This is a genomic window from Sphingobacterium sp. G1-14 (assembly GCF_002196555.1).
Classification (GTDB): Bacteria; Bacteroidota; Bacteroidia; order Sphingobacteriales; family Sphingobacteriaceae; genus Sphingobacterium; species Sphingobacterium siyangense.
This window is the reverse complement of record NZ_CP021381.1, coordinates 230,687-288,357: the sequence shown is the minus strand read 5'-3', so window position 1 is coordinate 288,357 and position 57,671 is coordinate 230,687. Positions and strand designations below refer to the sequence as shown.

At 39.6% G+C, this 57,671-nt stretch carries 52 protein-coding genes (2 of these 52 running past the window's edge); 9 read left to right on the top strand and 43 right to left on the bottom strand.

What is annotated here, in order from left to right:
• Positions 1-1,883: the 3' portion of an ATP-binding protein gene (locus CBM24_RS01285; RefSeq protein WP_088159942.1), read on the top strand. 49 nt of this gene lie to the left of the window's left edge; only the last 1,883 of its 1,932 coding nucleotides appear in the window; its start codon lies beyond the left edge, outside the window; it ends in the stop codon at positions 1,881-1,883.
• 140 nt (positions 1,884-2,023) lie between these two features.
• Positions 2,024-2,434, top strand: coding sequence for a hypothetical protein (locus tag CBM24_RS01280; protein ID WP_088159941.1), 411 nt, complete (start codon positions 2,024-2,026; stop codon positions 2,432-2,434).
• A gap of 12 nt (positions 2,435-2,446) precedes the next feature.
• On the opposite strand, the gene rfbA is transcribed toward CBM24_RS01280, so the two are convergent.
• The 5 genes from rfbA to CBM24_RS01255 form a co-directional block, all read right to left on the bottom strand.
• Positions 2,447-3,310: a glucose-1-phosphate thymidylyltransferase RfbA gene (rfbA, locus tag CBM24_RS01275; RefSeq protein ID WP_088159940.1), complete on the bottom strand. Its 864-nt coding sequence runs from the start codon at positions 3,308-3,310 to the stop codon at positions 2,447-2,449.
• A 22-nt stretch (positions 3,311-3,332) separates the two neighbouring features.
• Complete coding sequence (gene rfbD, locus CBM24_RS01270) at positions 3,333-4,190, bottom strand: dTDP-4-dehydrorhamnose reductase (protein ID WP_088159939.1); 858 nt, start codon at positions 4,188-4,190, stop codon at positions 3,333-3,335.
• Between the two features lie 6 nt (positions 4,191-4,196).
• Positions 4,197-4,751 (bottom strand): dTDP-4-dehydrorhamnose 3,5-epimerase, encoded by a 555-nt coding sequence (rfbC, locus tag CBM24_RS01265; RefSeq protein WP_088159938.1) that lies wholly within the window; start codon positions 4,749-4,751, stop codon positions 4,197-4,199.
• Between the two features lie 2 nt (positions 4,752-4,753).
• Positions 4,754-5,809, bottom strand: a complete 1,056-nt coding sequence (gene rfbB, locus CBM24_RS01260) for a dTDP-glucose 4,6-dehydratase (protein WP_088159937.1) — start codon at positions 5,807-5,809, stop codon at positions 4,754-4,756.
• Between the two features lie 138 nt (positions 5,810-5,947).
• Positions 5,948-7,948, bottom strand: a complete 2,001-nt coding sequence (locus CBM24_RS01255) for a polysaccharide biosynthesis protein (RefSeq protein ID WP_232475656.1) — start codon at positions 7,946-7,948, stop codon at positions 5,948-5,950.
• Between the two features lie 477 nt (positions 7,949-8,425).
• On the opposite strand from CBM24_RS01255, the gene CBM24_RS01250 reads away from it, so the two are divergent.
• A complete protein-coding gene (locus tag CBM24_RS01250) occupies positions 8,426-9,220 on the top strand; it encodes a tyrosine-protein phosphatase (RefSeq protein ID WP_088159935.1) in 795 nt (264 codons plus the stop codon).
• 27 nt (positions 9,221-9,247) lie between these two features.
• On the opposite strand, the gene CBM24_RS01245 is transcribed toward CBM24_RS01250, so the two are convergent.
• The 24 genes from CBM24_RS01245 to CBM24_RS01130 form a co-directional block, all read right to left on the bottom strand.
• Positions 9,248-10,192 carry a UDP-glucuronic acid decarboxylase family protein gene (locus CBM24_RS01245; protein ID WP_088159934.1) on the bottom strand — a complete coding sequence of 315 codons (945 nt, stop codon included), beginning with the start codon at positions 10,190-10,192 and terminating at the stop codon, positions 9,248-9,250.
• 20 nt (positions 10,193-10,212) lie between these two features.
• Positions 10,213-11,343: a hybrid sensor histidine kinase/response regulator gene (locus CBM24_RS01240; protein ID WP_088159933.1), complete on the bottom strand. Its 1,131-nt coding sequence runs from the start codon at positions 11,341-11,343 to the stop codon at positions 10,213-10,215.
• Positions 11,344-11,465: 122 nt separating this feature from the next.
• Entirely contained in the window at positions 11,466-12,524 is a 1,059-nt protein-coding gene (locus CBM24_RS01235; RefSeq protein ID WP_088159932.1) for an endonuclease/exonuclease/phosphatase family protein, read from the bottom strand.
• A 10-nt stretch (positions 12,525-12,534) separates the two neighbouring features.
• Positions 12,535-14,355: a sensor histidine kinase gene (locus tag CBM24_RS01230; protein WP_157698348.1), complete on the bottom strand. Its 1,821-nt coding sequence runs from the start codon at positions 14,353-14,355 to the stop codon at positions 12,535-12,537.
• Positions 14,356-14,365: 10 nt separating this feature from the next.
• Complete coding sequence (locus CBM24_RS01225; protein WP_088159930.1) at positions 14,366-15,553, bottom strand: glycosyltransferase family 2 protein; 1,188 nt, start codon at positions 15,551-15,553, stop codon at positions 14,366-14,368.
• Positions 15,554-15,571: 18 nt separating this feature from the next.
• Positions 15,572-16,441, bottom strand: a complete 870-nt coding sequence (locus CBM24_RS01220) for a glycosyltransferase family 2 protein (RefSeq protein WP_088159929.1) — start codon at positions 16,439-16,441, stop codon at positions 15,572-15,574.
• Between the two features lie 6 nt (positions 16,442-16,447).
• Positions 16,448-17,605: a glycosyltransferase family 4 protein gene (locus CBM24_RS01215; protein WP_088159928.1), complete on the bottom strand. Its 1,158-nt coding sequence runs from the start codon at positions 17,603-17,605 to the stop codon at positions 16,448-16,450.
• A gap of 5 nt (positions 17,606-17,610) precedes the next feature.
• On the bottom strand, positions 17,611-18,756 hold the full coding sequence (locus CBM24_RS01210; protein ID WP_088159927.1) for a glycosyltransferase family 4 protein: 1,146 nt from the start codon (positions 18,754-18,756) through the stop codon (positions 17,611-17,613).
• A 4-nt stretch (positions 18,757-18,760) separates the two neighbouring features.
• Complete coding sequence (locus CBM24_RS01205) at positions 18,761-19,666, bottom strand: SP_1767 family glycosyltransferase (protein ID WP_088159926.1); 906 nt, start codon at positions 19,664-19,666, stop codon at positions 18,761-18,763.
• Positions 19,666-20,793, bottom strand: coding sequence for a glycosyltransferase (locus CBM24_RS01200; RefSeq protein ID WP_088163419.1), 1,128 nt, complete (start codon positions 20,791-20,793; stop codon positions 19,666-19,668). Before CBM24_RS01200 ends, CBM24_RS01205 begins: the two co-directional genes overlap by 1 nt.
• 13 nt (positions 20,794-20,806) lie before the next feature.
• A complete protein-coding gene (locus CBM24_RS01195) occupies positions 20,807-22,249 on the bottom strand; it encodes a lipopolysaccharide biosynthesis protein (protein ID WP_088159925.1) in 1,443 nt (480 codons plus the stop codon).
• Positions 22,249-23,187: a glycosyltransferase family 2 protein gene (locus CBM24_RS01190; protein ID WP_088159924.1), complete on the bottom strand. Its 939-nt coding sequence runs from the start codon at positions 23,185-23,187 to the stop codon at positions 22,249-22,251. The genes CBM24_RS01195 and CBM24_RS01190 overlap by 1 nt, the downstream gene beginning before the upstream one ends.
• On the bottom strand, positions 23,171-23,776 hold the full coding sequence (locus tag CBM24_RS27975; RefSeq protein ID WP_317042026.1) for an acyltransferase: 606 nt from the start codon (positions 23,774-23,776) through the stop codon (positions 23,171-23,173). Before CBM24_RS27975 ends, CBM24_RS01190 begins: the two co-directional genes overlap by 17 nt.
• 55 nt (positions 23,777-23,831) lie before the next feature.
• Entirely contained in the window at positions 23,832-25,013 is a 1,182-nt protein-coding gene (locus CBM24_RS01180; protein WP_088159922.1) for a glycosyltransferase family 2 protein, read from the bottom strand.
• Between the two features lie 12 nt (positions 25,014-25,025).
• Positions 25,026-25,943: a glycosyltransferase family 2 protein gene (locus tag CBM24_RS01175; RefSeq protein ID WP_157698347.1), complete on the bottom strand. Its 918-nt coding sequence runs from the start codon at positions 25,941-25,943 to the stop codon at positions 25,026-25,028.
• Positions 25,921-27,147: an O-antigen ligase family protein gene (locus tag CBM24_RS01170; RefSeq protein ID WP_157698346.1), complete on the bottom strand. Its 1,227-nt coding sequence runs from the start codon at positions 27,145-27,147 to the stop codon at positions 25,921-25,923. Before CBM24_RS01170 ends, CBM24_RS01175 begins: the two co-directional genes overlap by 23 nt.
• 224 nt (positions 27,148-27,371) lie before the next feature.
• The gene (locus CBM24_RS01165) at positions 27,372-29,423 is read right to left on the bottom strand and encodes a hypothetical protein (protein ID WP_157698345.1); all 2,052 of its coding nucleotides are present in this window, start codon (positions 29,421-29,423) and stop codon (positions 27,372-27,374) included.
• A 106-nt stretch (positions 29,424-29,529) separates the two neighbouring features.
• Positions 29,530-30,261: a TolC family protein gene (locus CBM24_RS01160; RefSeq protein WP_157698344.1), complete on the bottom strand. Its 732-nt coding sequence runs from the start codon at positions 30,259-30,261 to the stop codon at positions 29,530-29,532.
• Positions 30,262-30,333: 72 nt separating this feature from the next.
• A complete protein-coding gene (locus tag CBM24_RS01155) occupies positions 30,334-31,527 on the bottom strand; it encodes a sugar transferase (protein ID WP_088159917.1) in 1,194 nt (397 codons plus the stop codon).
• A complete protein-coding gene (locus tag CBM24_RS01150; protein ID WP_088159916.1) occupies positions 31,527-31,892 on the bottom strand; it encodes a PleD family two-component system response regulator in 366 nt (121 codons plus the stop codon). The genes CBM24_RS01155 and CBM24_RS01150 overlap by 1 nt, the downstream gene beginning before the upstream one ends.
• A gap of 136 nt (positions 31,893-32,028) precedes the next feature.
• Entirely contained in the window at positions 32,029-34,275 is a 2,247-nt protein-coding gene (locus CBM24_RS01145) for an LruC domain-containing protein (RefSeq protein WP_088159915.1), read from the bottom strand.
• Between the two features lie 262 nt (positions 34,276-34,537).
• Entirely contained in the window at positions 34,538-35,368 is an 831-nt protein-coding gene (locus tag CBM24_RS01140; RefSeq protein ID WP_088159914.1) for a helix-turn-helix domain-containing protein, read from the bottom strand.
• Between the two features lie 333 nt (positions 35,369-35,701).
• Entirely contained in the window at positions 35,702-35,938 is a 237-nt protein-coding gene (locus CBM24_RS27455) for a hypothetical protein (RefSeq protein WP_088159913.1), read from the bottom strand.
• Positions 35,939-36,092: 154 nt separating this feature from the next.
• Positions 36,093-37,163, bottom strand: a complete 1,071-nt coding sequence (locus CBM24_RS01130) for an endonuclease/exonuclease/phosphatase family protein (RefSeq protein ID WP_088159912.1) — start codon at positions 37,161-37,163, stop codon at positions 36,093-36,095.
• 281 nt (positions 37,164-37,444) lie between these two features.
• On the opposite strand from CBM24_RS01130, the gene CBM24_RS01125 reads away from it, so the two are divergent.
• On the top strand, positions 37,445-37,735 hold the full coding sequence (locus CBM24_RS01125; protein ID WP_070570037.1) for a helix-turn-helix domain-containing protein: 291 nt from the start codon (positions 37,445-37,447) through the stop codon (positions 37,733-37,735).
• Positions 37,736-37,741: 6 nt separating this feature from the next.
• Positions 37,742-38,998: a type II toxin-antitoxin system HipA family toxin gene (locus CBM24_RS01120; protein ID WP_070570035.1), complete on the top strand. Its 1,257-nt coding sequence runs from the start codon at positions 37,742-37,744 to the stop codon at positions 38,996-38,998.
• A gap of 63 nt (positions 38,999-39,061) precedes the next feature.
• Here the strand turns inward: CBM24_RS01120 and CBM24_RS01115 are convergent, their stop codons facing one another.
• Positions 39,062-40,147, bottom strand: a complete 1,086-nt coding sequence (locus CBM24_RS01115) for a mechanosensitive ion channel family protein (RefSeq protein WP_232475655.1) — start codon at positions 40,145-40,147, stop codon at positions 39,062-39,064.
• A gap of 822 nt (positions 40,148-40,969) precedes the next feature.
• Here CBM24_RS01115 and gldL point away from each other — a divergent pair.
• Positions 40,970-41,782, top strand: a complete 813-nt coding sequence (gene gldL / locus CBM24_RS01105; RefSeq protein WP_088159910.1) for a gliding motility protein GldL — start codon at positions 40,970-40,972, stop codon at positions 41,780-41,782.
• A gap of 30 nt (positions 41,783-41,812) precedes the next feature.
• A complete protein-coding gene (gldM, locus tag CBM24_RS01100) occupies positions 41,813-43,348 on the top strand; it encodes a gliding motility protein GldM (protein ID WP_088159909.1) in 1,536 nt (511 codons plus the stop codon).
• Between the two features lie 103 nt (positions 43,349-43,451).
• Here gldM and CBM24_RS01095 read toward each other — a convergent pair whose 3' ends face one another.
• The 10 genes from CBM24_RS01095 to CBM24_RS01055 all read right to left on the bottom strand — a co-directional run bounded on the left by CBM24_RS01095 (position 43,452) and on the right by CBM24_RS01055 (position 51,014).
• A complete protein-coding gene (locus CBM24_RS01095; protein ID WP_088159908.1) occupies positions 43,452-44,573 on the bottom strand; it encodes a Fic family protein in 1,122 nt (373 codons plus the stop codon).
• 206 nt (positions 44,574-44,779) lie between these two features.
• Complete coding sequence (locus CBM24_RS01090) at positions 44,780-45,187, bottom strand: hypothetical protein (protein ID WP_157698343.1); 408 nt, start codon at positions 45,185-45,187, stop codon at positions 44,780-44,782.
• Between the two features lie 64 nt (positions 45,188-45,251).
• The gene (locus tag CBM24_RS01085) at positions 45,252-45,812 is read right to left on the bottom strand and encodes a CHAP domain-containing protein (RefSeq protein WP_088159906.1); all 561 of its coding nucleotides are present in this window, start codon (positions 45,810-45,812) and stop codon (positions 45,252-45,254) included.
• Positions 45,731-46,117: a hypothetical protein gene (locus CBM24_RS27125; protein ID WP_157698342.1), complete on the bottom strand. Its 387-nt coding sequence runs from the start codon at positions 46,115-46,117 to the stop codon at positions 45,731-45,733. The genes CBM24_RS01085 and CBM24_RS27125 overlap by 82 nt, the downstream gene beginning before the upstream one ends.
• Before the next feature lie 28 nt (positions 46,118-46,145).
• A complete protein-coding gene (locus CBM24_RS01080) occupies positions 46,146-46,688 on the bottom strand; it encodes a DUF6266 family protein (RefSeq protein ID WP_088159905.1) in 543 nt (180 codons plus the stop codon).
• 84 nt (positions 46,689-46,772) lie between these two features.
• Positions 46,773-47,417: a DUF6266 family protein gene (locus CBM24_RS01075; RefSeq protein WP_088159904.1), complete on the bottom strand. Its 645-nt coding sequence runs from the start codon at positions 47,415-47,417 to the stop codon at positions 46,773-46,775.
• A gap of 427 nt (positions 47,418-47,844) precedes the next feature.
• Complete coding sequence (locus CBM24_RS01070) at positions 47,845-48,150, bottom strand: hypothetical protein (protein ID WP_088159903.1); 306 nt, start codon at positions 48,148-48,150, stop codon at positions 47,845-47,847.
• A 30-nt stretch (positions 48,151-48,180) separates the two neighbouring features.
• Positions 48,181-48,933: a LytR/AlgR family response regulator transcription factor gene (locus tag CBM24_RS01065; protein WP_198386021.1), complete on the bottom strand. Its 753-nt coding sequence runs from the start codon at positions 48,931-48,933 to the stop codon at positions 48,181-48,183.
• Between the two features lie 27 nt (positions 48,934-48,960).
• Positions 48,961-50,019, bottom strand: a complete 1,059-nt coding sequence (locus tag CBM24_RS01060) for a histidine kinase (protein ID WP_088159901.1) — start codon at positions 50,017-50,019, stop codon at positions 48,961-48,963.
• Between the two features lie 71 nt (positions 50,020-50,090).
• A complete protein-coding gene (locus CBM24_RS01055) occupies positions 50,091-51,014 on the bottom strand; it encodes a hypothetical protein (RefSeq protein ID WP_088159900.1) in 924 nt (307 codons plus the stop codon).
• A 516-nt stretch (positions 51,015-51,530) separates the two neighbouring features.
• Between CBM24_RS01055 and CBM24_RS01045 the strand changes: the two genes are divergently transcribed.
• Both CBM24_RS01045 and CBM24_RS01040 read left to right on the top strand, forming a co-directional pair.
• The gene (locus CBM24_RS01045) at positions 51,531-52,154 is read left to right on the top strand and encodes a Crp/Fnr family transcriptional regulator (protein ID WP_088159898.1); all 624 of its coding nucleotides are present in this window, start codon (positions 51,531-51,533) and stop codon (positions 52,152-52,154) included.
• A gap of 108 nt (positions 52,155-52,262) precedes the next feature.
• On the top strand, positions 52,263-52,658 hold the full coding sequence (locus CBM24_RS01040) for a hypothetical protein (protein WP_088159897.1): 396 nt from the start codon (positions 52,263-52,265) through the stop codon (positions 52,656-52,658).
• Between the two features lie 44 nt (positions 52,659-52,702).
• Here the strand turns inward: CBM24_RS01040 and CBM24_RS01035 are convergent, their stop codons facing one another.
• The 3 genes in view from CBM24_RS01035 to CBM24_RS01025 are tightly spaced (at most 43 nt apart) and all read right to left on the bottom strand, a layout consistent with a single transcriptional unit that may run on beyond the window.
• Positions 52,703-54,058 carry a RagB/SusD family nutrient uptake outer membrane protein gene (locus CBM24_RS01035; RefSeq protein WP_198386020.1) on the bottom strand — a complete coding sequence of 452 codons (1,356 nt, stop codon included), beginning with the start codon at positions 54,056-54,058 and terminating at the stop codon, positions 52,703-52,705.
• A 12-nt stretch (positions 54,059-54,070) separates the two neighbouring features.
• A complete protein-coding gene (locus CBM24_RS01030; RefSeq protein WP_157698341.1) occupies positions 54,071-57,226 on the bottom strand; it encodes a SusC/RagA family TonB-linked outer membrane protein in 3,156 nt (1,051 codons plus the stop codon).
• 43 nt (positions 57,227-57,269) lie between these two features.
• Positions 57,270-57,671: the 3' portion of a TlpA family protein disulfide reductase gene (locus tag CBM24_RS01025; protein ID WP_088159894.1), read on the bottom strand. Its footprint extends 225 nt past the window's final position; the window shows 402 of its 627 coding nt (coding positions 226-627); its start codon lies beyond the right edge, outside the window; it ends in the stop codon at positions 57,270-57,272.

Sequence of the window (57,671 nt, the reverse complement as noted above, 5' to 3'; positions counted from 1 at the left end):
ACTTTCGGGCACATGCCCAAAACACTGGCTGGGACAAGGTAGATAAGCAGCTATCGGAGGCAAGTAACGATTCGACCCGAATATTGGCGTATTATAAAGTTGCCTCAGAAATTTACCGCAGTAATCCCCAAGAAGCACAGGAAATCGTTTCCAAAGGATTGAGTCTCATCAGTGAAAAAAAATTCGAACCTTTGCAAATTGATTTATTAAATCTACAAGGTATTATATACCTGAAGCTAAATAACTTTGATGAAAGCGTAAAAATACACTTTAAAGTACTCAAAAAGCGGGAAGAACGCAATGACAAGAAAGGGATGATGCTCTCTTTCCTGAATATAGGCAATGTATTCAACAAGAGTTATGACCCCGATCAGGCCTTAAAGTATTACCAGCGTGCACTAGATCTCTCCAAAGAGCTGCGTGATACAAGAAACCGAGCCAATATCTCAACCAATATCGGAAATATATATGCCCAAAATGCATTGAATGGAGGAAAGAAGCAAGATGTAACCAAAGCCATCGATTATTTGGTAAAAACGGTTGAATTCTGCAAAGCAAATGCGCCTGAAGTTGATCTTTTCAATACCTATATTCTATTAAGCTACCTCTATCTCAAGGCAGATAAGCTTGAATGGAGTACCTATTATACCGACCTCGCGATAGACATCACCACCAAGAAAGAAGATCCTGTTGGCGAAAGTTATGCCCGTATCAACCGCGCGAATATTTATGTCAAAGAAAAGCGGTTTGATCTGGCGGCAAAAGAAGTAACCCTTATCAAGCGCATTATCGCCAAAAGCGGTTTCACCAACTTAACGGAAGACCTTCAGGGAGATTTTGACAAGATAGCTAAAGCGATCAAAGCGCAGGATGAACATTTAATTCTCAGCGATCAGGATAGCTCAGATCGCAAATTTCATGAAGATGCAGAAGTCCTCCGCGTAAGGATTCGGGAAGAACTTCGGGAAAAATATGAAAGCGAAAAGAAGGAGCTTGAAAATAAAAATCTGTTATTAAAAAACGCGAATGTAAAGCGTGAAGCCCATTGGATAAAGCTGATGGGGTTATTGACCTTTTTTGTTCTACTAATATTTTTGGTGATGATCATTTTGCTGATCAAAAAGAATAGATTATTACATCAGGAGAAATTGAAAGTAGATGAACAGGCGACGGAAATCAAGCAGCAACACGCCGAATTGGTCCAGGCAGATCGCTTTCGGGCCAGTATCTTTTCTGTCGTGTCGCATGATTTGCGAAGCCCTTTATCTACATTTCAGGCCTTACTCTCCGTTTCAAAAATCGTTGACCTACCAGCGCATGAAATTAAAAGTATGTTGATCACTATTGGCAATCAGGTTACTGCTGCATCAAAAATGCTCGATAGTTTGCTTGTATGGTCTTCACAACAAATGGCTAATGAAAAGCTTGACATACAGGAAATCTTTCCCTATCAAATTATTAAAGACTGCGAGAATCTTTTTATGGATCGAATAAACTTGAAAAAGTTATATATAGACATCAAAATTTCTCCAAACTTATCCATCCATAGTGACCTTAAACGATTTGAATTTATCATCCGAAATATTTTCAATAACGCCATCAAATTTAGCTTTAGTGGTAAAGTCATTATTTTTGAACAACATGAAACCGATAGCAATATCCTTATTTCAATAAGAGACCAAGGCGTAGGCATGGACGAAACAAAAATTAGGGCACTGAAAGGTATGCAACAGCAACATAGTCTTGAAGGGACCCTCGAGGAAAAAGGAAATGGTATAGGTTTGATGTTATGTCACGAATTTGCTAACCGAATAAAATGTTCAATAACGATTGAGAGTCGTGTTGGATTCGGAAGTACTTTCACGATCCATATTCCTAGATAAACACTGTTTTTCCCTAAGATCGACTGAAGAAAATAGAACCCCAGGGTCTATATTAATTAGAAATTAATGATTTTATATTTGATGTAAGAATGCGAAATTTCGCATAGGCTATATTATAATACATTCTAACCTTTTACATCATGAGAAAATTCATACCTATTTTATTTACCGTGACCTCGTTTGCCTTTATTAGCTGCGGGTCTAATGAAAATGCTGTCTTCCAGGAAGATGATATTCTCACTGAAACATCTTGGCTTCGCAAAGACATGGATGCAGAAATTATTTACGGTGGGGGTGACAATTATCTTCGGATTAACTTCAAAAAAAGTAATAATTATGAAATCGTGCAGCTAAAGGGAGAACGAATTACAGGTATTAAAGAGGAAGGTACCTATGCCCTCACCGACAATAAAGATCTTGTGATTACTACAATAAAAAATCAGCAAAAGCTATCCCTACGTTATGTGCTAGTAAACGATAGGACGCTTAACCGTGTTAATGAAAAAGGAGAAGTGCTCAGCAATGCCTATGAAGCGTATATAAAGCAATAAAACGGGGGCTATTTATGATTTTATAATCCGTTTTAAATATTCGCCATAACCCGATTTACTCAACGGAGCTGCTATTTTTAGCAGTTGTTGCCGATCGATATAGCCCATGCGATAAGCTACCTCTTCTATAGCACCTATTTTCATTCCTTGCCGTTCCTCAATCACTTGTACAAATTGCGCCGCCTGCATTAGGGACTGTATCGTTCCTGTATCCAGCCAAGCTGTACCACGATCAAAAATACCGACCTTCAATTTACCACGGCGAAGGTACTCTTTATTAATATCTGTGATCTCCAGTTCACCGCGAGCAGAAGGCTCTATGTTCTTGGCGATAGTAACCACTTCGTTGTCATAAAAATAAACTCCGGGCACAGCGTAATTCGACTTTGGCGATTGTGGCTTTTCCTCAATCGAAATAACATTATTTGTTTCATCAAATTCGACCACACCATAACGCTCCGGATCCTGTACAGGATATGCAAAAACAACCCCACCATCTGGATCAGCACAAGACTGTAAAAGCTTGGACAAACCTGAGCCATAAAAAATATTGTCACCCAAAATAAGAGCGACCTTATCATCGCCAATAAATTCCTCCCCCAATAAAAATGCTTGCGCCAATCCGTCGGGACTTGGTTGCTCTTTATATTCAAACCGACACCCCAATTGTGACCCATCGCCCAGTAATTTCCTAAAATTCGGAAGATCCTGAGGCGTCGATATAATCAAAATCTCACGTATCCCGGCCAGCATCAAGGTTGACAGCGGGTAATAGATCATCGGCTTATCATATACAGGCATCAGCTGTTTGCTTACTGCCAAGGTAAGTGGATGTAGTCGTGTTCCTGAGCCTCCTGCCAATATAATTCCTTTCATAGTACTCATATTTTGATTATTCTTAATTTTTAAACTCTTCGGCTAGCATTTTAGCCAGACTTATCTCCCAACTGGGTACCTCAACTGCAAAAATAGCCTTGATCTTCGACTTATCGAGTAAGGAATACTTTGGCCTGCGTGCAGGTGTCGGGTAAGCACTTGTGGGAATCGGTTTTACTTCGCAATCGAACGAACGGAAATCACGTATCGCTACAGCAAAGTCGTACCAAGAAATCTCACCTTCATTGCTATAATGATAAATACCGCCCTCCCATTTAGAAGAATCCACTATTTTTACGATTGCCAAGGCTAGATCCTTCGCATAGGTAGGGCTTCCAATTTGATCGTTAATGACACCTACCTCCTTACGCTCATCCATTAAACGACACATGGTCTTAACAAAATTTTTGCCGTAGGTGGAATAAACCCAAGAGGTACGTATGATGATTGCGTCGGGGCACCATTTCTGAATTGCCTGTTCTCCCGCCAATTTCGTTTGACCATATACATTGATGGGGGCGGTTTCGGCAGTTTCTGTTAAAGCAGTAGCCGAAGATCCATCAAAAACATAATCTGTCGAAATAGTGATTAGACGTGTACCATGCAGATGGCAGTATTCTGCGATCTCTTCGCAAGCTACGTGGTTGACCAAATCAGCCGTTACCTGATCCTCCTCAGCCTTATCCACAGCCGTATAAGCTCCCGCGTGGATAATAAGATCCGGCTCATACATTGCCAAAATTTGCTGTATGATTTGAATTTGATCCAATGGTAATTGTTTTCGATCCAGAAAATAACACTCCTTTTCGATATTATCCAGCAAAAGATCTTTTAGTTCTGAGCCAAGTTGTCCTGAAGCTCCGGTTATAACAATCCGCATATCCTATCATATTAATCTCAAACGTAACCCTTCAAAGGATTGTGCCTCCTGATCCTTTTGTGAGAGAATCATTCGTTCGGCAGGAATTTGCCAGTCAATCGAAAGTTCCAGATCCAACGGGTTTACGCCATCTTCCGACTCTTTATGATAGTTGTTGTCACATTTATAGAAAAAGACCGCATGTTCGGACAATACAGAAAAGCCATGCAAAAAGCCTCTAGGCACAAATAATTGTTTTTTATTTTCAGCAGAAAGTTCAATGCCAATATATTGTCCAAAGGTAGGTGATCCTGGACGAACATCAACAGCGACATCCCATACGCGACCTTCAACAACACGGACCAATTTTGCCTGCGCATGCTCACCGCCTTGCAAATGTAGACCACGCACGACACCAAACTGTGATTTGGATTGATTATCCTGTACAAAGTGTGGTGTATAACCGAGAATCGTCTTTAGTTTCGTTTCATTAAATGATTCAAAAAAATAACCTCTTTCATCTTCAAATACGGTCGGTTCAAGTATAAAACAGCCCTTTAATTTAGTTTCCGTATACGTCATTCTTATGCATCTTTATATTGATTGTCGTAATATTTTTTATAATCCCCAGAAGTTACGTGTTCCAACCACTCCTGATTGGATAAGAACCAGTCTATCGTCCGAGATAAGCCCTCTTCAAAAGTTACTGATGGCTTCCAGCCCAACTCCTTATTGATCTTCGTTGCATCAATAGCATAACGTAAATCATGTCCCGGTCTATCTTTCACAAAAGTTATCAACTGTGCCGAGGAGCCTTTTTCACGCCCCAGTTTCTCATCCATTTGTTTGCAAAGCTCCTTGATCAGGTCTATATTTTGCCACTCATTAAATCCACCAACATTATAGGAATCCCCATTTTTACCTTCATGAAAAACAAGATCGATTGCTTTTGCATGATCAATGACATATAACCAATCGCGGGTATATTTTCCATCACCATAAACAGGGAGTGATTTATTATTCAAAATATTATGAATGCATAACGGAATCAATTTCTCGGGAAAATGATTCGGCCCATAATTGTTGGAGCAATTTGTCAAAACAATGGGCAAACCGTAGGTATCGTGGTAAGCCCGCACAAAATGATCAGAACTTGCTTTGGAAGCTGAATACGGTGAGTGCGGATCATATTTTGTTTCTTCCGTAAAAAAACCCGTATCACCGAGCGCGCCAAACACCTCATCCGTTGACACATGATGAAAACGTTTTCCTTCCAGATTATCCTTCCAGATTATCCGGGCGGCGTTCAATAAATTGACCGTTCCAATTACGTTGGTCATGACGAAAGCCATTGGGTCGACAATTGAGCGGTCGACATGGGACTCCGCCGCCAAATGGATAATACCATCGGGCTGATATTCTTGGAAAATAACCGAGACAACCTGTTGATCGGTAATATCCGCCTTAACAAAGGTATAATTAGGAAAATGTTCGATATCTTTTAAATTCTCTAGATTACCAGCATAGGTCAAAGCGTCCAGATTAACAATCTGATATTCGGGATACTTTAACACAAACTCACGTACCACATGTGAGCCAATAAAGCCAGCCCCACCCGTAATTAAAATTGTTTTATTCATATATTAACTATAGACTTGTTTAGACCATTGGTCTACGAATGATGCATGCATCAAATAATTCGCTAAAATACAAAAAAAACCTTCCATAAGAAGGCCTTTCATTTCTTTATATTGTTAATTATATAAAAACTTTTCTGCTTATAATACATTCTTTACTAAAGAATAAACTGGCACCTCTGCCGGCGCCTCATCCAGCATTTCTATTTCTTCCTTCCCCTCCTGTGTATCCAGCACCTCATATTCTGAATTTTGAGATTTAAACTCTGGTACAATCTGCTTCATTCCGGCAACAAGCGCCATAAAATCTGGCAATTGTTTATCCGCATCCAAAATCTGCTGGCAAATCGAATTAATACGCTCTGCCTTAAGCGACAATTCATCATGATTTACTTTTGCGATCATAATCTTTGGATGGTGCGTCTTCACCGTATTCTCATTATTTGCCAACAATTCCTCATAAATTTTCTCGCCCGGACGTAATCCAACAATTTTAATATCAATATCTTCCGGGTAACGGTAGCCTTTCAATTTAATCATGCGTTTAGCCAGATCAATAATCTTAACAGATTTTCCCATATCGAATACAAAGATCTCTCCTCCTTTTCCCATCACACCGGCCTCCTGAACCAATTGACACGCTTCAGGTATCGTCATAAAGAAACGGGTAATTTCAGGATGGGTCAGGGTTAGCGGTCCCCCTTCTGCCATTTGCTTCTCAAAAAGCGGAATCACAGAACCGTTTGAACCAAGCACATTTCCAAATCGGGTAATAATAAAACTCGTATTGGATTTACCGCTGCAGCTGCTCACATAAATTTCTGCCATACGTTTGGTTGCTCCCATAACATTGGTTGGGTTAACAGCCTTATCCGTAGACACCATGACCATCTTTTTAGTTCCATATTGCATACAGAGATCCGCCACATTTTTGCTACCCAATACATTGGTCTGAATAGACTCGTACGGGTTTGCCTCCATTAAAGGAACGTGCTTATAAGCAGCTGCATGAAATACCAAATCGGGCTTGTATTGCGCAAATATCCGCTGCATAAAGGCATAGTTACGCACATCACCTACCACGCAGTGCATCTGCTCAGGTTGTGTCGCCTTGATCGATTGTTGAATATCATATAGCGCTGATTCGGCTTGATCTAACAAAATCAACGTCTTATAGTGACGTCTGGCAATTTGGCGGGCCAGCTCCGAACCGATAGATCCGGCAGCACCGGTCACCAGGATCACTTTTCCTTGCATCTCTTCTTCGATCTCGGGGTGATCCAATTTGATTGGCTTGCGTCCCAATAAATCTTCAATCTTCAAAGGCCTGATTTCACGCTTGGCCCCAGAATTAAGTAAAATGCGTGCCGGAGGCATAATCTTCAATTCCAGTCCAATATTTTGGAACCAATCCGACACATATTCCAAACGCTCGGGATCATTATTTTCAACCGCGAGGATCACCTGAGTAATTTGGTATTTTTCAACATATTCCTTTGTTATTTCAGTAATATCTTTAATCTTTAATCCCGCCAATCGCTTACCAATCCGCGATATTTTATCTTCCACAAAAGCGACAACCTGATATTTCGTCCTCGGATCCTCTTTCAATAGGGAGAAAGATACAAGCCCCGGTCTTGAAGCCCCGAAAATCAGCACATTTTCACCTTTCCTGCCAGGCAGAAAAATATATTCATAAATGGTCCGATAGATGACACGTGCACCAACCATGATCACTAGCAAAATTGTGGCCTGCATAGTCAACACACCATAGGACAATCTAAGATAATCTCCGGCCAAAGTTCCTTTGTCAAAAACGGCTTTGATGATGAAGGTTAAAACCATTACTATGAGATAGGCAGACCCTACCGTCTTAAATATTTTAATGGTATCCCGAATGCCTGTCTGCCGAACAATACCTCGAAAGGTATCATAACATAAAAACATCAAGAGATAGACTGGCAATATAACGACAACTTTTTTCAACATCAATGCAATATCAAATACACCCTTGAAGTTGTTGACCACATAATTAGAAAATACGTAGCTTGCAAATACAAACCACATATCAATCATTAAAATGACCCATCTTGGATTGTCCTTTCTCAGGCGCTTTCTTAAATCTCCCAGAGAACCCATCATAGCTTTTTGTCTTAATTAATTAAAATGTTACTGACCGTGTCTGCGACAAACGAACACAATCTGATATGGCTTTATTATAATATTTTATATTGGAGATGCAAGATAGTTAAATTTTTACACCTAAAATATTTCTTTGATAAAATATCATTAAAAAAGGACCCTATTCATTCGATCAGTTTATCACCGTGGACTAAGCAACTATTATACCGAAACTGTTACATTGAAAAAAATGAGCATTAAAATATTATAATTACGAGTACAGGCTAATAAAAGAACAATTTGTTAACATCAACTTTCGAAACAATTTAATGGATAATATAGCTCTGAAGATACTAACGTCATTATTGGCATATTGTTTGCATTAAATAACAAATAGTCATGGAAAGGAATTAAAATTTTACATCTCCGCTTAATATAGACTGACACGCCGCTCCTTAACTGAACTATTATGTACAACATCATTAATTAATTTACATCATGGGATTTTTTAGCAACCTGTTTGGGAAAAAGACTTCATCCATTCGATCTTTGGCACAGTTGGAATTTCTAGAAGTAGACATGCACAATCATCTTTTACCTGGCATTGACGATGGAAGTAGTTCTGTCCAACAATCATTGCATTATATCCAAGAACTTCAACGCTTAGGCCTTAAAAAGTTTATCTGCACGCCACATATCATGTCGGGTGTACATCAAAACACCAAGTTTAGTATTGAAAATTCGAGAGATTCGCTTATCGATGGACTAAAAAAATCGGGTAAAGATGTTGATATCTTCGGGGCGGCAGAACACATGATTGACGAAAATCTTCCTTTATTGATCAGAGAAAATGAGCTATGTGTGATGCCAGGCGGTTACGTTTTGATTGAGATGTCTTATCTATCCGAATCGAAAGCATTGTTTCATACCATTTTAGAGATCCAAAAATTAGGATATAAGCCAATTCTAGCCCATCCGGAGCGATATAATTATTACCACAGTAATTTTAATATTTATAAACAGATCAAAGATGCAGGCTGTTTACTGCAGCTAAATCTACTTTCTTTGAGTCGATACTATGGCGTCGATGTGAAAGCCATTGCCATGACCCTCTTGAAATCAGGTATGTATGATTTTGTAGGAACCGACCTCCACCATCAACGTCATCTTGACGCGCTGAAAAATATCGTTGAGAAATATCCTATCCGTGAGATGTTGAAAACTTCGCCCATCTTAAATGAAACACTTCTTGATCATATCAATCAACATAAAGCCCAAGTTATTGCTGGTTAAGTAATCGTAACGGATGCAAAACTTCCCTTATAAAAGTGTCTTAAAATACGCTATTGTCTTGGAGAGTCCTTCTTCAAGTTGAACTGTGGGACTCCAGTCTAAGCTTTTCTTAGCAAGCTGAATATCTGGCTTCCTTTGCTGCGGATCGTCTTGGGGTAAAGGCAAAAATTTAATTTTTGATTGTGATCCCGTTTGCAAGATAACCTGCTCCGCCAATTGCAAAATAGTAAATTCATTGGGATTACCGATATTGAGGGGTCCGATAAAAGACTTATCTGTAGCCATCATTCGGATCATTCCTTCCACCAAGTCATCTACGTACTGGAAACTGCGGGTCTGATTTCCTTCACCATAAATAGTAATATCTTTATTTTGTAAAGCTTGCATAATAAAGTTAGATACTACCCGTCCATCCTGGGGATGCATGCGTGGGCCATAGGTGTTAAATATCCGAACGATCTTTATCGCCACATGATGTTGTCGGTGATAATCCATAAAAAGTGTTTCTGCGCATCGCTTTCCCTCATCATAGCAGGATCGAATACCGACAGGATTAACATTTCCCCAATAGCTCTCATACTGCGGATGAACCTGTGGGTCGCCATACACTTCACTAGTAGAAGCCTGTAGAATACGAGCATTCACCCGCTTGGCAAGACCAAGCATGTTGATAGCACCCATAACCGAAGTTTTGATGGTTTTAATCGGATTATACTGATAATGAACAGGACTTGCTGGACAGGCCAGATTATATATTTCGTCAATCTCAGCTAAAAAAGGTACCGTTACGTCATGCCGTACAAGCTCGAAATAGGGATTATGCAACAGATGAACAATATTCGATTTATCCCCTGTAAAGAAATTGTCCATACAGATAACTTCATTCCCATCCTTAAGTAAACGTTCACACAGATGAGAACCTATAAACCCAGCTCCACCTGAGACTAGTATTCTTTTTTTTAGGTTATACATAAATTTATAATATCAAATTTTTAGTGATTATCTATGGTATGCTCGAGCGGCACACAAAAGCCAAAACGGGATCCTCGATTTTCTTCCGACTCAAAAAAGAATGTTCCACCACCACGCTGGATAAAATGATAAACTATCCACAAACCTAAGCCTTTACCTTTATCACGCATAGGAGTGATCTTACCCTCCTCCTTCATTTGATCCAATAGCTGACGCTGCGCATCCACACTCATTCCTACACCAGTATCAATAAATTCGACCATAGCATCATCCCCATCGCGAGATAAATTGAGCTTGATTAGCGAATTTTCGTGACTAAACTTCACCGCATTGATCAAAAGATTTCTTAATATACTTTTCATGATATCTGCATCAAAAAAGATCTGCAAACCTGGTTGTAATGTTAATTGTATTTCAATATTTTTCAATTTAGCTGTTGGTTGAAGTGTCTCCACCACACCTTTAATCATTTCATCAATCTCAATTTCCTGTGGCATATAGCTTAACACGCCCAGGCTATTTTTAGTCCATTTGAGCAAATTGTCCAAGACACTAAAAAGCTGTTCGGCAATATCATTACCTGTATTGACCATATTTCCATATCCGGTATTACGTTCTTCAGCACTCATGGTCAAAATATTTAAGATCATTTTGAGTGAAGAAATCGGACTTCGTAGATCATGTGCCAGAATAGCATACATGCTATCCCGATTTAATATTGCTTCCTGCAGTTGCGCCGTCTGTTTAGCAATTGTATTCCCCGATTCAATAAGCTTGATCTGATGTTTGATGCGCTGAAGCAATTCCTTTTTATTAAAAGGCTTCGGAATATAATCTACACCGCCGCTGTCAAATCCCCGCACGACATCATCCGGAGATTTTAGGCTGGTAATAAAAAGCACAGGAATATGCTTATACAGCTCCATGGATTTCAGTTCCTTGGTGAGATCAAATCCGTTCGTATTCCCCATCATGACATCCATTAAAATAAGATCTATCCTTTGCTGTTGCAAATTTTCAAATGCCCCTTTAGCACCGGAAGCAGTGAATACGTTGAAGTGCTCACGTTCTAAAATCTCTTTTAACACAAAAAGATTAAGCTCAGAATCCTCTACGATCAGAATATTATACATTGAAAAATCGATTTCCATAGATCATTATTAGCTTGTTTAGACAATGCCTAAAAGGATGTTATTCCTTTTATAAAATTCATAAATCAATATTACAGGAATAATTGCTTCGATAATTTGTGTAGCAAAAATGTTATCTAACATCAATTTATTTTAAAATCAACCAACACAGGAAGATGATCACTATAGTCAACATTTCCTGTTCTGTAATTTATAGCCCGAATTTCGTCTCCAGAAAAGAATACAAAGTCAATGCGAAAGAGTTTCATTAAATTACTGTAAGTATATCCATACCCATTACCTGCTTCGCGAAACGCATCCTTCAAATTTCCTTTAATTTTATGATAACTATATGAATTGGGACTATTGTTGAAATCTCCGCACATAAGCATCGGAAAAGGAGATTTATCCATCACGCTTTTTAGATGATCTGCCTGAGGACCTCTTAATCTAAAATTTCTCGATAAGGTATTGAGAGCACCCAGCCAATTTGCCCTTCTGTTTTCCGCAGGAATTAGATCTCCTTTTACCTGATTCCAATTTGTTGTCTGCAGGTGGCAGTTGCCGATCCGAATTTTATGTTTCTTATAAGAGAGATCTGCAAAGATCGCACAGTTAGGGCGTTCATCAAATGAAATGGTCTGTACCGAGTCTAACGGAAATCTACTTAAAATAGCAAGTTGATTCTGCCCTGACTTATTTCCTGTCATGATGAAATACTGAAACTGACCAAACGTACGCTTCAATTCCGACATGGTACAACTAGCTGGAACTTCTTGTAAACAGAGTGTATTTATATGTTGTGATTCGATATAAGCTGCGATCTGCTCCATAGATGATAGATTATAAACCATTTTAAACTCACGAACATTATAGGTCGCTACACGTATATCCGTTGTTTCCTCCCATTGCTCCGGATTGTTTTGAACGATTTTTGTAAAATAATGAAAGTTGGCCAATATTGCTATAAACGGGCAAATACTATACCAACTATGTTTATACAATCCAATAATTAAAAATACGAGATTACAGCATAAAAGGGCAGGCAATAACACACCGACCCACTGAAAGAAAACGGTCGTCTGCGGCGGTATATACAAGGCCAAAAACGAAAATGAAGTGACGAGTGCGACAAATACAACAATGCATATCATCAATAATACCGAGATCTTGATCGGTTTATACGCTAGTTCTTCTGCCATATACCAAAATTTATACTTGCTTGCCAATAGGCAAAATTATAATAAAAGTAGTGCCTTGTCCTAATTCCGACTCTACCGTTATCTCTCCATTCATCTGCTCAACAATACCTTTACAAATTGCCAGTCCCAACCCCGTACCCTTATCTAGCGGATTAATTTTATAAAACCTATTGAAGATCAATTCTTGATTTTCCTTGGCTATGCCTATACCATTATCCTTTACATAAAACTCTATATGATCTTCTCTTACTCTATAACCAACATGTATAATACCATCAGGTGGTGTAAATTTTAAGCTGTTATTAATTAAATTGACAAGAACCTGAATGACCCGCCCACGATCCAGCCAAACCACTAAATCCCTTTCGGGAATGTCAAAAATTATCGCTGGCTGCTCATCATTTGGCAGAAAACTCAATGATAATTCATTCAGTATTCCTTTGAGAGAAACATCTGAATTCTTTAGCCTGACTTTCCCTGCATCCATCTGCGACATCTCCAATACATCCGTTATCAGCCGTAGCAGCTGGCTACTATTTGCATTGAGGAGCTCCCCATACTCCTTTCGCAGCTCAGGATCTGGCGTATCGGCAATAATACTTCCAAAGCCCATAATAGCGCTTAGCGGCGTCCTGATCTCATGATTCATATTCGAGATAAATGCAGATTTTAACCGCTCAGATTCCTCAGCAGCTTCTTTTGAACGCAACAGCTGCTCCTCGTAACGAAGCTGATCAGAGATATCGCGCTTGATGGTCCAGACAATATCCTCACCATTGCCGTTTTTGATCATCAACGAACTGCATTCTGAGCCGATAATATCCAATTCCGGATATAGGGTATCACAGCGGTATTGATAATAACCCGAAGCAGAAATGATTTTTTGCACCGATAAATCCCACGCTTCTTGTGTGGTGAACTCACGCAGACATTCAAAAACTTTTAAGTCAGCAATGACCTCTTCTTCTTTCAGACCATTTTGCTGTCGACATGCCTTATTCGCAAAAGCCATCGTCCCATTTTTATGACAAGCAAAAATACTATATGGTGCATTATCAACAACAGCAAGCACCATTTCAAGTTCATTTCGATTTTTAATGAAATCGCTTACATTTTGCGAAAAACCTTCTATTATACATACATTGTTTTCAAGGCGTTTGGCATATTTTGTCGCCCGCACATAGGTGATGGGAACATCAGATTGCTTTATACGGTATTCAAATGTACTATTCTCTATGGAATCATTATGTAGAAATGCCTCCATTCCTTTTCTGTCATCTGGATGAACATAAGTCAGTAACTCCGCCAAAGTGATCTTCTCAGGTGCTTCCAGATTTCTTTTGTGTAAATTAGAATAACCATTATGTATTAATTCTTGACGCTGTAGATCATAAGTCCAATGCCCAATCATGGCGACCTTACCCACCTCAAGTTGTGCGGTAAGAGCCGATTTAAGACGGTACTTCATGTTACTGCGCTGCGTAATATCCCGATATTGGCAAAGCAGATGTTCTTCGTCAAATTTATGAATGACGAATTTAAAATAGTACATTTGTTCGTCTGTGGGCAGGTCATAGTTTACATTCGAAGTCTCTCCTGTATGACGGCAAAAGGCAAGTTCCCGCTTAATAAGAGTCGATGTAGGCTGGGGAAATAGCGACAAAATATGTTGACCGATTACATCAATATTAGGATTTAAAATTGGATTATTTGTTTTCATAATCGCGTCCACACAGATATTATCATTATTGATTAATAATAATGTATCGCAGGTTATATTCAATACTTTTTCCAAGTATCCTAAATCATGTAATATTTTTTTCTCCGTCATATTTTTAAAATTATTTCCTTTGAGATTTCTCCCAGCCACCGATAAAACCTCTATTAAATAAGTAGTAAATACCTCGTATCACATTCATGTTCATAAACAGAAAGTAGTATGGGATATAAAATACTTTGTAACTATTCGGATCATCCTTCGTCGAATAACCTAAAACAGCACAAATATAGAAAAGGCATTGAAGCCAGAAAATGACATTAAATACATTTAGCAATGATGAACTCCAATATCCAAGAACTGCAGACAAAGGTAAAAGTGCGAATAGGGCAAAAGGAGTAATGGACCATCGTAACACGCGATGTGATATGTATTGAAAACTCAGCTTCCCAAATTTAAATCCATTTAGTAAAGGCAACAGTCTTCCAATCGACTGCCAGCCCCCCGCAGCAATACGTCTTTTTCTTTTTCCTTCCTCCTCCATATTCAGCGAACCATGTTCGACTGCATAAGCGTCCGCAGTGTATGCAATACGGTAGCCTTTTTGTGCGATTCGCATTGACAGCATAAAATCATCCAACAGAGTATCTTCTTCCATTGGAGCAAATAAATCCGTACGTAAAGCAAACAATTCTCCAGCGGCACCGACAGCAGAATAAAATTCAAAGTCTAGCTTTTTCAAGAGAGATTCATATTTCCAATAGGCTCCCTCCCCTTTTGACGAAACTGTATCATCATCATTAAAAGCAACTCTTTTCTCTCCGGAAACACAACCGATCGATGGTTCGTAAAATTGGCGCGCAATAATCTTCAACGCATCTGCATTGAGTAAACAATTCGCATCACTAAAGACCACAATTGGAGTTCTCACATTTTCCATACCATGATTAACGGCGGCTGTCTTACCTTTCCTTAAGGGCGAACTAATAATTTCGACCATGGGGTACTGTTTTAACAACTCATGACTATGGTCGGTACTTCCATCAATAACCCAAAGAATTTTTAATTTATCTGGAGGATAATCGAGTTCGAGGCAATTCAGCATTTTCTCCGGGATGACTGCAGACTCGTTATAGGCTGTAATAAACAAAGTTAAAACAGGCAAGTGATCTTCTGCCGCATTTTGATCGTCCATCTGAACCTTATTCGGATATCGGAATAATTTGGCCAATATAAAAATTACTACCGCGTAACCGATATAAGTATATAGCACCAACAAGAGGGCACTCCAAAAGACAATATGCAAACTCATCTGTACTAAATAGATAACCTATTTTCTTTTATCACTGTTAATCAAATTCGAATCTTCGTCCCTATAGCTATCCGACTTGGAAAAAACTAACATTAAATTCTTAAACGCTTTTTTACAACGAACTTTAAAACTGTTAAATAAAGATCCGTCTGCTGCAAGTGTTCCATAGCCCGTTATTGCTTTCGCTTTTCTATTATGGACAAAAACAATCCGACCAAATTTTTTTAGTCCCAAGGCGAGGGATCCGTCTTCTCCCCGTATGATATCAGTCCGGATTCCAACCCTTTGAGCTAATGCTGTATGGTAAGCAAACACCAAACCCCGAACACTAAGTTCTGGCCTGTTTATCGATTGGATGAACAGAAAAATGTCGCGTACACGCTCATAAATCCATAGTGAAAATCGGCTATGAGTCTTATCTGGAATATAACCCCAGGAAGCGCTTGCTGCCACTACACCTTGTCGTTCTAATGCGCTTACCATTACATCCACATATCCGCTTGGATAAAGGGTGTCGGCATCGATATTAAGATGATACTTCCCTTGGGCATGATTCAATCCACATTGCCTCGCAAACCCACAGCCGCTTTGTTTCTCATTATAATATCGAATTCCTGCTTTCTTAAAAATTTCCTCCGTTTTATCCATTGAATTATTATTTATACCGATAATTTCAATAGGGTACCGCGATTTAAGATCACTTAATGACCATAAGCAAGCCCATAAGTTCTTATCTTCATTATAAGCGATAACAGCTACAGTTACTAAAGGCTCATTCGCTTCAAATCTTTTGAGCTGTTCCACAATCGTATTGATTGTAGACTGAGATACTTGATCCGGCTGCACCTGATAAACAGATAAATACTTCCTATACCATTCGTTATTCATAGCTAATCATTCTACTGGTCGTATAGATTCGAAAAGTTGCTGCCACTGTTTTGCTATATTTTCCAAATCAAACTTTCTCACATCATTTCTAGCATTTTTTCCCATTTCTTTTCTGCGTGCATCGTCTTCAATAAGTAGACAAATTCCGTCTGCCAACTGTTTAATATTACCATTTTCTACCAGTAATCCATTCTGCCCATCAACGATAATATCACGGGGACCACATGGACACATAAAAGACACGGGCGGAACACCATAAGCCATTGTTTCTCCCAAAACCAGTGGGAATCCCTCATATCTTGACGATAAAACAAAGATTGAACTATCATCATATTTTTCAGCTATTGAAGCAGTTCCATTTTCTAAAAAGCAACTTCCCGACAGCCCCAACTCTTTTACCATCGACAAATACATCGTCTTATCCCCCCCCCCATAGATTTTTAATATCCATTCCGGATGCTTTTTCGCCACCATTTCCCAAGCACTAATCAGTAAATCAAATCCCTTTTGATAAGTCATTCTTCCAACTGCAATTACTTGTTTATTATTGAGTAGAGCAGCTTTATCAGGATAGAAAGATAAGGGATTGGAAATAACCGAAATATTGTTAAGTTCATGCCAATATCCTGCATCCTCATTCGTTAGCACGACAAAAGCCGATAGCTTTCGCAGATTCTTGATGAGTTGTCCCTGCCACAATTTTGATATTCCTCTCTGCATAAAGCCAGGAAATCTTTTATCTGTAAACTGACGATAGACTAACCTATTAAAATGTAATTCGCCAACTTTCAAACTGCCGTCTTTTAAATCATTGATAAAATTGATGTCCCGTCTCAATAACGATACAGTAATATCGGGCTTTATAAGACATAATTGTTCTCCAAGTCTCGCTTTAAACAGTCGTTGCTTTTTCCGATAGCTTAAGGTTCGCTTCAATAAAGGTAGAGAAAATATACCGTCAAAGTTGATATCGAGGTGATGCAATTTTATTTTCTCATCTAAAGGATAATAGGGCTCTGATCCTTTTCCGTCAGTGACAAAAATATGAATTTCATAATCAAATTTTTTGACGAAATAGTTTACCTTTGCTGTGAGCACCCTTTCCATGCCACTAGGGTAAAACAGGCCTGGAATAATGTAAGCAAGCTTAAGTTTCCTTTTCATATTGTTTAATCACCTTTCGTATTTTTCCTAAAAGATTCAAATAGTTCTTTCCATTGCGCTGCGATATTTTCCATATGAAATCGAGCACTATTTAGCTGTGCTCTTTCTCCCATTTCCTTTCTCAGCAGATCGTCTTTTATCAAGCTACATATTCTTTTGGCCATCTCCTCAACACTTCCATTTTCCACTAAAAATCCGTCTATACCATCCCGAATTATTTCACTTGGTCCTGATGGGCAATCAAATGCAATACTAGGTAATCCACATGCCATGGCCTCAACCAATACCATACCAAAGCCCTCATACCGTGAAGATAGCACAAAAATAGAGCTATCACAATATTTCTCTTCAATCACCGTGGTACTGGGCTTTAATTTGCAACGCTCGGTTAAGTTAAGACGATCTATCTGATCTTGTAGTTCAACGGGATTACCGTCGCCATAGATTTTTAAGACCCAATCGGGATAACAAGCATTCACGATAGACCAAGCCTCTATTAACAAGTCAAATCCTTTCTGAGGAACATATCTTCCAACCGCGATGACTTGCTTCGCTTGGCAAGTAGATACGCCTTTAGGTCTTAAAACTAAAGGATTAGGTATCACGTGCACGTTTGAAAGCTCTGGCCAAAAACTCTTTTCCTGAGCCGTGAGAAAAACGACAGCATCCATCAACTTTAATTTTTTGAGTCTGACACGGTCTTTTCTTTCCCGTAAAAAGCGGCTCATTCCTTTCGGAAAATTGGGATGATAAAAATCCTTCGTTACATGCAACTCTGCCACCTTAATACTACCATCCTTCAGCAGTGGTAAAAAATTGATTTCCCTTCTAATTGTAGAAATTACGATATCGGGCATCTCCTGTTCAAGGATTTTTAGAAATCGATTTTTAAACTTTCGGTAAAGAGAAGGGAAACGAAATAACTTAAGCAAGGGCGACTGATCAAATGGATAGTCAATACAAACATTTAAATCGATGTGTTTCACATTTTCCGAAAGCGGAAAAAAGCTGGGCTTATTTAGCTGCTCCGATGTCACCAAAATAACTTGCGCATCCGGCAGATGATTGGCAAAATAATTTGCCTTAAAAACGATAATCCGCTCCAATCCACCAGAAGTATACAATGAAGGTAAATAATACAAAATTTTCATCTTCTCAAAACAGCTTTTTTAAAATCTGACGTTGATAAAGATCTTCGTCATGTACCACAACCAGATCACCGCCAATCACTTCATTGACATATTTAGACTTTATATTAACTTTATGTTTAGCTCCCATCATTAACCATTCATATTCAATATCAATATGCCCGACATCTATAGCCTGATAACCCAATTTGCACAGGTCATAAGCCAATACAGTCGCTGTGGGGCCCAAAGCGATTAAGATTAGACTATTTTTTGCTAATTTACACGCTTCCTGAAGGATCACATCGTACTGATCAAATGCGCCCTTGGACCGGCATAAGATTCGCCCAACACTTTCTACATTATCAAAAAGATCATTACCTATGCCTAAGCGACTCTTTTCTCCCTCTATAAATACGATATCACGCTTGCTCCAAATTTGTTTTAACAGGCTAAACCAGTAGACAGATTTTTTCCGGTCGCTGAAATCAATATAGGGCCTTGTAATAAAAGTATTTCCATACCTCTTTCCTTTCTTAAGATATTTATCCCATAAATCGCCATACAAATAAAAATGTGCCCGCCAAAAACGACGCGCCCGCCTATTGTATCTATCTAGGTCAACAAATGCATCCGAGATACACACGATGTGGTTTGTAAGATCACTTGTTAGTACCTCAGCCAATCTTTTAGAAAGCTCACCGTCATCATGCTGAAAACGTATTCCCTCTCCACCAATCAAGAGCATTTCACCGTCGCCAAACCGACTAACTGAAGACTTCTCGGAAATAATATGCTCAATAGTTTCTTCAATTGTCATAACCAATGGCTTCACACGCTGTTCCCTTCCTGTTAGAAGTTCCAACATGTTATACCATTCTATAATCACATTATAGCGAAACTTATCTTTAAATTTATGTAGGAATGATAGCATTAGCTTAAATTTAAATGATCAATAACTTTTTTCATTTGATTGCGCCAAGATAATTCATAAACATCATTTCTGATGCTCAATGGCTCCCAATCTACGGACGAACAATAAGATACAATCTGTTCGATATCAATAGGAGATTCATCTGGTTTGGCCTTCAATACATAAGGCTTATCTTCGAAATCAGAATCGATTTCTGAATACATAAAAGGTATCCCTCTAGCAGCATACTCCCTTGTCTTTAATGTTCTAATAAATGTTATCCCACTACGATGTCTTGCAAGACTTCCGATAGCGAAATCAGCTTGGTCAAACATTAAATCGAGCTTCTTACCCCATAGCGCACCATGCAGGAAAACATACTCCTGTACTCCCGCCGCTTCGATAGCCGAAAATATTTCATTTTGTTCCCTTGCTCCACTCAGATTGCCAACGATGTTGAAGAAGACCTTGCACGCCGGATTTCCCTTATAATATATCCCTAAACCTTTTATAACCCGATCAAATCCATGCCAGAAATGGATTTCCGCTACCCCTAGCAAATGAATCTCATACTCCTCATGATTTTTTTTAACGCGCAAGGGAAGTTCATCCAAATCAATACCATTAGAAATTTTGATAGTTTTTGCACCGAAAATTTCATCCTCTTCGGTAAATGTTACAATACCATCTAATACAGAAGCCATAGCTTTTCTAAAAAAACGATCGGGCACCTGCATTATCTTGTCTATCAAACGAATATATTCTTGATCATAAGGATAGGTCGGAATTTCCATGACGACTTTCGCACCAGTTTGCCTAAATTTTCGCACGGCGTTAATCAAAAAAGGACTCGAGTTATGATAAGAACGCATGTATATCAGATCAAACCGTTCACTTGATACATAAGCAGTTAAGCCCCTAAAATCCCAGCGCTTTCTTGATTTGGCCCAAGGTCCTTTCCCCAAATCAGCAATAATTTCGCCATCTACAATCCATGCACGATGCCCACTGTCCAATACTTCGTAGTAACATAGTTTGACCTCAGCCCCACATTCCCGGAGACCTTTAACCTGTCCAAATATCTTTTTACTAATACCATTATGGGCACTAAAGCCATGAAAGACTAGAAATAAAACTTTTAGTTCCATATGCTCCATATCTCTAATTATTCCTCTTTAAATATAACGCTATATAAGACCTATATCCAGCAAACCAAACAAAAGCGATAAAAAAAAGAGAAGATACAACGATCTTGACAAACAGTTTATACCAGACAATTTCAGTCCTCAAAAATATTCCACACATATACAGCAGAAACGTCAACAATAAACCCGCCATAACTGGCTTTGCCAAAAGATAAAAAAAGCAAAGAAAGTTTCTGTTAAAAACCTTTGTATACATGATGGCATAAGTAAAGACAAATGTGATACAGTTTGTTATGACAAGACATCCAGCGACTGCGGAAATAGATTCAAAATAAAAAATCCCCAGCAATATACCACATACATTCAACAAGGCCGAAAGTAATCCGGAGAAAAACAAATATTTAGTATCTCCAGTAGTTTGAAAAATCGCCCCTGATGAGGACAGAATAAGCTGTAGCCCCACATTAAGGCTCAGGATCTGAAATACAGGAACTGCAGGCCCCCATTGCGCTCCAAAAAATAGGTAAATCAGATCTTCGGCCGCAAAGTAAAGAAAGCTTGCAAGCGGAAATCCAATTAAAGCCAATAGTGCGATGAGTTGTTCCGTCGCAGCGATTAGCTGCATTTTATCCTCTTTTTTTAGACTCAATATGGGATGTATCACCGGTGTAATAACTTGTGTAATATTTTGCAGTGGTAGCGACATCAATTGATAGGCTTTATCATAATAACCCAAGATATTGATTCCTAGATATCTTCCGATAAGCAATGTGTCCGAATTTTTACTAAAATAATTTACGATGTTGAATAGAAATTGAAAGGTAGAATAGCGCAAAATTGGCCGAATTGTATTTAAGGATATCCTCAATTTAAAAGGCAATGGAAAATGCACATAGGAAACGATAAAAAGAAGTATACTATACAGAATGGGATTAATTAGGAGCGCATATATACCAGCACCATAAAACGCAGCACTTATTGACACTGCCCCTAGGACAATCTGAATAATAAAGCTTCTGAGAGCAATAAATTTGAACATTCTTTCCCGATAAAATAAGGCATTGGGTATTACCGAGCTTGCTGTAAAGAATAGGCCAATCGCCAATAGCCTGATTATATTTCGAAGCAAAGGCTGCCCATAATAGCCGGCTATCAACGGAGCAATCAAGACAAGCATTAATGCCAGTATAAATCCTAAATAACAAGAAATAGAAAACAGATTACCGAGTTCATCTTTAGTCAAATTTTTATATTGGATCACGGCAGGAAAAAGACCGATATCTGCAATCAAATTCAAAAAAGCTATAATAACCATCGCCAGAGCAATTACCCCAAATTGCTCTGGCGACAAAAGCCGAGCAAGAACTGCAGTCACACCGAGGGAAATGACCAAGTTGGCATATTTTGCTATTGCGGTAAAAAAAACGCCTGATATAACCTGTTGCTTGGCATTTTCCATTAGCTCCCTGTATATTTTTTAAACAATAATGCGAATAGTGTTTTTATCCTAACATATTTGCGCCAGCTTCTTAAAGATAAGATAAGAATATAAATTCGGTTTTTCCAGGGCATAGTGTAAGCCTTCCATACAGCAGCATCAATCATTTCCGTGAGATAAAAATCGACAACATTGCGTTGTTTTTTATTTCTTTTTGTGTATGCCAACAATTTAGTTCCCACCACAAAATAGCTATTTATATTTTTCATCGAATAAGGAACTGTCATAATAGATCCTGCCCGTAAACGACGTAAAAAAAACGAGGTGGGTATATAACTGGTTTTTCGAGCTTCCAAAAATAATATTGATGTAAACAGCTCATCCTCATGTACAATATAGTTTTCGAATAGCAGGCCTATTTTATTTAAAAATTCCCTGTTTATAAAGAGAAGGCACACTGACGAAAAAAATTCCCTATTCTTTAACAGGTTAGCAAACGTTTCAATCCCGGACAAGATCATACTTTCGGTATGTGCTCTTTTATAATCGAACTTTTTCAATAAAACTGAATTTTGAGAGCCGTCTTCGATTACCGCTGCATCAAAAAACACAAAATCCAGTCGATTGCTTTTACAATATCCGTAACAGGTATGTAAGGTATCTTCCTTAATCAGGTCATCACTGTCCATAAAATAAATAAACTCTCCTTTTGCATGTGCGATCCCAGTATTTCTAGCTCCCGATAAGCCCTGATTCGCTTGAGAAAATACATGTACTCTAGCATCTAGGTTGGCCCATCTTTCCAAACGTAAAAGGCTTCCATCAGTAGAACCATCATTAATCAATAACAATTCAAAATTTTCAAAAGTCTGGCACAAGACACTCTCTACCGCGCGATCAACATATGCTTCCGTGTTGAAAACTGGCATCACTACAGTTATTTCAGGAGGATTTCTCATGGTTTTTGATCCATTTTTGTTGCTGATCGTCCCATTTTTTAACCACTTTAGCCGGATTTCCGACCACTACAGAAAAAGGTGGAACATCTTTGGTCACCACTGATCCAGCACCCACAACACAATGCTCCCCGATAGTAATTCCGGCTAATATTACTGCATTTGCCCCTATCCATACATTATTATTTATCCTTACGGGTGAGACTTCTATCCCCTGTTCTGCGATCGTTATATCAATATTTTCATACTTGTGATTGAGCCCCGAAATTAATACATGTTGTCCTATTTGTACATAATCGCCAATCCATACAGGTCCTATTACTGTATTTCCAACGCCAATCCTCGAATGACTACCAATAATAAGATCGCCTACAGCATTGTTAATTAAGGAGTACGACTCCACCACAGTCCGAGCGCCGATTTGACATTTTCTAAATGGTACCAGATCTTTACGCACGCTACAATAGATCACAGCCCCACGTCCTTTATGTACATATAAAAACTGAAATAATCTTAAATACCATCTCGGACGCGTTCTTACAGGATGCATTAACATCCTATGCAGCAATTGCTTTATGCGTGGAGAACGCATTATTTTTTCCTTTAGCCCCATATTAACTTTGATACTTTAGCAACATACTGTTCAATTAATCCTCTTTACTTGGCGCAGTACCATGTTTCGTATGGATAAAAGTCGACCGTCCCGAACGAAAATGGATTATACTGCTTACCATCGCTAAAAATATACGTGGCAAGGTAAATATTGCCAGAAACAATTGCTTCGTATACATTTTTTTTGGAATGGCCAAAGCTAAGCTCATCATATACAAAGTAATTAAAAAAAACCATTTTAGGGAAGAAATGTCGACGACAAAAAACGAAATCAGCAAAAAGAGGGGAATAATACCAAGCATAATAATTCGCGGTGGCATAGACCACTGGAAAATTTTATCGATTAAAGCCCAATTCCCGGACACAAGTGCATGTCGCGTCTGTTTAATCGCAAGACAGAAGATATCGATTTGTGAAGCGATCCAACGCCGACGTTGTTTCGAGAAATCGTCACTATATTGAATTTTTTCGTCTAAAATGACAACATCTTCCAAATATATCGTGTTTATACGATCTAATAAGAGGAAATATTCTAAAAACTTATCTTCTCCCATCGATTTGATTGCTGCTATCCTTTGCTTAAACCAGTTAAAATCAAATGCCATACCCGAGCCAATCAACGCAGCAGGCAAACCAAGACGAGCATGTCCTAAACGAAAAATTGAATTATTAATTTCTTCGCTTACACCATCCAGAATTGCAGTCGCTGTTGTATTATTTTTAGCCGTACGATGGGTTTGTATAGCTTTCGCCCCAGAAGCAAAAGCATTATTCAGTTTGCTGAGAAAGTCAGGAAAAACAATATTGTCCGCGTCCATCACAACCACTACATCAAACAATTGTGTATCCAACCTAGACATTGCTGCTGTTAATGCTGCAGCTTTCGACCGCAGGCCTTCATCTGGATGAATAAGTGAAATACCCATTGCCCGAAGCTGATCGTTAGTACGATCTTCCATGGCATCCGAAATAACTACGATTTCCAACTTATCGGCAGGATAATTCTGTGCTTTAAAACGTGTAACGCTTTCTCTAATGACATTATCCTCTTTGTAAGCGGGAAATAATATGGCAAATCGCAGTGATGTATCGCTATCCGGGAAAATAATCTTTCTTCTTATTCGGGATGCGAACGCGAACAAAGCTACATAGCATATCCACAACGTGAATGCGAAGAAAAATAAAAAGTCAATGTACCAAAGGATTGTTATAAGCATAACAGGATATATTTATGAATGACTTACTACCATCAGCCAACGACAGGCAGACCAAACCCCTTTAACCATCGCCGCAGCCAGTTTGAATTTCAATTTAAACAAAAGTAAACACAAATGCATTGGAAAAGCCACCAAAATCAAATAACTAAGCGCTAGTAGCCGCAAACTATTTTTTCTTTGCCTATAGGCAAAAATTATTCTATTTCGCGTGATATAATAGGTTTTAAGGGGACTACCGATTCCAGTAGAAGCGCTCTCTAGATGAACGATCTGGGCTGCAGGAAAATAAAATAATTGAAAACATTTGGTAATGCTATTCGACCAATCCAACTCTTCATAATACAAAAAGTAGCATGTAGGCATTTTACCAATCCGCTCAATTACAGTCTTTGGAACAAACATAGCGGCACCATGAAAATAAGGAATCTGAACAATTTGATCGTATTGTCCATGGTCTATTTCCCGATGGCCAATTTGTTTATTCCTGATCGTAATCGGAGTCAATGGAGTACTTCCTGCAAACTGAATTAAATTACGGGGTGTATGATACAATATTTTGGGAGAAATTCCTCCTACCCTTGGGTTCGCTTCGCAAAATGAAATCATGGATTCAATTTGTGAAGCAGCGTCTTTAGGTAATAAAGTATCGTTATTAATAAAATACAAATAATCGCCAGAAGCAATTTCCAGTCCTTTATTATTTCCGCCTGCAAATCCCAAATTTTTCACCAAATGCGCCCCCTTCACCAAGGGATAACTGTGCCGAATCAATTGAAATTCGTCTGTATCCGAAGCGTTATCAATTACAATAACCTCAAAACAGAAGCTTTTGATATGCTCAAAGATCGTTTGCAGCAGATTCAATGTATCAGGGGCACCATTAAAATTAACGGTAATAAATGAAACTTTAGGCTGAGATATTTGCTCCATTTTGTTCATTTTCTTGTAAATATGGGCACAACATCGCGATTGCCATTAAAATATAAATAGTTTCCCCTGTTGGGAATTGATGCAAGACTTCATTCCCATAACCAGCCAACATCATACCTGCAACACCGGCCGCTGCAGCACTACAAAATCCGCGAATCATGGGATCCTTTAATTTAAACCAAATAAGGTAAAAACAAATTGCCAAACACGAAATCCAAATCAACAAATAGAGTACCAACCCAATTACGCCCGTCTCTACCCAGATAAAAACAAAAGAAGTATCTGTTGGAAGGCCATTTAAAAGATCTCCTTCGTTAGCATTCTTTGCGGCGCCCAAACCTAAACCAATCGGAAAATTACGCATAAATTTTTTCATTTTGGCCTGATTTTCCTTTCGTAAGTTAAAGGATGCATCCTCCTTAAATTGAAACGCTGTCCGCATCCTTCGAATGTCGGCGTTACTATTTCCAATAGTTGTTAGCGATAGGAAGCAAAAGACACCAATAAATAGCGTTGATCCTAATATCATGATTCGCCATTGTTTTAACAGCAGAATATAAAATGCATATCCAGCCATTGGAATTGCCATGGCAGAACGGGTGCCGGATATCAGCATACCGTACATCGCCAAAATAGTGACCGTAACGTACAAAATCCGCACGCTTCTATTTTTCTCATAGAAAAACAAAATGGAAAAAACGACCATTCCAAGCCCCATATGGCAGCCAAAATTAGCAGCATCGGTAAAAAATGAAAAATAGCGGACTCCACTATAGATGAGATGCGTATGAGCTCCAAGTGTATAAAGCCAAATTCTTTCATCTGTGTCGAACCCGATAAATTTTTGCCCAATTGCCTTTAGAGCCGCTAGTAATACTAAAATCGCCCAAAAAATAAAAAAAGATCTGAGCTTCGATTTATCTTTAAAAATATAATAGATTAAAAATTGAAATAAACACAAGTAAAGTGCCGTGCTCCGGATAGCAGCAATCCAGTTACCGAAGATACCATCCGGATTAAACACTTCAACCATACAGTAGGCCACCCAAGCTAAAGAGATAAAGAAGTACAATGGTATTTTCAGCTTAGCATTATAATTCCGATAAAGATGATTTAATGCGATTACAATAAAATTAAATAGGATCACAAGATCTACTAAAATACTCGGCGGCATGGGAATACGTACATAGCGTAATATACCCATGACGAAAAAACATACAGTAAATAAGAAAAGAAAACTAACAAAAGGATTCCGAATACAAATAATTAAAAAACAAAGAAGAAAAGGTGCGAGTGCAATTCCAACACTAGGCAAGAGACCTCCGGATACGGCCAAAAAAGTAATCAGCGCGCATCCTAGGACAGCTAATAGCTTTAAACCAATGTTATCAAAAAAAATTTCCTTCGCCATTTCCTTTTTGGTACAATCTAAGCTTTAGATGCAGTGATTCCCAATTGTGAAAATCTATATTCCAACTTCCTGAAGAAACTATAAGGTGGCAACATCCCCGTAAATGTCTCTGTAGCAAATCGATCCGCATTCATAAGACATATTAAAACAGGTACTGTTCCGCTTCGTTCAACGATCTCCTTAAATAATTCATCATCTTCCTCCTTCCATGCGGACTCTGCGTCCAACAACAATAGATTTACAGCTGCCTGAGAGAGGTAGAATGGGGGGACAGGGATATCAAATGCATTTGTATGACCTACAAGTGTGAAATCATTTTCGTCAAGCTTGATTCGTTCCAAGAGGGTTGATTCGATCAAAAATTCACGAGATTTGGCATTAAAGTCTTTTCCCTCTTGCAGAATACCCACCTTAAGGCCTATCGTATCCCATTCATCCCGAATATATTGCATGAGATTCCCACTATCAATCGTTTCATCTAACTTTAATATATTAATAAAATTGACAGCATTTCCTCGCTGATGGTAGTTGAACAACTGATTTGCCAAAGATTTTGATGCCATTCTTTTGATCTGCTCACTATATCGTCCCATTTTTTTATTCGGAAATGCGCCAACTGCATTCCCTTTTGTGACACGATCTGTTCGCTGCTTATCCCGTAAAGTTCGATCTAGCAATTCCAAGACCAGAATGCAGCCCAGTAAAAATGCCAGGGTCGCAAAATAAGAACCTATAACCAACATTTTACGTTTGGTTGGCTTGGAGTTAAGTGGATAAGTTGCCGGATTGATTACTTTTAATGTGGCAGCACTCATCTCCAAGCTCTTTAGGCGAAGCCGCGCGGCATTCAACCCACCCAAAACGGAAAGATAGCTCTGTTCAGTAAAATTAATACCGCGTTCTTGACGTTTGAGTAATGAACCTATTGGGGAGTAATGCGAGTACATTTTATCCAATTCACCTTTAAAATCATCCACTACTTTAATATCTGCTTGCGCCTGATCCAGTTTCAATAATTCGTCAACCCACAACGTCACATAATTTGCATTCGGATACCCATTTTTAGTATATTTCTGGCTGGAATAATCCTGAATAAAGTTGCGGAAATCCCGCTCCTGATTTTTTAATTTCGATTTAAGATCTTGAAGTGTCGACGCTGAATTTTTGACCGTGTTTAACGAATCAGACTGAGCGGATTCAATTTGTGAAATTGAATAATTTAAATCCGATATTTCATTCATCTTAGCCAAAAATTGCGCATTGTTTTTGATACTCTTAGTATTTGCATCAATTCCCGACTCTAATTGCGTTATACTCGCTTGCGCCCTGTTGCGTGCAGATAAGGCATCCTGTTTACGGATTTCGTAATCCTTATCCAAAATTGTAACAGCCTCGGTCTGTTTATCGTAATGAATAAGGCGGTTTTGCACATTGAATTTGGTAAGAGAATCCTCTTTCATAAATAAGTCTTTTCCAATGCGGGCCAGTTCCGCTTCGAAATACTTTATTACATTATTGGTATTACTATATTGAAGAGTTTTATATTCGTCCCCAAAAACCTCGCTCAGTATATTCAATGTTTGATAAGTGATGCCAGCATCATTATTTTCATAATAAACATGCAGAATATCACTATTATCGATCTGTTTAATATCTATTTTGCTTAAAGCTCCATAACTAAAATAGGGGTGATTCCAATTAAATAAGCCATAGACAAAATTCTTAGCATCCATCTTTTCGTACCTTTTTAAATTTTCTACCGTACGTTCTTCGGATGCTTTATCGATTAATTTTCTGACAGCAGGTGGTGTAATAGCTAACAGTTGACGGAAATGAGCACTAGAAATATAAATATTATCCTTCTCCGTATCCCCATGGATCATCGTTCTGGCGAATAGTTTTAAAGACACCACCCGCATCGTTTCTTTTGACCCGATGGTATTGATCACGTTTAACAATGAATTTTTAAGGATATTCCAGTCTTGCTTACCATCTTGGCTAAGATCAGTACCATTAGCAGAGATTATGCCTGTATAAATGGTCATGTCTGATTCGTATTGTCTATTCATATTTCTAGTGAAATAAATAACAATGCCCATGACCATCAATGGTAATACAATCAACCACCATTTAAATCTGTACAAAGATTTTATAATGTAAATCACTATACCCATCTTATTTACTGATAATTTTAGTTCGACTCAAAATTTCCAAATGTAAAAGCTCAGCTGTTATCGTGCTTTCTGTCAATTTATAAGCCTCATATGCTTCTACCTCCATCTTTTTAGCAGCGTTTAAATCAGAAATCGCCGCATGCCCATTAGCAAAATCAGCTTCTACTGTTTTTAATTGTGCTTCCGTTAATGTTAAATTTTCTGTTTTCTTTTTTAAGATGGACATTGCGTTGGTCAATTTAACATAAGAATCGATAATGCGGACTTTCTGTTCGTCAAACCATTTTTCCATTTCCAATTCAGTAGAACGACGTTGCATCTTTTGTCGTTTGACACGATTAGATCGATCAAAAACGTCATCAAATGGCACTGAAACTGTACCACTGACGAAAAGGGCGTTTTGCTTCGCCCCGGAATATTGGTAAAACAAGGGTGTATTTTGATCTGTGAACATTGAATTCACCCCTATATTTCCATATTGCCATGATCCACCAACCTTAAAATACTTTAACCAGCTTCTTTTCTCAGATTTTAGTAGATTGTCCTGCTCCATCATCTTAGATTCAAACATCTCAACACTCGGGCTCCTTTTGGCATTCTCAAAAAGTTCCTCCAGCGAGGGAAGTAAAAGTTTCGTATAATCTAATCCTTCCGCTGGCAGGGGAACACTTTGCCCAAAACTGAGCGAACCAACAGTAATTAAGAATAAAAGCATCAGGATAATTTTCTTCATATTCAGACAACAACATTTTATAGACATGAGCCCGTTATATATTTTCATTTAATTATTTACCATTCCTAAAACTTAAACATCCGCTTTTTGGATAAATGCAGAAAAGGTTTTATACAAAATTTTCAAATCCATCCAGATCGAATAATTTTTGGCATAATTAATATCAAGCTGAATTCGTTCCTGGTCGGACATACTTCCATTATCTCCTCTTTTCTCCACTTGCCATAATCCCGTTATCCCCGCAGGCGCCATAAAACGTTCAACACTATCATCCGTTGTCAACATCTCGGCTTCATATAATGGTAATGGTCGATTTCCAACAATGGACATATCGCCTTTGAGTACATTAAATAATTGCGGAAGTTCATCAATACTATATTTCCGAAGAATACGACCAACCTTTGTCACTCGTGGATCTTTCTCTAGCTTAAAGAAAGCTGCTTTTTTTTGCTTGTTGCCAGTATCTGCACCTTTGACCACCACCTCGTCGCCTATAAGCACATCTCGGAGATCATCTAAACTGAAATACTGGGCTTCATTACTGTCATGAATAGTAGAGGCATTTGAAACAACAGCTCGTGTTGTATCCGCATACTGGTTGAGCGCCATATATTCCTTCAATCGTTTATCTGCATCCGGATACATCGATCTGAATTTATAAAAATCAAACATAAAATAACCCGAACCGATCCGTTTGGATTTATATACCGCAGGCCCTTTACTTTCCACCTTAATTGCAAAATAAACGAATAAGAGAATGGGAGAAAGAAACAAGATTAAAATCAATGACACAACGATATCAAACATCCTTTTACCAAAAGGAATACTAATTTTAGGAAAAGAAGCTGTAATGGATTCAAATTTTTCAGTTTGCGCCGTAGCTTCAAAATATAAATGTATATATTTTTTTACTGATTGAAATACATCTCCATTTGCACGAGGGCTGATGGTGTTTGTAACCCCGGCATCAAAATAGGATTGTTTTTCAAAATGCGAAAAGTCATTTCCGACCAAAATAAGTAAAATATCCTTGCCATGCGTGGCCAGCTTGGCCAACTGTGCTAGATCTTTGGAGAGACTTTTACTTTTTTCGTAGAAGACTACCGAAAAAAATTGATCTTTTTGCTCCTGAAAATACATATTCATGGTCTCGAAAGAATTAAAAAATTTCAAATCCACGCCCAAAGTATCTTGAACTTGTTCATGAAAATAATCAAAAGTTTCGATATTATCACCAAAGTATATATAATCGCTATATTGAGGCATTATTTCAATGCTTTTTTAATCCGCAACTTGAGCTCAAGCGGATTAAAAGGTTTTAAAATGAAATCTTCCGCTCCCGCTTCAAGCAGGTTGATCCGTGTATTCGAATTATCTTCGCCAGACAAAAAGATAACAGGGATATCTTTCAGAAACTCGTTTTGTTTGATCATCAGCAGTAAATCGTAGCCATTCATTTCAGGCATTGTATAATCAGAAAGAATCAAATCGACCCCATTTCCATCTTTCAACCAATTATAAGCATCCAACGCATTATTGAAAAAGCGAAAATCGTAATCCGCGTTTAAGTACAACGTAATTAACTGCCCTATAGCTGGCTTATCATCAATTATTACAATCTTTTTTTTCATGGATCTCCTACGTTTTTTAACGGTAATTAACCAAACAAATTGTATGCTTTAAAAACAAAATTGATTAGTTTTAAGTACCCCATGAGAGGGGTACTCTTTTAGATGTAGCCTTTTTTCCTCTTATAGCAATATTTTTCTATTTCACATACCAATTGGTATCCTGAGAACCGCCACTCAATGCCCAACTTTCAAATTTGGGATAAACACCGGTTATTTTTTTATATTCATTTGGATAAACAAACGACACAGGTATACATAATCCCCATGGCTCTCCTTTTGACGATCTAAAAGGATCATTAGCAGAGAGCTGTCCTTTTGCGGTTAGGTTCTCCACTAACGCTTTATTCATTTTATCAGTTGCTTTATATCCAACCAAATGAATTTCAGTTCGTGAACTTACTTTATATCCATTTGTAATAATAAAAGAGTTCAGGTCCGCAAAAGTAAAATTATCCAAAGGAGATGTAAATTCTATTGTGATCTCAGATTCAACCGGTTGAAAATTACCGTTTTGTGTCGAAATGAATTGTGTATCCGAAATACCAAATGCCTTATGCGCATCATCACATAATGTTACTACAGCATACTTTTGGTTAGATTCTACACCGTTGGAGCCCAATGGTAAGTTCTGTCCAACCAAATTCTCATTTGTATATTTTACAGATTTCACGTTGGTGGCCAATATACCATCCAACTGAATAGCTGCAGCAAGTCTATTTTTGGCGCCGACAGATCTAATTTTATTTACCAATTTGAGTTTAGTGATTTTATTTGCAGAATTTTGAACTTTTGTGATAGCCACATCCACCACAAAGTCATTCATATCATAATCTCCAATTGACGGCCAATTATCTTCAAAAGCATACGAATAAGTACCCAACTTAACTTCAGTTACTGTTTGATCATTGGGATTACCGCCAGCTGCATTATTACCACCAGCATTACACGAAGTACCCGAAATTACAACTGTTGATTTATCGTAAGGAACTATTTTTGCTGGGCTATTGACCACATAATAAGTATTATATTGCTCATTGGGCGTATGATCAGAGCAAGCAACCTCTACATTACCTGAGTATGTAATTGGCGTTCCCCCCTTTATTAGTTCAACCTTTTTCAAACGTGCCAGTGCTTGACCAGAGGAGGGCCCCATCAAATTGTTAGACCAAGTATCAAAAGTGACTTTAGTTGTAACATCCAATATAGACGAAGCAGCCAAATTTATCTTTGTTCCGGTAGCATTTAAATCTTCTAAACTTAATAATGAACCTGAAGCAATCGAGATCGTAGCTCCGTTTGTTTTCATAGTTTTAATTGTAGTATGACATACAGCCTCTAATGTTGCATTTGTAAAATCAGCGTTATTAACAGTAAGTGTTCCCTCATTTCTAACAATCGTTCCAGAAGTTGAACTACTTAATTTTTGAATTGTCGCTATACCGTAGTTTGTAAAACTTCCATTAGTTACTGTCGCCTCATTAACATCCAATGTTCCATAATTTATATAGAGCGAACTGTTTGTTGTTGTCATTTTAGACAAAGAAGTAGCGCCATAATTTTCAAACCTTCCGTTGGTATTTTGGGTAACATGAGCTAACTGAATTGAACCAGCTTGCGCCACTATTAATGTATTATTACCCCCCAAATTGAATTCATTGCCTGTATTTTTCCATACCCCCTGAACATATATTTTTACATTACTGGAACCATTATTAGCATTAATGGTACCTGTAAATGTTACTCCAGATTTGATGACATATGATTTATTTGATTCAACATATATAGAACCATTACCATTTATTTCAACAGCATCGCTAGGAACGACTACGGTTGCAGCTTCTGCAGTCGACGCTGCTGCCTTCAAGCCTCCACTGCCAAGCAAGGCAGACGATGTAGAACCACGCAAAACGCTCGCTTTGCTGCTTGATCCCGCTTTTGTACCATCGACGCTGATTGTATTTTGTTGCCCAACTTCAACCATACTGATTGCAGCAACACCCAGCGGAGAGGTTTCTCTCAAATAGATGTATTTCGCTACGGTGGGAACCATCAGCTTGCCAACGAAATCCTGACCAGATTTTGCCTGTCCTGCAGCCAAAAGGTTCGCTTCCGCACCAAGGGCTGGATCATTATCAAAAATCTCTACCCGATAGAAGTATTTACCGCTAAATTTATCATCAACGGCAACGCGCACATCTACAGCTCGAGCCGAGCTCCACATAAAATCTGTTGGAACACTAACCCCATCTGGAAACAAGGACGAAGAATCGGAGCCAGTATCAGTTTCGTTGTACAAGTCTTTTACTTTTGAGCAACTTGCCCCAAAGAGCGTAATCCCTGCTAGACCCACCAAGAAGAGATTTAAGCATTTTCTGCTATACATAATTAAATAATAATAGATCAAATAATAATAAATCGATACAAAACAGCACCATCGTTGACCGAAACAGATTTTATACGTGGCTTTACGAATAATCTAAGCTAGAACTGTTTAAGCAAATATATAACTAATTTTAGGGAGTCTACTACAAAATTCGCAGCTACAGTGTAAATTGCAAATCTTGTAGCGGTTCAACTACAAGGCTACAAAAAAACATAATATAAACTACAAAAGAGATTATAACTAACAAAAAGATGTTTACCTACTATTGCTGATTACTCTTTCGGTATTCTGTTGGTGTCACCATTGTTTCTTTCAGAAAAAAGGCGCTAAAGTTATTGACATCAGTATATCCAAGTTCCCAAGCAATCTCTTTAATACTGAGGGAGGATTCAACGATTAGCTTTTTACTAATCCGCAGTAATTCTTCCATAATAACTCCTTTCGGCGTCACCCCTAGCGTCTCCTTGGTGAGATTGGTCAATTTTTTACTTCCTATATTTAATTGATCCGCGTAGAAAGCAACCTGTTTTTCCTTTTTTACATGTTTTTCAACAAGCTCCTGAAAACGTCGCACCAATGATACTTCCGTCCGCTGCCCCAGCAGTTCGCCCGATTGACGATCTTCAGCATATATAGCCGCCAGAAGCACAATCTGCTTCACGATATTATGTGCCAAATCCCGATAAATTGCCTGATTATAATTCTGCTTGGACAGTTTCAGCTGCATGCCTACAAATTCATAGTAGGTCGCGTATTCTTTGGGCACGCTAAGTGTTCGATAGGTATATTCACTTTTGTTAAATGACTTGAAGTTTCGAAGGAAGGCCGTATCAACCTCGGTACGTGCAAAAAAACTTTCCGAAAAATAGATAATCAAAAATGGGCGCTGTTCATTTGTGTTGGCTTCGATTTGTATCCCGCGCGGAATCAAAACTAGACTATATTCCTCAATCTCAGTGATCTGTTTATTGATCTGCATGCTACCGCCGCCACTTGACACAAAAAGAACGACATAGTTCTCTTTTGCTGTTGCATCCTTAATTTCCGAAGACTCCCGTTCTACACCAATAACCCGATGAACTCCAAATTCCATAATAATTATTTACCGCATGTAATGCCTGAAAAACATTTTACGTGCTTAGGCGTGAAGCAATTTAGTAAATAAATCCCGAACACAAAAACTCGCCTCATATTGTATCACAGTTTTATCTGTCTTCATTTTCAAGGCAACCTTACGGTAAGGAAGCATGTATTCCCGTCATCAGAAGCACATTTCATACATTATTTTTCACAAATTATAATTGATAGATCAGCCTCCAAAAGCCACTAAGTGTTTTTTCTTTGCCACTAAGAGGCAATCCCACAGCCATACCGATAGCCAATTTGTTGTTAAGTCCTAACTTAATCTGGGGATGCAAAATTGTTCTTATCTCATCGGAAGAAATTTCCTGATTGACCTCAATACCGATAAAATGGTCTGTCTGTCCTTCTCCCCCTTCCGCGCGCCAAGATCCCGTACAAGATCATTATATAAAGGTTCGGCATGATGTACTTTATCGGGCAGGGATTTATTTTCTTGGGCAAGGCCAGCAACTGAAGTGACGAGGGCACATATAAATAAACATGCGCGCAAGCACCGAGAAGTAAGTTTATTGTTTTCCATATCACAAACCTCAATGTGAAATATGGAAAGACTTGGGAATGTTCTTTTCCTGCTTCAGTAAAGAAATAGCAATGTATAATTCCTTAAGATATATTGATCATAAGCCCGACCAAACATACAATAATGCAGCGCAAAATGTTGGCACGATTAACCGTTAACACCGATTATCACTTACTTCCTCTTTTCCCTCAGCAATCATCGCATTGACGTCGGCCATATCCCCAGCTTCCAAGTGTTCAATATCTTCAGCCTGCTCTTCGGAGTAGCGATCAATAAAGAATGTACAGCCCATCGGAAAATGATCGGACCCAACAGAAGGATAAATAAACAATTTGTCAATAAATACGGTCGGACTATGAAACAGCAGGTCCAAAGGCACTCTGAAAAACCAATAATTGGCATGAAAGGTGGAAAGAATACCTCGCCCGATGCGTGCATCAATCAATTTGCTGGTTTTTTTGAACAAGAGCGAAGATTTGGCCCAGGCCACATTGTTAAAGTCTCCTGTGACAACGACTGGCATTTTATAATCGCGTACCCGCTTACCCACACTGAGCAGATCACCATCCCTTTCTTTGGAGTTTTCTTCTTCTGTCGGACTTGGTGGTGGTGGATGAACAGCAAAAAAGATAAAACGATGCCCATCGGCTGTTTCCAATTCTGCTTCAATACTGGGAATATCATCTGCTACAAAATAATGCACTTGACATTTGTTAACCTTCAGATTGGTATAAAAATGCATACCGTAGGTATTGTCCAGGGTTACCTTCTCAAAATTAGGGTAATCACTTTCCAGCACACGTAAGGCTTTTTCCCATGCCGCATCACTTTCCATGGTCAAAAAGATATGTGGCTTTTCTTTCTGAATCAGGTCAATAAAGCGATCATAAGCCGTATTGAATTGCAGCACATTACAGGAGATCACTTTGATATTATCAGATGCATCCTTGCCCTTTTCATATTTTTCGCGACGCCAAAATTTGGTGTAACGTATCAATATATAGGCGTGGTATACAATCAGCGCCAGCTGTATCCCCTGCAACCACCATATCCACGAATCTTTCCCCACGAGATAAAACCCCATTGCCAAAGCCGGCACCTGAAACACCAGCAGTTGCAGCTTCACAAATTCAGCTACCCGAAAGATCCAATGCTGGCTTTGAAAAAAAGGTAACACACTCAGTAAAATCAATATACTGGAGAATATAACATAGAAAATCAGCATATCGCTAACGCTAACATTTTAAACAAACTTAAATAAATTACACTTATTTTTCAACAGATTATCATTTCTCGATCGCTACTTAGCTATTATAGCCCCTTTTGCAAACTCTCCTGATAATCCACCCTTGTCCTGGCTAGCGCATTCGGGAAGTTCGTGTGGATATACGCTATCATTTGTTCCCGAATATAACAGCTTAGATAAAACAAAGCTAAAAATAAAAAATGATTGCTATTTCAATCATTTTAACTACTTTTGTTTATAATAGCGAACAAAAATAATATATGAGCTCTAAGAAACAAATCATTTTCCCTAAGTTAGCCAAACTTATGGAACAAGTAGGCGAAAATATTAAGTTAGCAAGAAAGCGTCGTAAATTAACAACTATTCAAGTTGCAGAGCGAGCTGGAATTGCGCGTTCAACCTTATACCTTATTGAAAAAGGAGATACAAGCGTCGCATTTGGCGCATATTTAAATGTGCTCCGGGTATTGGGGCTACAAAATGATGTCTTGCAATTAGCAGCAGACGATGATTTAGGAAGAAAACTACAAGATCTCGAATTATTAAAGTAGCAATCAATGGCACACAACAAGTTTGATATATACGTATATGCGCACTGGAAAGGGATGGCGGAGCCTAAACTTATAGGGACCCTCTCAGCACATTTTGCTAAAGGTAAAAAGGCATTCAGTTTTGAATACGATAAAATATGGTTGAAATCGGAGCAACTTCAAATCTTAGACCCTGAAATACAGTTTTTTTCAGGAACACAATATGCTAGCGAAAAAGGAAACTTCGGTATATTTCTAGACAGTATGCCCGACACTTGGGGGCGAACACTCATGAAAAGACGCGATGCTCAGTTGGCAAAGGGGCGGAACGAAAAGCCTCCCTTCTTATATGATATCGATTATTTATTGGGGGTTTATGACGAGAGCCGTATGGGAGCACTACGTTTTAAAACAACTAAAGACGGTCCATTTTTAGATGATAATAATCAAAAGCCAACTCCTCCATGGTCATCGGTAAGAGAGCTGCAGCACGCTGCTGATCGGCTCGAAAATGACGAAAGTAACGACGATATAAAGGAATGGCTTACGATATTAATGGCTCCCGGATCTTCATTGGGAGGAGCCAGACCTAAGGCTAATATTTTAGATGATAATAATGAATTGTGGATTGCAAAATTTCCCTCTAAAAATGATATTTTTAATAAAGGTGCATGGGAATTTTTGTCGTACCAACTTGCCACTGGAGCAGGTATAACAATGGCTCCATCCAAAATGGAAAGGATATCTGGAAATTATCATACCTTTTTTACGAAACGATTCGACCGTAAAAAAAAAGATCGTATCCATTTTGCTTCGGCAATGACTATGACCGGCAATAATGAAGACACAATTCGTGACAATCCTGCGAGCTATCTGGAAATTGCAGAATTTATACAAACACATGGAACAATGATTGAAGAGAATTTGCAACAGTTATGGAGAAGGATTGTTTTCAATATTGCGATATCCAATACCGACGATCACCTACGAAACCACGGTTTCATTTTAACAGATGAAGGCTGGATTTTATCTCCAGCGTATGATTTAAACCCCTCTATTGAAAAAAATGGTTTATCACTGAATATCGATATGGAAAATAACGCGCTGGATTTTACCCTGGCGATAAGTGTGGGGGAATTTTTTAGACTTAATTCCACTCAAATGAATAGTATTATAGGTGAAGTACTGGAAAGCGTAAATCAATGGGAAAATGTTGCAGATAAGATTGGCATATCAAGAGCAGAAAAAGAATTAATGAGTAGAGCATTTAAAACACATTTCTAGATCATCCATCACCTACCCCTACTATTTTCAAGAGACCATCATTTATCAAGCGCTCCTCAGCTATTAAATACCCAATTGCTCGCTCTCCATATAATCCACCCTTGTCCTGGCTAGCGCATTCGGGAAGTTCGTGTGGATATACGCTATCATCTCCTCGCGGATAAAACAACGCAGGTCAAAAGCTTGCCCCGAATTGCGGCAGCTCATCAGGCAGCGGATCTCCATGGTACGCTCTTTAAAGTCAGTTACCTGAAGCACATTGACTTTACCGTCCCAAAGGGGGTGTCCGGTAAGTAAGGCTGTCAATTTCTCACGCAATAGCTGCACAGGTACGGTAAAATCTGTATAGATAAATACAGTACCCAATATTTCAGAAGTCGTACGTGTCCAATTTTGGAATGGTTTTTCGATAAAATAGGTGATGGGCAATACCAAACGGCGTTTGTCCCAGATATTGACTACTACGTAAGTGAGATTGATTTCCTCCACACGCCCCCATTCCCCTTCAACAACCAAGACGTCATCCATTCGGATAGGCTGTGTAAAAGCAATCTGAAAGCCAGCAAGTAAATTTCCCAAGGACTTCTGTGCAGCAAAACCGATGATAATACCGCCAACCCCCACGCCAGTAAGCAAGCCAGCACCGATTTTCTGCATGCTATCAAAGCTTAATAGGATAATCGCCAAAGAAATTACGATGATGAGGGTGACGACCACTTTCCGGATAAAGACGATTTGCGTTCTAATCTTTCGTTCGCGCAGGTTATTCTCCTTATTGATATCAAAACGATGATAGAGATAATCTTCAAAAACCTTAATCCCCTGTATCAGCACAACAGCAAAGAAACCGACCAATAAAAGTTCATTGGTTTTGGTCACGACGCGGAGGGTCCTTTCGTTAAATTGTGCGAAAGGCAACAAACTGTTAAAGACAATTAATGGGATAAATACACTCAGCACACGGTTAAAGCGACGGATAAAGGAACGGAAAAGGGAATACGATTCCTGTTCAATGGCCTGCCTGCGCAATAAAGGAATAAATATCAGCTTAATCAAAATACCAATCAAAAATGAAAATAGAATTAATGCAATATTCCAGAGCCATGCGGGCCATTTCTGTGAAAGTTGAATTAATGTTTCGTTCATCATACTGTTCTTTCTTTGTGTTAACACTTGTCTTTATTAAAGTATAACTGCTCAGCAGGGTTAACGTTTGTTTTATTTTGAGAAAGATTGGTTAAATAAACAGCAAAGAATACGGCCATGCACTTTGCTAAGCACATGAATGTTGATACGCCATAATAAAAAGACATGCACAATACCAAAAATCAAGAATTCTTCAAAATAAAAATTAAAAAAACAGTAGTACACAATAATATAAAGTGATAAAAACAAAAAAACCAATATTAATAAGCATAAACGGAAAAATAAAATGAAAAAAAGAGCAATCATATGATAAAACAAAAGAAATAGAGGTAAAAAGAAGTAAAAAATCAAATAAAAATAAATTTTCACCAAAAAAACAAATAAAAAACAGATTAAATTTTGCAAAAACAATAATATACCCTATATTTACAACACCTTAATAGGTTTATAATTGGTTATTTAAAGGTTTTCATCTCCCCGATTGAAAACCTTTTTTTTTTATTTTATATTTAACCATCAAAAAATATGTTCTTTGAACATTCTTTACAGCAAAATCCAATCAATCTCTAGCAAATCACCACAAATATGTCCAAGAATTTGATCCCCTTAACTTAAATTATCAGCATTAACAGATAAGACTATCCTCGAACAGCCTTTTGGTATGTTTTTTGAGCTCAAAGAGCCAATGACAGACCGGTGACTAACTTTATGTAGTGCATTACTTAAATATACTATCTAAGAGGTAATCTCCGTTTATTAAGAAATTTAAAAGATGCGGAACATCAAACTTTCCAAAAAAAATTAAACCAAAACATAGAGATAACAATGAGCAAGAAAAAAGACAATTCTAGATGGCTGAATGTGGCCATATCCTGGGGAGCGAGTATCGTCATCATTGGGGTACTATTTAAGATTCTACATATCGGTGGCACCACAGCCAATTATATGATCGGAATCGGTTTGGCTGTAGAAGCCTTCCTATTCTTTCTAATGGGCTTTAATCCCCCTCCTGCAGAACCAGACTGGACACGTGTCTATCCTGAATTGGACGATAATTTTACTGGGGAGCTACCTCAAAGAGGAAAAACTGTGGTGGCCCAACCTGCAGGCCCATCGGCCACAGCTGCTTTGGACAAAATGTTCGCCGATGCAAATATTGAACCCGCAAGCATTGAAAATCTCGGTCGTGGTCTACGTGATTTCAGCGAAAAAGTATCCGCTATCAATAAGCTTTCAGATGTTTCACTTGCGACAGAAGAATTCACCCATAAGCTCCGAACAGCAACTTCTAAGTTTGATAACCTGAGCCTAGCGTTTGAAAAAGCTTCGCAAAACCTAGTCGCCATGTCGAATACCTCTGGCGATACGTCCAACTACCACGAACAGGTAAAAAGTTTGACAACCAACCTAAGCCAATTAAATGCGATGTATGAACGTGAGTTACGCGATTCGGCCTCACATTTACAATCGATGAACAAGTTTTATGAGAACCTAAGCTTTACTATGCAGAACTTCAACGAATCGCTGGATGATTCCAAAGCATTTAAAGATGAAGTGGGCAAGCTAGCAAAAAACCTCAATGCCTTGAATGCCATTTATGGCAACATGTTGAGCGCGATGAATCAGCCGCGTGTGTAATTAATTCTTGTATTACTTAAATCAAAAACAATGGCATTAGGAAGAGAAACTCCAAGACAAAGGATGATTGGCATCCTCTATCTGGTCCTGCTCGCCTTATTGGCGCTCAATGTACCAGATTCCATCTTGGATGCATTCAAAAATATCAACAACAGTCTCGAAACATCCAAATCGAATGTGAGCACAGCCGTTCAACAACTGTTCGCCGCGTTCGAAAACACCAAGTTAAAAGAAGAACCCGCACGTGCCAAACCAATCTACGACAAGGCAAAAAAAGCGCAGGCTATTATTGGAGAACTCAATCAATATATTGGTTCTTTAAAAGAAGAGTTCGTTAAACAAGGTGGTGGATACGATGAAGAAAAGGGCGATCTGGCCCAACGTGAAAACGAAGACATTTCACCGAATCTGATGATCAATGAGAAAAAAGGAACCGTCTTAAAAGACAAAATCAATTCAACACGTACCAAACTGTTGGCCCTACTGACACCTGAAGAACAAAAGATGGTCTCGTTCTCTTTGGAGGCTAAAGATCCGGAGAAATCTATAAACGGTAAAAAATCCTGGGAAGAAATTAATTTCGGCAGTGGTACACCTTTGACCGCAGCGATGACTATTTTAACCAAAATTCAGACCGATGCACAGAATGCAGAGTCCGACGTGGTCAAACTTATTTTAGGTAAAATGGATCAGGCCGTTGTGAACTTAGACAAATTTGCAGCAGTTGCTGTTGCCCCGACCTCCTATTTGGTCCAAGGGCAACCTTATAAAGCCGAAGTGTTTTTGACGGCATCCGATTCAAAATCTGAACCGGCCATTTCTGTTAATGGATCATCACTTCAGGTGGTAGATGGAAAAGGTGTTTATTCGGTCAATACCAGTCGGGAAGGTATCTATACCTGGACCGGTGTGATCAAAGTAAAACAAACCGATGGATCCTACAAAGAATATCGGACCCCTGTACAAACCTACCAAGTTGCACGTCCTTCAGCGGTCGTATCGCCAGACAAAATGAATGTACTTTATATCGGTGTGAACAACCCTATTTCGGTATCCGCGCCGGGTACTCCCACAGATAAAGTTCGTGTCAGTATGAGTGGTGGTAGTATTTCCAGTGCCGGTGGTGGTAAATATAATGTGAAGGTAAGTTCACCGGGTACAGCACATATTTCAGTATCCGCGGAGGTAGCACCTGGAAAAACACAGACCCTGAGTTCGACAGAATTCCGTGTGAAACGCATTCCGGATCCTATTGCCAAGTTTGCTGGTAAAACAGGCGGTTCGATGGCTACTGTGGCACTTAAAGCGCAGAATGCTCTTTTTGCAAAACTGGATAACTTTGACTTTGATGCTACCTTTAAAGTTACCAAGTTTACCATGATTATTGCCAAACCACGCGCAGACGCCATCGTTTTGTCGACTTCGGGCGGGCAACTGAGTTCAAGCATGTCATCTGCATTAAATGGTATTGTACCTGGCACACGCGTCATCTTTGACAATATTGTTGCTGTGGGTCCAGATGGAACTTCCAGACAGCTCAATGCAGTTGCTTTGACTGCAAATTAATGTAAACGACCTACATCTACTTAACAAGCAACTGCCCCTGCATAGAATGCAGGGGCAGTTGTTAACAAACGTAAGCCCTGCTCTTTCTGGGAGCAGGTTTTTTTTATTCAGATAAAATGCGATATAATTCTAGGTTTAGGTAATACACGTTACGGCTCACCGCACGTTTTTCGAGTATGCCTATATCGGAGAGCTGATCAAGATATTTGCGAGCCGTATTTTCGGCATAGGCCCCCTGATCCGTTAAGTGTTTAACACGTGTAAAAGGTTGCGTGAATATAGCTTCTACCAAGAGTTCGGGCCGCATTATATCTCCTTTTTGGACAATAGCATCCAATATCGCATCTTTGGCCGCAATAATATCGTTGATCTTGTGATAGGTCAATGTCGCGGTTTCCTCTACAGCTTTCAGCATATACAAAATCCAATTTTTCCAGCTACCCCGCTGAGAAATACCAGCAAGACCATCATAGTATGCCTCTTTATGCTCCATGATATATCGGCTCAAAAATAAGATGGGGTAATCAAGCAAGCCCTTCTGTGTCAGATAATGAATATTAAATATACGTCCCGTACGGCCATTACCATCTCTGAAAGGGTGGATTGCCTCAAACTGAAAATGCCCTATAGCCATCTTCAGAAGTGGATCCAAGGGAAATTTATCATCATTATTGAGAAATTCAATTAAATTATCCAGCTTTTGTTCTACCAATCCTATCCCTCTTGGGGGCGTATAATGTGCTTTTCCTGCGTTTGGTCCAGATCCCCCTTGCTTGATATAGATCTGTGCAATGGGCGTTCTTATACCGTCAGAGAACTGACTCACAATGCGATACATGCGGATAAAATAATCGCGGTCAATGATTCCCCCATTGGACAGATAATGATAACCGTCCCATAATGCTTCCCTATAATTTAAAATTTCTTTAGCAGCTCCCTGTGTCTGTTGCTGCTGAGACTCACTGAATGCTTGATACAATTCATCGTCTGTCGTAAAGATATTTTCTATCGCACTCGACGCCTTAGCCTCTTGCAAACTAATGGAATTGATTAAAATACCCTGGTTTGGTATGACAATACTTCGCCCCTGTAGACGGCCTATTGCCGCTTTAGCATTTCCCAGTTGCTCATATATTTCGACAGTCTGATAGTATTCGGGAGCTATCGGCAATTCAGGAAGCCCATTCCATGGCGCTGCTCTATCGGGGTTAATCCTATATGTCATATACGAATATACAAAAAATGAACCTTAAAAACCAATACATTTTAAGGTGAACACTAATTTGAGCCTCAAATATAATTTTATAACGATTGTTCACCTTAAAAACACTAATCTTTTAAGGTGAACTCCAATTTGAACCTTAAATATGATTTTTCAAAGACTGTTCACCTTAAAAACACTCATCTTTTAAGGTGAACAATAATTTGAGCCTACTTTCTCCCCCTCCACCAGATCCAATACCCTAGCACAGCTAGTAAAACTGCCCCTATCGCAAAGATTTGAGTTGATACGACTTTATTTTCCCGCTTCACATATAAATCAGAAGCCGCTGCCGCCTCGCTGTTTACACGCTGAAGCTGCAAATTCTCTTCAGTTTGTTTTATGTTCGACTGCTCTGCGAAAAGTCTTCCGCCCTTAGCCCATAATCCGCTATCCGGCTGAAACCAAAATGGACTATCCGTACTAAAATACCAGTAGGAAGATAAACTATCCTGCTGCTTCTGATGATAGGCCAGATCCCAATGTTCATATTGATTATAACGCTGCGTGGATTTCTCTTCCAATTGCTTTTTCCCTTGGAAAACGCTGCAACTGATGATTACAGCAGTGCTTATCATGAAGAGGAAAAAAACTAGGCTTCGAGCTACCGAAATTTTGTATTTATTCATGACCATGCCCTCCTCAATCGATCCAGTTAGCGATAGCATAAATCGTAGCAAGTGGACGCCGCCGCGATTCTACCCGGTCATGGCTATTGCCTTCTACCGAAATCAACAGGGATCCCTTTATAACTTTAACTAGGCCTACATGATGGATCCGTTTTAATTGGCTGCTATAGATCGCAAATAAATCGGCTTGCCGCACATCTCCTTTCAAGAACTGCACTTTAGTATAGCAGCGCGCTTTTGGAAAGAGCGCGGGGCTCCATGCACTGCGCGGTATGGAAAGACCAGCCTGACCATAACACCAGCTGGCAAATGCTGCACACCATTCATAACCTTCATCGAGGCCTACATAGGCCAGGTATTTGGAAATCTCCGGTCCCTTATTTTCACCTCCGGTCTCCCTTACGCCAATTTCATTCGCTGCAATTTCATCAATCTGCCGTCTCAGCAGATCAGTGTTACGTACACGAGCATAATCATTGTTACACCTTCCGTCTAAAACAGCATTTCCAGTAGCAGCAGAAATGCAAAGAGCAATAGAAAGAAAACCGAGAAATAAAGAATGGATTGTTGCCATGAGTTTAATTGATTAAAGTGATAAAAAATATCCTGTCTATAATATTTGAAGGGTCTCCAGAGGTATTCCAGCAACCAAATGCAGCAACATATAAAGACCGTTCCGGCCATCAGCCCAAAATAAAGCAGGGACAGTACCCCCAGATCAAGCGCAGCTGATGCCGGGTCGAAAAATTGTAATATACTCCCAACATATAGGAAAATAATGACCAATAATATGCTTGCCATACCGAGCAGGTACTTGGGCTCGATCGGCAGTTTTTGTGTTAGACCATACCATGGTCCTTTCATTTCTACACTGTTCATAGTGATATAATTTAATAGTAAAAAATAGTTATACGTTGCCCGCATATTGACTCCGCGAATAGCGGTTTCGATTCCGATCGCGCAGCAAGATAAAGACATCAAGCCGGACATTTTGCATATAATCAGGCAGTTCGAGTCTTAAGCCTGAACTCGAGCGCGTAACCAGGGCCTCGTTACGGATAGCGACTCCGGCTATCGGATCATAAGCCACCAACAGCAGCTCGTCATCGTGGTTCATGGCCGTGATCTCACCACCGTCAAAGTCTAACCACAATCCATTATCATCCAGCGCCATACTCTCTACGCTTATCCCTTGCACAGAACCATCGGAGAGCAGAATGAGAGCAGGATCAATATATTGATCCGGGTATTCACCTTTGACCGCATATTTGACCGCATGCGCCATTGCCAGATTTCGGGCAGAAAGATGTTTTGCTTTTTCCCGACGTACGTACTGTGCAAATCCCTCCTTAATAATCGATGCCAATGGCAAGAGATATTGGCTGGCCAGATAAAATTTTTGCTGCGTCATCAGCATACCTATTGTCTTCTTTTGTTTTCTTTTTTTCATCTGAAAATGTATTAATGAATAACATCCTTTTCACGATACCGAAATATACCAAGGGCAGGTATGCCCTTGGCAATTTTCTGCTTCTTAGGCTAGCATTATTTCACCGAGATAACTGCTTCTGCTGATTTTGGTCTTTGTCCGGTCGGACATAAAATACCAGATATGCACAGCATCTCCCAGCAGATGCTCAGGCACTCCAAATGTGATCACCCCATCTTGCCTTTTCGGCAAAGTTGGCGAAGTCATGAATTCATCCTTTGCCGGATGGTAACAGATCACATAAAAGAGATCGTCTCCTTTTGTCTCGTAGACATCGTTATTGCCCGTCGACCAAGCCACTGTGATCTGATCTGCATCAAAACCAGCTTCTACTGTTCCGCCCCCGCCGTAGATCCCATCAGCAATTCTGATCTTGCTATAGTCCAAGCTCAGATCAGGATAAACACCCTGAATAGCCAGATCCTGATTTAGCTGAAAAGCGTAGTTGAGCGGCGTGAGGCGATCTGCCTTTTTCTGGCCAAAACCGATTTTTAGAAAGTTATTAATCGGCAGCAGAAAACGCATCAGCGTCTTAAATCTTGCCTGCACGATGAGCTGTGCTTCCGTATACGGCTTATTGCTCTTTTTAGCGAGCCCTCTGATATAGTTGATGCTCTTCCAACTGGCACCGATCACTGAGCCGGCCTTACCACTAAAGCCCCCATTTGCTCCGTTTACAATTGTTCCCATTTTTAAAAATTTTAAGGGTTAAAAAATAAATCGCCAAGATTTTTATACCGGTATTTTTGCTTGACAGAACAAACATAAAACATTCATTAACAGAAAAATACAACACAAAACAGATTGTCCGATGCTTGTCCGAAGGTTGCCTATCAATTGTCCGAATGCAGCCAATCGATAAGTAGAAAACCCTACAATGATCTGCTACCGGATTGCTTATGGCCTCCAGTTGGGATTGACTTATCAAATACCGATGATGAACCTATTTAAGACCTAGTTCGATAGGTAAACACAAGGTCTCAACTAGGAGTTAGCTAGGAAAATTGGCGAGAAAAGGGCATGAAAGGGATGAACCAAGCCTATGGCAGATGCGAACGAGCGCTTAAACAGCAGCGAAGCCCGGCCCGATGGCCAAGAACTTCGCTGCAATTTAACATCAGCTATTTAAATAACGTTTGAGTCGGAGCACGTCGTCAAGCTTAAAATACTTTTTGCCCCCTTTATCGCGCTGATACACCTCAATAAGGCCTAAGTTTTGATACCGCAACAACGTACGGTCCGATACGCCTACCGTATCTTTGACAAATACCGTGTCACGAAGTTCCACCTTGTCGTCATCAGCCTGAATGCTATCCAGCACTGCAGTTTTCAACTTTTGTATTTCTGTAAAAAGGATATGTAAGGCCTGCAAGAGATGCGCATCTGTCTTTGGGCTTGGGTTGTTGTACGAATTTTTTCTCATATTTTTAGTTGTCTATAATGGCAAATGGGATTATCCACCAAGTGTATTGGAATTAATAAAGCTAAAGAATTCCGGATACAGTTTTTTGTCACCTACGGGGAGCGTTTTTTTCGTTCCTTCAGTCATCAGTACCCCGCCAACGCCATAACTGTAAAAAAAATTGATATTAATAATAATGCTCTGATGGCATTGCTTAAACCACTTCACCGGCAGTCGGCCCAATACTTCCCGCATGGTACTGCTGCAGCTCAGTGTTTTACCCCCGATCATGTGAAATTTAACCTGTCCATTGGTACTTTCCACATAAACAAGTTCTTTCATACGAACCTCCGTACGCTGATAACGCACCGGCCCTTTGATCATAAAATAATACGTATAATTTTCCAGTGAATCGTGATCAGCGAGGGGGATCAATTTAGCGAGCACTTCGTCCACCCGGCGCAATGCGGCATAGAAACGACTCTTAGACACCTCTTTGAGCAGCACATCAACGACGCCGAAATCGTATCCCGGGTCTTCGTATTGGCGGTGTGCTGTATAAAGAATTGTTTTTAGATTTGAGCTGGGCAAGGTTCTTAAAAAATCAAAAGCGTTGGTCTTTCCTAGTTCGACATCAAGGATCATAAAATCCACTTTGTTGGCACGCAGAAAAATCCGGGCTTCCTGCGGATCACTAAATGTTTTGGCAATCTGCACATAGCCGATCTCTTCGACCATCTCAAGCAGATGGTCTATATGCGGCTTTTGGTCATCGATGATGATTCCTATCCATATTCTATTCATATTTTCCGTCATTTTTTGTTCCTTAAATTATTTGTAGCGCTGCACACATAACGTGAGTTCATAATGCTCAGCGTCCTGCTTTTCTTCCATCGAAAAGTCCGTTCCAAAGAGGTATTCCATGCGTGTTCGTACATTTCGAAGCCCCACATCGTGACTTGGCATCATCTGAGGGCCGCTTCGTTTTTTATTTTGAACCATAATCCGATAACCGGCATTACCGACAAGAATGTCGATTTTGGCCGGGTGATCTTTATCCCAAAGGTCCGCATGCTTGAATAAGTTACCAGCGAGCGTCTGCAATAGTGTAGGTGCAGTACTAAATCGCATCAGGTTACCCGAGCAGCAAACATTTATATAAAAAGGATTCGGTTCGACTTCCTCCTGGATGGACAAGTACTGCTCCAGTGCTTTCACTTCATCTGCTAATAATATATGGGTTGCCCCTTCCACCTGATGGGCCTCCATGTAGAATTTCATTAAGCGATAAATTTCCTCAAGCTGCATGCCCAATTTACGATCATAGGGATCCACCTTATTTTTTAAATAGCTAAAAATATTCGCCATCATATGCGGATGCACCTGTGCAGATAAGGTTGTATACTGAAAAGATTTCATGCTAGATTCTGCATTCAGGCGTGCTTTCACTGCCTCAAGTTTATCAGTTGATTCGCGAAGCTTACTCTTATAGTAATAATAGCCCACCGCCATCACCGTATAATTACTATGCATGACGAGAAAGGTCTGAGAATACTTCGTCCAACTAAAGGCATGATGAACGACAACGTACTTGTTATTTATAATCTCCAGTCCAAATTTTCCATACAGTTCGTAGTACACGAATATTCCGGAGAGTAAATAAAAGCCTATCATCAACACGATAGTTCCCAGTATATGACCCCGATCGTAAACATACTTCAAAATCAGATATATCGCATAGAAGATGATCGCGCAGTAAAACACGGTGATGAAGGAAGCTCCCAGATTCAGTCTGGAATTGCCTAGTGCATTTACAACAAAAAAATAAAAACTATATCCTATCCAGAAACAGCAGTGCGACAGCCACTTTCTTTTAAAGAACCTATTCATATTATTGGTTTATATTGATAACCTAAAGATAATTACAACATTATGTTTAGACAAGTATTCCAATCGATTTCTTATAAAATCGTTACAGGAAGAGGATAACTCAGGTAAGTAAACTTGTCGAGCAGCAGCTGTTTCTCTTTCATGCTAAATGAAATTATACGATTAGTTGCCGACCAGGTTGCTTCATCTGAGCTTGGTGACATACTTTTGTGTAGGTAAAACCAAGCTTCCCAGGCCTCCGGATATTCCAACAGGATCTCTTCGAAATCCCCATAAATGATGCGGCTAAAATAGTCCGTAAACTGCCTGGCGCTCGGAAACCAGTTTTTATACCAATGACTCAATGTGCAAATAACAATGGGCTCATTTTCTGCCGCTATTTTGGCAATTAGAACTGTTATATTTTTTTGAAGCAAAAAAGCCATATGTAGAATCCCATGCTTTATCTTAATGCTGCCATTTAGAAAAGGGATTTCGCTTAATTTTTGCGCCTGGAAATCTTTTTCGGCACTTACCCCTCCATCGAGGTAGCAGAATATATGATAGCCAAGATCCATCTGCTGCCGCAACTTAAAGAAAAGATAAGGATCCTCGGCGTCTAGAAATACAACTTGTTTTTGCCAACGGTCACCGAGCAAAGCTGCATAATGCTGTGACTGCTGCAACATAACCTCTTTAGCCACAGGAATACAAAGTTTATAGCCGCGCTGAACCAGTAAAGCTGGCACAGCGCGATAGTAACCAAAATGAAAGCTAAGGATAACTTGTGGTCGCTCTGGCGGCGAGAGCCAAAAGATGTTGTAATCGAACTGAAATTTAGCAGGGTCCATTTCTGCCTGCCGACTTGAGAAATTAATCGTTTCACGGTGTAGATTTTGCTGGATATCAAGCTGATGGATACCCAAAAGATGTTGCACATTGGCCGAGAAAAAAACAAAGTCCCGCCAATCCTTTTCGGTGTAGGCCTGCATGGCGGCTTTCCAAGTAAATTGCATATAAAAATACGTTAGGGTTAACATTGGGAATATGCCATGCCTAAGGATAAGGCACAGCATACTCAATTATCTTGATACTCTTAAGGGAAAACGATATTGCATTTCCCTCCATCATCCTCTTCATCAATACCTAACATCAGGTCAGTGATGGTCAGAGGATGTGGATTGTATAGTCCAAATTGGGCTAATAATGTTGTTATTTCCACGCTGTTTCTCGTAAAAAATAAAACCATAGGCTGTTCTCGCAACAGCATTACGGCTTCAGGCACTGAAGACTGTGGATCGATCGGGAGTAAAAATTCAACTAATAATTGGAGAGCCAAAAGACATTGCCTTCATCTACCTTTTGGTTCCTAAACTTTCCATTTTGTCGATAATTTGGGGGGCAAAAGAGGTTTTTCTAGAGTCAAAAGGTATTATAAGGGTAGTTTCGTCAATGACTTTCAATCATCGTAGCTTTGTTAGTGCAACATATATTATTGTCAGTTAGCCAGATAAACCGAAAAAAACTTTATTATGTCAATTAAGCATAACACCAAGGCGGGATTCAAACTATTATTTGATTTTTGGGGAAAATATCACACAATAGATCATTTTCACTATCAGTGGGCAAAGGACAACCTCAAAGTCAAGATCGTCAAACGAGGCGAGCAACTCAGTCCAGCTGACCGTCCTTCGGAGATGACCTATTTTGTCGCGAAAGGTCTCCTGGCGCGGGTGGAAGAAAATACGGAAACCGGCAAACGCAGAATCATGAGCCTGGCTATTCCAAACATGGCTTTGATGACGACTAATCACCTCTATACACATCATCTACACAGCGGGCATATAGTGGCACTCCGTTCGGGAATTATTATTGTGATCCCGCATTCGGTACTTCGGCAGTTTCAGGAACAGGAAAAATCCATCGATACATTGATTGACGTATTGGGCAATAAAAAGAAGAGGCAACTGGTTTTGCTAAGGCAGGCCACATTGGGCTATTCTCCTTTTGAGCGTTACCTTAACTTTACCCGGCTGTTGCCCGAAATTAAAGCTGCTACCACACAGGTTGAGCAGGCTGATCTACTGGGCATCTCCCGCCACACGGTGCAGCAGGCTCAGTATTTTCTGCTCACGGGCAAATATGCCCAAAAATAGCTCCTATGGTACAGGCCTATATCAGACTTATTTTGCATGCAACTTTGTATAAGGAGCTAGCGAAAGTGCTGGCTTTAATAAACATTTTATAAACTAAACTTTAAGCTTATGCTTACAAAAAGAAACAGCTGGCTACGTGCCGGCACATTAGCCGTATTAGGATTGGGCCTTGCATACGGTACCCAAAGCTTTACGGAAAAGGAAGAAGTGAAAGTAGAGCCAAAAACTACAACAACAAGAGCCAACCAGACTTGGTACAACAATGAGCTGGTCAATTCGGATCCTACAAATCCAGCTAACTATGCATTGACGCCTAAATTTGAATGTGGGGATAAAACAGAAGAAATCTGCTCTATCTCAGCACCCGACAATGGTTCTGGTCAACCAGACATGTCCCATGTTCAACCTTCGGGTCAAACTGTAGAAAGCGAAATTCAAGACGCGACTTCTACCCCTACTCCTACAACGAACGACACTGTTCTCGCTCTCCGTTCTAGTCAGTAAAACAATAAGCAGGCTTTCTGAGATTGAAAGCCTGCTTTTCTTTCTTACCGTGGGTTTTGTGGAATATCACTTTGCATAATCACTTCGGCTGGAATGGGATAGAGATAACGGGAATCATTCGCAGGCAGCTCGTACCTTTTTATTTTTCCGTTGACATTTATTTCACGATAGAGATCAATCGCATAATCAGGATCTACATTCAATCGCTTCAGATCAGACCACCTTACACCACGAAATAACATTTCCTTACGCCGTTCGTTCAATATCAGATTTAAAAGATCCTTCGTATCTGAAACCACCAACTTTTCAAAAGTCCCCTTACGGACTCTATTTTCCAAAAGCTTATTCATATCATCCAACGCCTCTTTTGTAGTCCCCAGCCGGGCATTGCATTCCGACCGGATCAAGTAAAGTTCGTCATTTGCAAATCCGGCAAAGTAGGAAGCTGACCTTCCCGAATAGTAACCTTTAAATGCATATTCTGTTGCGTTGACAGTTTTGAAAAAAACCGATTTACGAAGATCATTATCTGCAAATGAATTATAGATAGACTTCGGTATCCGTGCCGTGCTATTATGTAACACACTACTCGCCGATATTGTTGAGCCATAATAGATCATCTCCACATTCTTCGGGTTAATCGGAAAAGCAGGTGTCGGATCGATTGCATTAAAATCCATTAAATCAGCATTTAGTTTCAGACTTTCATTTGCATAATATCGAGCCTTTACATAATCCGACATACTAAGATAGATGCGGGCTAGGGCTGCATAAGCGGCACGTTTGCTCGGCCTATTGATTTCAGAAGCCTGATCTTTCAAACATGGGATTGCACCACTAAGATCATCAATAATCTGTTTATAAGTCTCATGCACTGTCGCTCGGGTAACAGGCACATTAAAATCAGAAGTCAACCTGATTGGTACCCCATAGGGACTATCTGTATCCTTATCAAATAGAGGACTGTATAACTGAGCTACATAAAAATGTGCCAGTCCGCGAACAAACATCGCTTCACCTCGGATATCCATATTTTTGATTGGCTGCAATCTTTCTACTCCCTCCAATACAATATTAGCAATCATGATGGTGTTGTAACATAATCTCCAATAATCAACATCCATAGAGAGCATTTCCTTGTCCCAGGTATAAGCTTCCTGATAGCTTGCTAGCATTTTTCCATAGTCGACATCAGCCAAATAATAATCATCCGTCCCTAATTCGATCAAGCCAGGATAATAAAGATTAATCTGGGATTCAAAATCTAACAGCGCCCTTAAGTCCTCTTCCTTATCTGGGGTAGCTGCAGACAACTGAGGCTTTTCATCCAAAAATTTATCACAAGATTGGGAGAAAACACTCAGAAGCAAAATCATCATTGTATAAATAATATATTTCATATCCATCGTTATTTAAAAATGCACTGATACCCCGGCAGTGTAATTTCGAGCCGGAGGCATATTATTATAGTCGGGGTCTATCCCCCATTTGTTGTCTTTCCATAGCAAAGCCACATTATTTACCGAAGCATAACACTGTATAGGATAATTCTTTGCTAATTTCCACTGATATTGTAGTCGTATATCCTGTAAACGTATTAGGTCACCTCTTCCAATGTTTGCTTCAGAGTAGGCATAGAAATTGTCTCGGTTGGAATTTGCCGGATAAGTCATAGAAGGTACCAATGTCCACAATTCATCTCCAGGATTCTGCCAACGTTGTGTGTAATCACCATGTGTACGCCAACTATTAAATAAATCCTGATAACGAATGGTTTCCTTCTGAAAAAAATGGCCAAACTTATAGGCAATATGCACAATCAGCATCCAGGATTTCCAGCTGAAGGTCTGATTTAATGATCCATAATATGGTGGTATACCTGTTCCATGGTAGACCAAATGTTGCATGGAATCTGCCAACATTTTGGTATAATCTTTGGACACTTCTCCTTTTAAATATCCTTGAGGGTCACCACTCATTGGATCGAGCCCCACAAAGCGATAAGAAAATACAGGATAAAGTGCTTTATCTTCTACGGGCGATAGATTTCTTCCAGCAGAAGAAGTAAATGTCAATGCGCGCCATGTTCCGCCGTAATATTTATCCACCTTATCCTTATTGATCGTAAAAAGTACTTTCGCTTTCCATTTGAAGTTGCCATCCAACAACTTTGCATCCAGGTCGATATCGATTCCTTTTCCCGATGCAACGGCTACATTTCGCCTTACCGTTGTAAAACCGTAGGTTGGATCTATAGGATCAGAAGCAAAGAGATCGGTAGATTTTTTGAAATAAGCATCTGCCGATAATGAAATTCTATTATTAAAAAGTGCCGCATCCAAGGCGACATTGATCATCCGTACATCCTCCCAGCGAAGCGATGGATTAGGTAGTATGGATACTTTTGCACGAGGAAAAGTACTTACATCAGTATTCAGACCTGCCATATATGTCAAGATGGGTAAACTTGTAGTCATGCCTCCCGAATTTCCGCTATGCCCCAAGGTGGACCGTAGTTTTAGGCTATTGATAACACTATTCTTTGGAAAAAAAGCTTCGTCCGAAACTCTCCAAGCCAGACCGGTCGACCACAGTGGATTCCATCTATTGTTGGCATTTACTCCAAATAGATTAGATGCATCCCTACGCCCACTAACTGAAAAGATATAACGCCCCTTGTAAGTATACGAAGCATTTCCAAATAACGAAACATAGCGCCGAGTCAGTTTATCAAAACCATTTGTATAAGGAATTCGGCTCAAGCCACTAAGGCCATCATAAATTGGATAGGCATCTACAGGATTGACCAATTGGCTGATATACAATTTCTCATCAAATCCGTAAGTTGTAAAAAGATCACTCTCCTCTGTCCGAGTGGATACTTCTGATCCAGCAAAGAAATTCAGTTCATGTAGATCACTCCATTTGTGTGCAAAATTGAGCTGTACTCTTCCTTTATGGCTGGTGAAATCATTGTTCCCATTGGTCAGTATCCCTCCCAGCGGTACAATCCGTTTTACGGTCCCATTACCGACCTGTGTAAAGCGATTGATCAAATCACGCGTAAAGAAAGACTCCTGTCCGCGTAGGGTCCGGTTCGCCCCCAATTGCCCTTCAAAACCATACTGACCAGTAATCTCCAAACTATTCCACAGCTTGACCGATAGTTTAAGCCCTGCATTCCAATAATTGGTATTGTTATCAGCTTTGGAAACACCAAATTCATTCAAAGGCCGGTAAAACCAGTCGAGCAACCCCTCATTGCGATCAGCAACTGATTCCATATACCTAAAATTATACTGTGATGGAATTACCATCGGATTGCCGGCATCACCCATCAATTGCGCATAAGGATACAGATTTGTCCTGCCCCCGCCAACACCTATCGGATAATCAATGAGGTCCGGATTATAGCTATTCTTCATATTGGAATAAAGCAGATTGCTCTCCAGCCTAAAGTGTTTCCAGAAATTCAGCTGATAACTTCCATTGATCACCAGCCGTTGATTGCTGCTCTCCCTTTTGCTGAGCATATTTCTATCGTAGCCGATCCCTACCCGGTAACCACTCTGCTCACCACGGCCTGACAAGGCGATATTATTTTGGCTTAGGGTACCATTGCGATAGACGTAGCGGAGCAGGTCATTGCGGTAATCCAATGTTTTATATTTTTCGATACGTGCATTCATTTCCTCCTGCGTAACCAGTCCTTTGGAAAGATCATACAGCCCATCAACAAGCGGAGAGACGATACCCCTATTGGAATTTGTTCCATTCAATATCGTATTGTAAAACCCTTTGTCAAACAGCATTTTTTCCACTTCGATAAACTCTGCCGAAGACATTTTAGGTAAATACATCAGGTCAGGTTTTGCGGTAATGGTCAGATTAGACGAAAAGTCCACCGCTGTTCCCTCCTGTTTATTGCGATTTTTGAGTTTGATCACGATAACACCATTTCCGGCCCGTGCCCCCCAGACCGATGTCGCTGCAGCATCCTTCAGCAGCGTAACGGTCTCCACATCATTCGGATTGATGGCATTGATATCCCCTTCAAAAGGCAGGTCATTGACAATAATAAGTGGCCCCATCAAAGCATCCGAAAGAGTATTTATACCACGGATATTGATCTGATTGGTACCCTTACGCCGATCCATCTGCAGGGCGGAAAAATTCCCCTCCAGGCGGTCAAGAATATTGCCCGATGATAGTCTCTGCGTTATGATCTTATCATCTACCAATGCAAAAGCCCCTGTAGCACGGTCTTTGGGAATGCGCTGGTAGCCTGTTTCGACCATCACCTCCTCAAGCTGATTCGTTTTCTTGGTGAGAACGATCCAAAAGTTCTTATTTTTGGATTCAGCGAGCGCCAGTACACGCGTTTCATACCCCATGTAGCTGACAGATAGCCGTTCACTAAGATCAGTCGCCGATACTTGAAACTTTCCTTCGCGATCTGTCCTGGTTTGCGTTTTCGTTTTTAACAGCGTAATGCTCGCGCCAGCAATTGGCTTGGTAGACTCATCTACTACTGTTCCAGTATAGTTGTGCTGCGCTTTTAATTCCATTTGCATGAAGCATAATGTAATGAAGAGCATGTAAATTAACCACTTATTCATAATTACCTTGCCCCCTCAACAAGTCAATTACATTATCAATCTGTTCTTTATTTACGAATGTATGACCTGTAATTGCCAGCACGGTACCGCGTGGCGAGATCCATACATACCTCGGAATTGAAGCATGTGGAAACAAGCGTATCAGGTATTCGTCATCATACACAGTAGGGAGCAAATTTCCTCCTATCCGAGATAAGGTTTCGTTATAGGTCTTTTTAATTTTTTGGAGATCATCGCGGCGATGTTTGGTATTGACAAGTACCATCGCTAGCGTATCTGCATACCTTTGACTCAGCTTCTCACCTTTTGGCATCTGGGTTAGGCACATTCCGCACCATGTGGCCCAGAAGTCCAAGATGATCAGCTTACCTTTCAGATGTTTTAAATCTGTAGT

Coding starts and splice junctions, on each gene's coding strand:
- CBM24_RS01280 (WP_088159941.1), top strand. CDS start 2,024: ATGAGAAAATTCATACCTATTTTATTTACCGTGACCTCGTTTGCCTTT.
- rfbA (WP_088159940.1), bottom strand. CDS start 3,310: ATGAAAGGAATTATATTGGCAGGAGGCTCAGGAACACGACTACATCCA.
- rfbD (WP_088159939.1), bottom strand. CDS start 4,190: ATGCGGATTGTTATAACCGGAGCTTCAGGACAACTTGGCTCAGAACTA.
- rfbC (WP_088159938.1), bottom strand. CDS start 4,751: ATGACGTATACGGAAACTAAATTAAAGGGCTGTTTTATACTTGAACCG.
- rfbB (WP_088159937.1), bottom strand. CDS start 5,809: ATGAATAAAACAATTTTAATTACGGGTGGGGCTGGCTTTATTGGCTCA.
- CBM24_RS01255 (WP_232475656.1), bottom strand. CDS start 7,948: ATGATGGGTTCTCTGGGAGATTTAAGAAAGCGCCTGAGAAAGGACAAT.
- CBM24_RS01250 (WP_088159935.1), top strand. CDS start 8,426: ATGGGATTTTTTAGCAACCTGTTTGGGAAAAAGACTTCATCCATTCGA.
- CBM24_RS01245 (WP_088159934.1), bottom strand. CDS start 10,192: ATGTATAACCTAAAAAAAAGAATACTAGTCTCAGGTGGAGCTGGGTTT.
- CBM24_RS01240 (WP_088159933.1), bottom strand. CDS start 11,343: ATGGAAATCGATTTTTCAATGTATAATATTCTGATCGTAGAGGATTCT.
- CBM24_RS01235 (WP_088159932.1), bottom strand. CDS start 12,524: ATGGCAGAAGAACTAGCGTATAAACCGATCAAGATCTCGGTATTATTG.
- CBM24_RS01230 (WP_157698348.1), bottom strand. CDS start 14,355: ATGACGGAGAAAAAAATATTACATGATTTAGGATACTTGGAAAAAGTA.
- CBM24_RS01225 (WP_088159930.1), bottom strand. CDS start 15,553: ATGAGTTTGCATATTGTCTTTTGGAGTGCCCTCTTGTTGGTGCTATAT.
- CBM24_RS01220 (WP_088159929.1), bottom strand. CDS start 16,441: ATGAATAACGAATGGTATAGGAAGTATTTATCTGTTTATCAGGTGCAG.
- CBM24_RS01215 (WP_088159928.1), bottom strand. CDS start 17,605: ATGAAAAGGAAACTTAAGCTTGCTTACATTATTCCAGGCCTGTTTTAC.
- CBM24_RS01210 (WP_088159927.1), bottom strand. CDS start 18,756: ATGAAAATTTTGTATTATTTACCTTCATTGTATACTTCTGGTGGATTG.
- CBM24_RS01205 (WP_088159926.1), bottom strand. CDS start 19,666: ATGCTATCATTCCTACATAAATTTAAAGATAAGTTTCGCTATAATGTG.
- CBM24_RS01200 (WP_088163419.1), bottom strand. CDS start 20,793: ATGGAACTAAAAGTTTTATTTCTAGTCTTTCATGGCTTTAGTGCCCAT.
- CBM24_RS01195 (WP_088159925.1), bottom strand. CDS start 22,249: ATGGAAAATGCCAAGCAACAGGTTATATCAGGCGTTTTTTTTACCGCA.
- CBM24_RS01190 (WP_088159924.1), bottom strand. CDS start 23,187: ATGAGAAATCCTCCTGAAATAACTGTAGTGATGCCAGTTTTCAACACG.
- CBM24_RS27975 (WP_317042026.1), bottom strand. CDS start 23,776: ATGCGTTCTCCACGCATAAAGCAATTGCTGCATAGGATGTTAATGCAT.
- CBM24_RS01180 (WP_088159922.1), bottom strand. CDS start 25,013: ATGCTTATAACAATCCTTTGGTACATTGACTTTTTATTTTTCTTCGCA.
- CBM24_RS01175 (WP_157698347.1), bottom strand. CDS start 25,943: ATGGAGCAAATATCTCAGCCTAAAGTTTCATTTATTACCGTTAATTTT.
- CBM24_RS01170 (WP_157698346.1), bottom strand. CDS start 27,147: ATGGGTATATTACGCTATGTACGTATTCCCATGCCGCCGAGTATTTTA.
- CBM24_RS01165 (WP_157698345.1), bottom strand. CDS start 29,423: ATGAATAGACAATACGAATCAGACATGACCATTTATACAGGCATAATC.
- CBM24_RS01160 (WP_157698344.1), bottom strand. CDS start 30,261: ATGAAGAAAATTATCCTGATGCTTTTATTCTTAATTACTGTTGGTTCG.
- CBM24_RS01155 (WP_088159917.1), bottom strand. CDS start 31,527: ATGCCTCAATATAGCGATTATATATACTTTGGTGATAATATCGAAACT.
- CBM24_RS01150 (WP_088159916.1), bottom strand. CDS start 31,892: ATGAAAAAAAAGATTGTAATAATTGATGATAAGCCAGCTATAGGGCAG.
- CBM24_RS01145 (WP_088159915.1), bottom strand. CDS start 34,275: ATGTATAGCAGAAAATGCTTAAATCTCTTCTTGGTGGGTCTAGCAGGG.
- CBM24_RS01140 (WP_088159914.1), bottom strand. CDS start 35,368: ATGGAATTTGGAGTTCATCGGGTTATTGGTGTAGAACGGGAGTCTTCG.
- CBM24_RS27455 (WP_088159913.1), bottom strand. CDS start 35,938: ATGGAAAACAATAAACTTACTTCTCGGTGCTTGCGCGCATGTTTATTT.
- CBM24_RS01130 (WP_088159912.1), bottom strand. CDS start 37,163: ATGCTGATTTTCTATGTTATATTCTCCAGTATATTGATTTTACTGAGT.
- CBM24_RS01125 (WP_070570037.1), top strand. CDS start 37,445: ATGAGCTCTAAGAAACAAATCATTTTCCCTAAGTTAGCCAAACTTATG.
- CBM24_RS01120 (WP_070570035.1), top strand. CDS start 37,742: ATGGCACACAACAAGTTTGATATATACGTATATGCGCACTGGAAAGGG.
- CBM24_RS01115 (WP_232475655.1), bottom strand. CDS start 40,147: ATGATGAACGAAACATTAATTCAACTTTCACAGAAATGGCCCGCATGG.
- gldL (WP_088159910.1), top strand. CDS start 40,970: ATGAGCAAGAAAAAAGACAATTCTAGATGGCTGAATGTGGCCATATCC.
- gldM (WP_088159909.1), top strand. CDS start 41,813: ATGGCATTAGGAAGAGAAACTCCAAGACAAAGGATGATTGGCATCCTC.
- CBM24_RS01095 (WP_088159908.1), bottom strand. CDS start 44,573: ATGACATATAGGATTAACCCCGATAGAGCAGCGCCATGGAATGGGCTT.
- CBM24_RS01090 (WP_157698343.1), bottom strand. CDS start 45,187: ATGATAAGCACTGCTGTAATCATCAGTTGCAGCGTTTTCCAAGGGAAA.
- CBM24_RS01085 (WP_088159906.1), bottom strand. CDS start 45,812: ATGGCAACAATCCATTCTTTATTTCTCGGTTTTCTTTCTATTGCTCTT.
- CBM24_RS27125 (WP_157698342.1), bottom strand. CDS start 46,117: ATGAACAGTGTAGAAATGAAAGGACCATGGTATGGTCTAACACAAAAA.
- CBM24_RS01080 (WP_088159905.1), bottom strand. CDS start 46,688: ATGAAAAAAAGAAAACAAAAGAAGACAATAGGTATGCTGATGACGCAG.
- CBM24_RS01075 (WP_088159904.1), bottom strand. CDS start 47,417: ATGGGAACAATTGTAAACGGAGCAAATGGGGGCTTTAGTGGTAAGGCC.
- CBM24_RS01070 (WP_088159903.1), bottom strand. CDS start 48,150: ATGAGAAAAAATTCGTACAACAACCCAAGCCCAAAGACAGATGCGCAT.
- CBM24_RS01065 (WP_198386021.1), bottom strand. CDS start 48,933: ATGAATAGAATATGGATAGGAATCATCATCGATGACCAAAAGCCGCAT.
- CBM24_RS01060 (WP_088159901.1), bottom strand. CDS start 50,019: ATGAATAGGTTCTTTAAAAGAAAGTGGCTGTCGCACTGCTGTTTCTGG.
- CBM24_RS01055 (WP_088159900.1), bottom strand. CDS start 51,014: ATGCAATTTACTTGGAAAGCCGCCATGCAGGCCTACACCGAAAAGGAT.
- CBM24_RS01045 (WP_088159898.1), top strand. CDS start 51,531: ATGTCAATTAAGCATAACACCAAGGCGGGATTCAAACTATTATTTGAT.
- CBM24_RS01040 (WP_088159897.1), top strand. CDS start 52,263: ATGCTTACAAAAAGAAACAGCTGGCTACGTGCCGGCACATTAGCCGTA.
- CBM24_RS01035 (WP_198386020.1), bottom strand. CDS start 54,058: ATGAAATATATTATTTATACAATGATGATTTTGCTTCTGAGTGTTTTC.
- CBM24_RS01030 (WP_157698341.1), bottom strand. CDS start 57,226: ATGGAATTAAAAGCGCAGCACAACTATACTGGAACAGTAGTAGATGAG.